At 36.8% G+C, this 56,055-nt stretch carries 59 protein-coding genes, 1 tRNA gene and 1 rRNA gene; 42 read left to right on the top strand and 19 right to left on the bottom strand.

The features are described 5' to 3' along the window. Positions 1 to 366 precede the first annotated feature (366 nt). Positions 367 to 501, bottom strand: a complete 135-nt coding sequence (locus tag BM121_RS20845) for a YflJ family protein (protein WP_091486498.1) — start codon at positions 499 to 501, stop codon at positions 367 to 369. Positions 502 to 637: 136 nt separating this feature from the next. On the opposite strand from BM121_RS20845, the gene BM121_RS20840 reads away from it, so the two are divergent. The 16 genes from BM121_RS20840 (at position 638) to pdaA (ending at position 14,259) form a co-directional block, all read left to right on the top strand. Continuing rightward, the gene (locus tag BM121_RS20840; protein ID WP_091486496.1) at positions 638 to 1,285 is read left to right on the top strand and encodes an MOSC domain-containing protein; all 648 of its coding nucleotides are present in this window, start codon (positions 638 to 640) and stop codon (positions 1,283 to 1,285) included. A gap of 6 nt (positions 1,286 to 1,291) precedes the next feature. Beyond that, complete coding sequence (locus BM121_RS20835; RefSeq protein ID WP_091486494.1) at positions 1,292 to 1,660, top strand: DnaJ family domain-containing protein; 369 nt, start codon at positions 1,292 to 1,294, stop codon at positions 1,658 to 1,660. A 90-nt stretch (positions 1,661 to 1,750) separates the two neighbouring features. Continuing rightward, positions 1,751 to 3,421, top strand: coding sequence for a putative bifunctional diguanylate cyclase/phosphodiesterase (locus BM121_RS20830; RefSeq protein ID WP_091486493.1), 1,671 nt, complete (start codon positions 1,751 to 1,753; stop codon positions 3,419 to 3,421). Positions 3,422 to 3,470: 49 nt separating this feature from the next. Then, a complete protein-coding gene (locus BM121_RS20825) occupies positions 3,471 to 3,944 on the top strand; it encodes a low molecular weight protein-tyrosine-phosphatase (protein WP_091486491.1) in 474 nt (157 codons plus the stop codon). A 26-nt stretch (positions 3,945 to 3,970) separates the two neighbouring features. Then, positions 3,971 to 4,258, top strand: coding sequence for a hypothetical protein (locus tag BM121_RS20820; protein ID WP_091486490.1), 288 nt, complete (start codon positions 3,971 to 3,973; stop codon positions 4,256 to 4,258). After that, the gene (locus BM121_RS20815; protein ID WP_091486488.1) at positions 4,251 to 5,099 is read left to right on the top strand and encodes a YihY/virulence factor BrkB family protein; all 849 of its coding nucleotides are present in this window, start codon (positions 4,251 to 4,253) and stop codon (positions 5,097 to 5,099) included. Before BM121_RS20820 ends, BM121_RS20815 begins: the two co-directional genes overlap by 8 nt. 240 nt (positions 5,100 to 5,339) lie before the next feature. Further along, positions 5,340 to 6,227, top strand: a complete 888-nt coding sequence (locus BM121_RS20810) for a transporter substrate-binding domain-containing protein (RefSeq protein ID WP_091486487.1) — start codon at positions 5,340 to 5,342, stop codon at positions 6,225 to 6,227. Positions 6,228 to 6,240: 13 nt separating this feature from the next. Further along, positions 6,241 to 6,906, top strand: a complete 666-nt coding sequence (locus tag BM121_RS20805) for an amino acid ABC transporter permease (RefSeq protein ID WP_091486484.1) — start codon at positions 6,241 to 6,243, stop codon at positions 6,904 to 6,906. Between the two features lie 871 nt (positions 6,907 to 7,777). Beyond that, positions 7,778 to 8,926, top strand: a complete 1,149-nt coding sequence (locus BM121_RS20800; RefSeq protein WP_091486482.1) for an NAD-dependent epimerase/dehydratase family protein — start codon at positions 7,778 to 7,780, stop codon at positions 8,924 to 8,926. Between the two features lie 31 nt (positions 8,927 to 8,957). Continuing rightward, a complete protein-coding gene (locus BM121_RS20795) occupies positions 8,958 to 10,100 on the top strand; it encodes a glycosyltransferase family 4 protein (protein ID WP_091486479.1) in 1,143 nt (380 codons plus the stop codon). Beyond that, the gene (locus tag BM121_RS20790; RefSeq protein WP_091486476.1) at positions 10,097 to 10,540 is read left to right on the top strand and encodes a GtrA family protein; all 444 of its coding nucleotides are present in this window, start codon (positions 10,097 to 10,099) and stop codon (positions 10,538 to 10,540) included. Before BM121_RS20795 ends, BM121_RS20790 begins: the two co-directional genes overlap by 4 nt. A 46-nt stretch (positions 10,541 to 10,586) precedes the next feature. Continuing rightward, entirely contained in the window at positions 10,587 to 10,979 is a 393-nt protein-coding gene (locus BM121_RS20785; protein WP_091486473.1) for an OsmC family protein, read from the top strand. 56 nt (positions 10,980 to 11,035) lie between these two features. Then, positions 11,036 to 11,809, top strand: a complete 774-nt coding sequence (locus BM121_RS20780; protein WP_091486471.1) for a YfkD family protein — start codon at positions 11,036 to 11,038, stop codon at positions 11,807 to 11,809. A 134-nt stretch (positions 11,810 to 11,943) separates the two neighbouring features. Beyond that, positions 11,944 to 12,090, top strand: coding sequence for an SE1561 family protein (locus tag BM121_RS22220; protein WP_175495519.1), 147 nt, complete (start codon positions 11,944 to 11,946; stop codon positions 12,088 to 12,090). Between the two features lie 24 nt (positions 12,091 to 12,114). Further along, positions 12,115 to 13,419, top strand: coding sequence for a Na+/H+ antiporter family protein (locus BM121_RS20775; protein ID WP_091486469.1), 1,305 nt, complete (start codon positions 12,115 to 12,117; stop codon positions 13,417 to 13,419). A gap of 57 nt (positions 13,420 to 13,476) precedes the next feature. Then, a complete protein-coding gene (gene pdaA, locus BM121_RS20770; protein ID WP_091486467.1) occupies positions 13,477 to 14,259 on the top strand; it encodes a delta-lactam-biosynthetic de-N-acetylase in 783 nt (260 codons plus the stop codon). Positions 14,260 to 14,436: 177 nt separating this feature from the next. On the opposite strand, the gene BM121_RS20765 is transcribed toward pdaA, so the two are convergent. Continuing rightward, positions 14,437 to 16,533, bottom strand: coding sequence for an RNA degradosome polyphosphate kinase (locus BM121_RS20765; RefSeq protein ID WP_091486464.1), 2,097 nt, complete (start codon positions 16,531 to 16,533; stop codon positions 14,437 to 14,439). Positions 16,534 to 16,611: 78 nt separating this feature from the next. Then, on the bottom strand, positions 16,612 to 18,156 hold the full coding sequence (gene ppx / locus BM121_RS20760) for an exopolyphosphatase (RefSeq protein WP_091486461.1): 1,545 nt from the start codon (positions 18,154 to 18,156) through the stop codon (positions 16,612 to 16,614). A gap of 82 nt (positions 18,157 to 18,238) precedes the next feature. Between ppx and BM121_RS20755 the strand changes: the two genes are divergently transcribed. After that, the gene (locus tag BM121_RS20755) at positions 18,239 to 19,111 is read left to right on the top strand and encodes a DNA-3-methyladenine glycosylase family protein (protein WP_091486459.1); all 873 of its coding nucleotides are present in this window, start codon (positions 18,239 to 18,241) and stop codon (positions 19,109 to 19,111) included. Here BM121_RS20755 and BM121_RS20750 read toward each other — a convergent pair. Next, complete coding sequence (locus tag BM121_RS20750) at positions 19,108 to 20,454, bottom strand: tetratricopeptide repeat protein (RefSeq protein ID WP_091486456.1); 1,347 nt, start codon at positions 20,452 to 20,454, stop codon at positions 19,108 to 19,110. The two genes, BM121_RS20755 and BM121_RS20750, sit on opposite strands and share 4 nt — an antisense overlap. Before the next feature lie 675 nt (positions 20,455 to 21,129). On the opposite strand from BM121_RS20750, the gene BM121_RS20745 reads away from it, so the two are divergent. The 10 genes from BM121_RS20745 to ald all read left to right on the top strand — a co-directional run bounded on the left by BM121_RS20745 (position 21,130) and on the right by ald (position 30,835). Then, a complete protein-coding gene (locus BM121_RS20745) occupies positions 21,130 to 23,256 on the top strand; it encodes an ATP-dependent Clp protease ATP-binding subunit (RefSeq protein ID WP_091486454.1) in 2,127 nt (708 codons plus the stop codon). A 130-nt stretch (positions 23,257 to 23,386) separates the two neighbouring features. Then, positions 23,387 to 23,902 carry a hypothetical protein gene (locus tag BM121_RS20740; RefSeq protein WP_091486451.1) on the top strand — a complete coding sequence of 172 codons (516 nt, stop codon included), beginning with the start codon at positions 23,387 to 23,389 and terminating at the stop codon, positions 23,900 to 23,902. Between the two features lie 172 nt (positions 23,903 to 24,074). Then, positions 24,075 to 24,620, top strand: a complete 546-nt coding sequence (locus tag BM121_RS20735; protein ID WP_091486449.1) for an RNA polymerase sigma factor — start codon at positions 24,075 to 24,077, stop codon at positions 24,618 to 24,620. After that, complete coding sequence (locus BM121_RS20730) at positions 24,617 to 25,924, top strand: DUF4179 domain-containing protein (protein ID WP_091486446.1); 1,308 nt, start codon at positions 24,617 to 24,619, stop codon at positions 25,922 to 25,924. Before BM121_RS20735 ends, BM121_RS20730 begins: the two co-directional genes overlap by 4 nt. A gap of 422 nt (positions 25,925 to 26,346) precedes the next feature. Beyond that, positions 26,347 to 27,177 (top strand): dimethylarginine dimethylaminohydrolase family protein, encoded by an 831-nt coding sequence (locus BM121_RS20725; RefSeq protein WP_091486443.1) that lies wholly within the window; start codon positions 26,347 to 26,349, stop codon positions 27,175 to 27,177. A 148-nt stretch (positions 27,178 to 27,325) separates the two neighbouring features. Then, the gene (locus BM121_RS20720) at positions 27,326 to 27,511 is read left to right on the top strand and encodes a PLDc N-terminal domain-containing protein (RefSeq protein ID WP_245780871.1); all 186 of its coding nucleotides are present in this window, start codon (positions 27,326 to 27,328) and stop codon (positions 27,509 to 27,511) included. Then, entirely contained in the window at positions 27,512 to 28,420 is a 909-nt protein-coding gene (locus BM121_RS20715; protein WP_091486441.1) for an ABC transporter ATP-binding protein, read from the top strand. Then, positions 28,420 to 29,196, top strand: a complete 777-nt coding sequence (locus BM121_RS20710) for an ABC transporter permease (protein WP_091486438.1) — start codon at positions 28,420 to 28,422, stop codon at positions 29,194 to 29,196. Before BM121_RS20715 ends, BM121_RS20710 begins: the two co-directional genes overlap by 1 nt. 51 nt (positions 29,197 to 29,247) lie before the next feature. After that, positions 29,248 to 29,320: transfer RNA gene (locus BM121_RS20705), tRNA-Ala, on the top strand. Between the two features lie 399 nt (positions 29,321 to 29,719). Continuing rightward, entirely contained in the window at positions 29,720 to 30,835 is a 1,116-nt protein-coding gene (gene ald, locus BM121_RS20700) for an alanine dehydrogenase (RefSeq protein WP_091486436.1), read from the top strand. 15 nt (positions 30,836 to 30,850) lie between these two features. On the opposite strand, the gene BM121_RS20695 is transcribed toward ald, so the two are convergent. The 5 genes from BM121_RS20695 to BM121_RS20675 form a co-directional block, all read right to left on the bottom strand. Continuing rightward, positions 30,851 to 31,192 carry a hypothetical protein gene (locus BM121_RS20695; protein WP_091486434.1) on the bottom strand — a complete coding sequence of 114 codons (342 nt, stop codon included), beginning with the start codon at positions 31,190 to 31,192 and terminating at the stop codon, positions 30,851 to 30,853. Between the two features lie 76 nt (positions 31,193 to 31,268). After that, the gene (locus BM121_RS20690) at positions 31,269 to 31,514 is read right to left on the bottom strand and encodes a YuzB family protein (protein WP_091486432.1); all 246 of its coding nucleotides are present in this window, start codon (positions 31,512 to 31,514) and stop codon (positions 31,269 to 31,271) included. Between the two features lie 146 nt (positions 31,515 to 31,660). Continuing rightward, positions 31,661 to 32,347, bottom strand: coding sequence for an LrgB family protein (locus BM121_RS20685; protein ID WP_091486429.1), 687 nt, complete (start codon positions 32,345 to 32,347; stop codon positions 31,661 to 31,663). Continuing rightward, positions 32,340 to 32,708 carry a CidA/LrgA family protein gene (locus BM121_RS20680; protein ID WP_091486427.1) on the bottom strand — a complete coding sequence of 123 codons (369 nt, stop codon included), beginning with the start codon at positions 32,706 to 32,708 and terminating at the stop codon, positions 32,340 to 32,342. Before BM121_RS20680 ends, BM121_RS20685 begins: the two co-directional genes overlap by 8 nt. A 304-nt stretch (positions 32,709 to 33,012) precedes the next feature. Then, positions 33,013 to 33,912 carry a TIGR01777 family oxidoreductase gene (locus BM121_RS20675; RefSeq protein WP_091486424.1) on the bottom strand — a complete coding sequence of 300 codons (900 nt, stop codon included), beginning with the start codon at positions 33,910 to 33,912 and terminating at the stop codon, positions 33,013 to 33,015. Between the two features lie 67 nt (positions 33,913 to 33,979). Between BM121_RS20675 and recX the strand changes: the two genes are divergently transcribed. Next, positions 33,980 to 34,795, top strand: a complete 816-nt coding sequence (recX, locus tag BM121_RS20670; protein WP_091486421.1) for a recombination regulator RecX — start codon at positions 33,980 to 33,982, stop codon at positions 34,793 to 34,795. On the opposite strand, the gene BM121_RS20665 is transcribed toward recX, so the two are convergent. Further along, positions 34,796 to 35,590 (bottom strand): HAD family hydrolase, encoded by a 795-nt coding sequence (locus BM121_RS20665; protein ID WP_091486419.1) that lies wholly within the window; start codon positions 35,588 to 35,590, stop codon positions 34,796 to 34,798. 146 nt (positions 35,591 to 35,736) lie between these two features. Between BM121_RS20665 and BM121_RS20660 the strand changes: the two genes are divergently transcribed. Beyond that, positions 35,737 to 36,069 carry a YfhH family protein gene (locus tag BM121_RS20660; RefSeq protein WP_091486416.1) on the top strand — a complete coding sequence of 111 codons (333 nt, stop codon included), beginning with the start codon at positions 35,737 to 35,739 and terminating at the stop codon, positions 36,067 to 36,069. Positions 36,070 to 36,089: 20 nt separating this feature from the next. Continuing rightward, positions 36,090 to 36,359, top strand: coding sequence for a YfhJ family protein (locus BM121_RS20655; protein WP_091486414.1), 270 nt, complete (start codon positions 36,090 to 36,092; stop codon positions 36,357 to 36,359). Between the two features lie 54 nt (positions 36,360 to 36,413). On the opposite strand, the gene BM121_RS20650 is transcribed toward BM121_RS20655, so the two are convergent. After that, a complete protein-coding gene (locus BM121_RS20650; protein ID WP_091486411.1) occupies positions 36,414 to 37,400 on the bottom strand; it encodes a metal-dependent hydrolase in 987 nt (328 codons plus the stop codon). Positions 37,401 to 37,456: 56 nt separating this feature from the next. On the opposite strand from BM121_RS20650, the gene mutY reads away from it, so the two are divergent. The 4 genes from mutY to BM121_RS20630 all read left to right on the top strand — a co-directional run bounded on the left by mutY (position 37,457) and on the right by BM121_RS20630 (position 41,665). After that, entirely contained in the window at positions 37,457 to 38,518 is a 1,062-nt protein-coding gene (mutY, locus tag BM121_RS20645) for an A/G-specific adenine glycosylase (RefSeq protein ID WP_091486408.1), read from the top strand. Between the two features lie 127 nt (positions 38,519 to 38,645). Further along, entirely contained in the window at positions 38,646 to 38,822 is a 177-nt protein-coding gene (locus tag BM121_RS20640; RefSeq protein ID WP_091486406.1) for a gamma-type small acid-soluble spore protein, read from the top strand. Positions 38,823 to 39,352: 530 nt separating this feature from the next. Then, positions 39,353 to 39,880, top strand: coding sequence for a nucleoside tri-diphosphate phosphatase (gene ntdP, locus BM121_RS20635; RefSeq protein ID WP_091486403.1), 528 nt, complete (start codon positions 39,353 to 39,355; stop codon positions 39,878 to 39,880). A gap of 33 nt (positions 39,881 to 39,913) precedes the next feature. Beyond that, positions 39,914 to 41,665, top strand: a complete 1,752-nt coding sequence (locus BM121_RS20630) for an ABC transporter ATP-binding protein (RefSeq protein ID WP_091486401.1) — start codon at positions 39,914 to 39,916, stop codon at positions 41,663 to 41,665. A gap of 33 nt (positions 41,666 to 41,698) precedes the next feature. Here the strand turns inward: BM121_RS20630 and BM121_RS20625 are convergent, their stop codons facing one another. Next, positions 41,699 to 42,781, bottom strand: coding sequence for an FUSC family protein (locus BM121_RS20625; protein WP_091486398.1), 1,083 nt, complete (start codon positions 42,779 to 42,781; stop codon positions 41,699 to 41,701). 297 nt (positions 42,782 to 43,078) lie between these two features. Here BM121_RS20625 and bcbE point away from each other — a divergent pair, with 297 nt between their 5' ends. After that, a complete protein-coding gene (gene bcbE, locus BM121_RS20620) occupies positions 43,079 to 44,284 on the top strand; it encodes a bacillibactin exporter BcbE (RefSeq protein WP_091486396.1) in 1,206 nt (401 codons plus the stop codon). Positions 44,285 to 44,344: 60 nt separating this feature from the next. Here bcbE and BM121_RS20615 read toward each other — a convergent pair whose 3' ends face one another. Next, positions 44,345 to 44,857: a DUF3231 family protein gene (locus BM121_RS20615; protein WP_091486393.1), complete on the bottom strand. Its 513-nt coding sequence runs from the start codon at positions 44,855 to 44,857 to the stop codon at positions 44,345 to 44,347. Positions 44,858 to 45,136: 279 nt separating this feature from the next. Between BM121_RS20615 and BM121_RS20610 the strand changes: the two genes are divergently transcribed. Beyond that, positions 45,137 to 45,493, top strand: a complete 357-nt coding sequence (locus tag BM121_RS20610) for a DUF2512 family protein (protein WP_091486390.1) — start codon at positions 45,137 to 45,139, stop codon at positions 45,491 to 45,493. Between the two features lie 228 nt (positions 45,494 to 45,721). On the opposite strand, the gene BM121_RS20605 is transcribed toward BM121_RS20610, so the two are convergent. The 5 genes from BM121_RS20605 to BM121_RS20585 form a co-directional block, all read right to left on the bottom strand. After that, positions 45,722 to 47,011 (bottom strand): glutamate-1-semialdehyde 2,1-aminomutase, encoded by a 1,290-nt coding sequence (locus tag BM121_RS20605; RefSeq protein WP_091486387.1) that lies wholly within the window; start codon positions 47,009 to 47,011, stop codon positions 45,722 to 45,724. A gap of 68 nt (positions 47,012 to 47,079) precedes the next feature. Next, on the bottom strand, positions 47,080 to 48,990 hold the full coding sequence (locus BM121_RS20600; RefSeq protein WP_091486385.1) for an ABC transporter permease: 1,911 nt from the start codon (positions 48,988 to 48,990) through the stop codon (positions 47,080 to 47,082). Continuing rightward, a complete protein-coding gene (locus BM121_RS20595; protein ID WP_091486382.1) occupies positions 48,965 to 49,741 on the bottom strand; it encodes an ABC transporter ATP-binding protein in 777 nt (258 codons plus the stop codon). The genes BM121_RS20600 and BM121_RS20595 overlap by 26 nt, the downstream gene beginning before the upstream one ends. A gap of 142 nt (positions 49,742 to 49,883) precedes the next feature. Beyond that, a complete protein-coding gene (locus BM121_RS20590; RefSeq protein WP_091486379.1) occupies positions 49,884 to 50,885 on the bottom strand; it encodes a sensor histidine kinase in 1,002 nt (333 codons plus the stop codon). Further along, positions 50,882 to 51,583 carry a response regulator transcription factor gene (locus tag BM121_RS20585; protein WP_091486377.1) on the bottom strand — a complete coding sequence of 234 codons (702 nt, stop codon included), beginning with the start codon at positions 51,581 to 51,583 and terminating at the stop codon, positions 50,882 to 50,884. The genes BM121_RS20590 and BM121_RS20585 overlap by 4 nt, the downstream gene beginning before the upstream one ends. 70 nt (positions 51,584 to 51,653) lie before the next feature. On the opposite strand from BM121_RS20585, the gene BM121_RS20580 reads away from it, so the two are divergent. The 4 genes from BM121_RS20580 to perR all read left to right on the top strand — a co-directional run bounded on the left by BM121_RS20580 (position 51,654) and on the right by perR (position 53,864). Then, a complete protein-coding gene (locus tag BM121_RS20580) occupies positions 51,654 to 52,067 on the top strand; it encodes a potassium channel family protein (RefSeq protein WP_091486374.1) in 414 nt (137 codons plus the stop codon). A 63-nt stretch (positions 52,068 to 52,130) separates the two neighbouring features. Then, positions 52,131 to 52,598, top strand: a complete 468-nt coding sequence (bcp, locus tag BM121_RS20575) for a thioredoxin-dependent thiol peroxidase (protein ID WP_091486372.1) — start codon at positions 52,131 to 52,133, stop codon at positions 52,596 to 52,598. Between the two features lie 79 nt (positions 52,599 to 52,677). Continuing rightward, positions 52,678 to 53,235 (top strand): cob(I)yrinic acid a,c-diamide adenosyltransferase, encoded by a 558-nt coding sequence (locus tag BM121_RS20570; protein ID WP_091486369.1) that lies wholly within the window; start codon positions 52,678 to 52,680, stop codon positions 53,233 to 53,235. A gap of 179 nt (positions 53,236 to 53,414) precedes the next feature. Then, positions 53,415 to 53,864 (top strand): peroxide-responsive transcriptional repressor PerR, encoded by a 450-nt coding sequence (gene perR / locus BM121_RS20565; protein WP_091486367.1) that lies wholly within the window; start codon positions 53,415 to 53,417, stop codon positions 53,862 to 53,864. A 72-nt stretch (positions 53,865 to 53,936) separates the two neighbouring features. On the opposite strand, the gene BM121_RS20560 is transcribed toward perR, so the two are convergent. Continuing rightward, complete coding sequence (locus BM121_RS20560) at positions 53,937 to 54,296, bottom strand: YgzB family protein (protein WP_091486364.1); 360 nt, start codon at positions 54,294 to 54,296, stop codon at positions 53,937 to 53,939. Positions 54,297 to 54,512: 216 nt separating this feature from the next. Here BM121_RS20560 and BM121_RS20555 point away from each other — a divergent pair, with 216 nt between their 5' ends. Then, on the top strand, positions 54,513 to 55,385 hold the full coding sequence (locus tag BM121_RS20555; RefSeq protein WP_091486362.1) for a nucleotidyltransferase-like protein: 873 nt from the start codon (positions 54,513 to 54,515) through the stop codon (positions 55,383 to 55,385). A 457-nt stretch (positions 55,386 to 55,842) separates the two neighbouring features. Next, positions 55,843 to 56,055 (top strand): 16S ribosomal RNA (locus BM121_RS20550); the annotation flags it as partial.

The following is a 56,055-nucleotide window of genomic DNA, read 5'->3' as shown; positions in this document are numbered from 1 at the left end:
TATAGAGTGCTGGGCACAGCTCCGGAAAAATGCTTCGCTTTCCGCGGGCATGGCTTCAGCTAATTTTGTTAAATAAAATGAATCTTCAGCTCATGCATTCTCGCGCCGTGAGTCTTCGCATTTTTCCTACGCTTTAAGATAGGCTCTACACCTATGGTGACAGCTGATATTTTGGCTTTTTATAGCGATAGAAAATAGGGTTCTACATGATGCAGTAAACGCAAAAATGATTCTATATAATAAGTTGTAGAACATAACAATAGCGCAGGCCGACCGTTTCGACTCCTGGGGAATTAGCGTGATCTGCGTTTTGCGCTTTTCTTACGTGCAACAAAAAACAGGCCGATCCCTCGACCTGTTAGTATCTTAACTATTTTCTTTTTCATCTAATAAATTTGCAAGAATGTGTGTCTTGAATTTTTCAATTTTTCTACCTTCAATATAACGCACACCTTGTTCCTTTAATTTTTCAACGTACCAACCTTTGCTTCCTACATGCATGGCTCAACACTCCTTACCCAAAATACTGCAGACGCTATTCTAACATCTGAAAAATTCAATGAAAAGAGGTTATTATTAATTCTTTTAAGTAATTTTTGTATAATGGATATAAGGAAGTGAAAAGGGAGTTTTTGATGTGAGATATGCAATTGTTTCTTTAAATGTAGGAAGGCCAACAGTACATCATTTGGGTGGACAGGAAATAAAAACAGGATTTATAAAAAAACCTACTCATCAACCACATTATTTAAGCATCACTGGTTTTGAGGAGGATGGGCAAGCGGACCTTAAAAACCATGGTGGTGAGGAGAAGGCGTTATTACTGTACCCCAAAGATCATTACCCATTTTGGGAAGAAAAGTATCAGCGTGATTTTTCATACCCTGCTTTTGGTGAAAATATAACAATTGACGGTTTAACAGAGCGTGATCTATATATTGGCGATGTTTTTCAGCTTGGCGAGGCAGAAATTCAAGTTTCGCAACCAAGACAGCCATGTTATAAAATTGCCAAAGTCCATGACATTCAGGATATGCCAGCTGTCCTAACGGAAACAGGTTACAGTGGTTATTACTTTCGTGTGCTGAAAGAAGGGATAGTGGAGCCGACAGATCAATTAATAAAAGTGAAAGAAGATCCCCAACAAGTTACACCAGTTGACGTATTTCACTGTTTATTTCAAGATCGGAAAAACAGGGAACGAATGGAGCAATATCTTCAAATAGAGGCATTAGCACCTAATGTCAAAAGAAGTTTAACAAAACGAATCGAAAAGTTAGGATGATACAGGGTGGACGTATTTTCACAACTTGCGGAGGAACGAATTAAACAAGCATTGAAAGATGGAGAGTTTGATGATATTAAAGGGAAAGGGAAACCACAAAAGAAGGATCCGCTGGAACATGTCCCAGCGGACTTGCGGATGAGTTATCGTATCATGAAAAATAGTGGCTATCTGCCTGAAGAAGTGCAACTTAATAAAGAATTAGCTTCCTTACGAGATTTATTAAAATTATGTAAAGATGATAATGATAAACAGCGAATTGAGAAGCGAATTTCAGAAAAAGAATTACAATTTCAAATCATGCTGGAAAAAAGAAATATGAAACAAACTTCCACCTACAAAAGATATAGCAGTAAAATTAATCGGTTATTTTAAGGAAAATTGTAGAAAAGTTAGAGGCTGGTACTTTTTTCATGTAACCTTTTCACGTATACTAGAGGAAAATAAAAAATAAAGGTGACTATTATGCCACACGAATCCAATGTATTTCCGGGTACGGACGATTTATTGAGAATATTACAACATAACATGAATCTTATGTTCGTTATTAGGAAGCAGAAAGGGAAATTCTATTGTACATTTCTATCTGGAAAGTTGAAAGAACAATTAAAATTGCTAGATATAATGACAGATTCCGGCGGTAATATAAAAAAACTCGATTCAACATTCCTTTCGTTGCAGAAAAATAAGCTGATAGAGGCATTTACTGGTACAGAAATTACGTTTAAACACCAGTTTCATCAACATTATTTATTCACCATGTTATCCCCTATTATAAAAGATGAAGAAGTGATAGAGGTAATAGGCACTACTATTGATATTACGTCATTTAAAAAGTCTGAACAACAAATTGAGTTAATGGCGACACACGATATCCTTACCAAGCTCCCGAATCGACAAAAGTTACTTGATGATTTAGACAAAACTATACATAATAATCGTAAAGATAAGCCCAAAGCAATCATGGTTTGTGACTTGGATCGTTTAAAGAATGTCAATGATACATTGGGGCAATTTGCCGGCGATAAAGTTATTACTTTAATAGCCGATCGTTTAAAAGAATCTACACTTGAAACGTGTCCGGTCTATCGATTGGGTGGTGATGAGTTTGTCATTGTTATTGACGAACATGTACCAGATTTAAAGGTGTTTGCAGAACAGATTCTGCAAATTGTCAGACAACCAATCAATATTTCAGATCATGATTTTTATATGACAGGAACGATTGGTATAAGTTATATAAATCAAAGAGCATGCAAAACTGAGGATTATATTAATCGAGCAAGCATAGCCGTGCATTATGGTAAAGTTCAAGGTGGCAACCGTATTAGTGAATATACGAATAAAATGAGCGAACAATATAATGAACTGATATTATTAGAGTCAGATATTCGTAAAGCATTCAAATTTAATGAATTCACACTGTCCTATCAGCCCAAGGTGGATGTTCATACAAATGAGATTGTTGGAGTAGAAGCATTGATTCGTTGGGAACACGGAAAAAAAGGCAGAATACCGCCATCGCTTTTTATTCCGGTAGCAGAAGAAATTGGGATGATTGATCAAATCGGGGAATGGGTTTTACGTGAAGCCTGCAACCAGTTTGTAAGATGGCAGGAGAGTGGGGCAACTCCTGTAATAGTTGCCGTCAATATTTCTGCTATTGAATTACAGCAACCAGATTTTCTACCAAGAGTAAAACAAATAATAAAGGAAACAGGAATGGATCCCCATTATTTAGAAATCGAAATTACGGAAAACAGTGTCATGCAAAACACCGAAGAATGTATAGAAATGATGAATGAATTACGAGCTATGGGTGTCTCCTTATCGATTGATGATTTTGGTACAGGCTATTCTTCGATGGGGTATTTGCAAAAGTTTCCGATAAATTATTTGAAAATCGATCAATCTTTTATAAAGGAATTGTTTGAAGAATCCGGAAGTGCAGAAATTATAAAAGCTATGATTCAATTAGGGCATACATTTGGTTTAAAGGTAGTCGCAGAGGGTGTGGAAGCTGAAAAAATACTTTCTTTTATTAGAAATGAAAAATGTGATTATTATCAAGGATACTTTTATAGTAAACCGCTTGAAGCGGATTTAATTGAAGAGAAATTATTAGCATTTTCTTAGGAATTTCCGGGAGAAAACAGGATTAAGATAATAGTTGAGGTGGTATTATATGATTAAAGTGTTGTTTATTTGTTTAGGAAATATTTGTAGATCTCCAATGGCTGAAGCGGTATTTCGTCATATCATTAAAGAAAAGGGAGTAGAGGATCAGTTTGTAATTGATTCGGCAGGGTTAGGTGATTGGCATATCGGTAAACCTCCACATCAAGGTACAAGAGCAAAATTAGATGAATTGAATATTTCATATCATGGACAAAAATCGAGACAAATACAAGTAACTGATGTAAAAGATTTTGATTATGTCATTGCAATGGATCAGCAAAACATGGATGATTTATCACAACTTTCTTATCAAACATCTGATGTAACCGTCAAAAAATTGATGGACTTTGTGGATCAACCGAAAGAACAGAATGTACCAGATCCGTATTTCACGAAGAATTTTGATTATACGTATGAATTAGTGGAAGAAGGTTGTGAGCAATTATTTGATTACATATCAAATAAACATGATTTAACATAAACTAAGATAAGAAAGGTTGAGAGGTTATGGGAAAAGAACGACTAATAAAAGGAATACTTACAGGAGCTATTGTTGGAGGACTTATTACATTGAGTAATCGCGATACTCGCTCTTATGTGACAAGTAGACTAGAGATTTGTGGTAATAGGGCCGCCTATTATGCTAAGCATCCAGCAGATACAATCCATCTATTAAACGTTAATTATACAAAGTGTTCCGAACAGCTTGCTTTAGGACTAACCTCTGCATTAAATATGCTTCACCAATTACAAGAACTGACAGAAAAAGTAGATAAACGAGATAACAATGGATAAATTACTAAACAATCGTTTTGTTCGTTTTATTAAGCAATTAATTGAACGAATAACGAAAGATGAAGTGCCAGGCTTAGCGGCGCAATTGTCTTATTTTTTTCTGTTATCCTTATTTCCATTTATGATTTTCCTTGTGACATTAGTTGGTTATTTACCATTTGATGAGATAAATGTCATGAATTTTGTCTCGACTTATGCACCAGAGGAAATTATGACACTGTTAAATGATAATCTAGCCCAAATTATGAATAATCGTAATGGTGGCTTATTATCGATTGGTGTTATTGGTACACTTTGGTCAGCTTCAAATGGTATTAACGCATTAATGCGTTCTTTCAATAAAGCCTATAATATAGAGGAAGAACGTTCCTTTATTGTGATGAGAGCAATATCGGTTGTGTTGACTATTGCCATGCTGCTTGTTATTTTGGTGGCTTTTTTATTACCGATCTTCGGAAAAATGATCGGAGTGTATCTCTTTTCATTCTTTGGATTGTCAGAAGGTTTCCTAGATATGTGGAACACCTTAAGATGGGTAATTTCCTCAGTGATTTTCTTTATCGTCTTAATGATGTTATATCGAATGGCGCCAAGTAAACGAGTCTATTTTAAACATATCTACATTGGTGCAATCTTTGCTACTATCTGCTGGCAGTTGACATCCCTTGCATTTTCCTACTACGTATCATCGATGGGCAACTACTCCGCCACATATGGTAGCCTCGGGGGAGTCATCATCCTAATGATCTGGTTCTATTTATCCGGCATCATTATTATCACAGGAGGCGAAATCAACGCTCAAATCGAGAAAGGCGCAAGGGATAAAAGGAATAAAAATTAAATATTTTCTTGAATAAGGGGACTGTTTCAAGAGTTAGTTTATATATTCTATTTGCATGAATAGTGAACGAACTTTGTGACAGTCCTTTTTACTATTTCAATATCATGTCAATGAAGAAAATGGAATATAACAGTTATAATGAAAAATATAAGACAGATAGCAAAAACATTGAAATAATCAAGTTAAGCTGTTATCTTTTAATAGAGAAAATTAATATAACAAAAAAGGGGTGCGATTTTTGTGAAGAGATTAGTGGTATTATTCAGTATACTAATATTAAGTGGCTTTCTTGTAGCATGTGGACAAAATGCAGAGAATCAGAAGGCTTCTAATACAGGCGAAGAGGAGAACGCTACGGAAGAAATCAAGTCAGAAAAATGGAATCAGATTCAGGAGAAAGGTGAGATTGTAGCAGGTACGTCTGGAACGTTGATCGGGGCCTCTACATATGACGAAGATGATAACTTGACTGGTTATGACGTCGAGATTATGAAAGAAATAGCAGAGCGTCTCGATTTAGAGATTCGTTTTGAAATAATGGGAATTGACGGTATGCTGCCGGCTATCGAGAGTGGAAGAATTGACGTAGCAGTCAATGATATTGAAGCAACAGATAAGCGAAAAGAACAGTTCGCTTTTTCCGATCCATATAAATATTCTTATTCGACAATGGTTGTGAGAGAAGAAGATAATTCAGGAATAGAAAGCTTGGACGATCTGGAAGGTAAGCGTGCTGGCGGTGGAGCAACAACCATCTACAGTCAGATCGCTGAACACTTTGGTGCAAAAGTGGTTACCTATGGAAATGCACCTAACGAAGCTTATTTACGTGATGTGAATAATGGCAATACAGACGTAATTGTCAATGATTATTATTTATCTAAATTTGGTGTAGCAGGCTTTCCGGAATTTGATATTCATCTCCATCCGGATTTAAAATTCCATGCAACGGAACAAGCAGTTGTAATGGATTTAGAAGCGGAAACGTTACAGCAAAAAATTAATGAAACATTAGCAGAGATGAAAGAAGATGGGACTTTAACAGAGCTAGCTACTCAATTTTATCAAGAGGATGCTTCACAAAAACCAGAGGATGAGATTGAAGAAATTGAGGGTCTCGAACTATAAGGTGTGATATTAGATGGGTGATTTTTTTGATGTAAAAGTAGCGTTAGAGAATTTACCACTGCTTTTAAGTGGTTTACCGATGACATTGATTGTGTCGTTCGCAAGTATGGGATTAGGGCTCGTGCTGGGGTTATTTTTATCCTTGGCACGAAGCTCGGATTTATTAGTCTTACGTTATCCTGCCAGAGTATATATATCGTTCATGCGCGGAACACCGATCTTAGTCTTTTTGTTTATTTTATATTATGGTTTACCAATGATTGACTTAAGAATGCCGGCGATCATGGCAGCGATCTTAGGTTTCGGCTTGAATAGTGCCGCTTATATTGCGGAAGTCATTCGTGCTTCTATTAATAGTGTTCCAAAAGGTCAGTGGGAATCTGCTAAAGCATTAGGTTTTGGTTATTGGCAATCATTAATGAAAATTATCTTACCACAAAGTACCCGAATTGCGATGCCGCCATTAACGAATGTCTTTCTAGACTTAGTGAAGGCGACTTCTTTAGCAGCGGTCATCACGGTGCCAGAGCTTTTCCAAAAGGCACAAATTGCCGGAGGAAGATCCTATGATTCACTGACAATGTACATATTAGTGGCATTCATTTACTGGCCAATTTGTATAATAATATCCATTTTTCAAGAACGCTTAGAAAACAAATTCAGTCGATTTATGAAGTAATAAAAATCCGTAGAGATAATAATTCTCTATGGATTTTTTGTACCAAGTAAAGAAAGCACGTTAGTATATAGAGGGAGTATATAACCATTGATATCACAACTTTTATCACGGTGCTAACCGTCTGTAAGACGACCCCCACTTCAAGCTTCAAGTAACACAAGGTAGCTAAGTGGGGGGATAACAGACGCTAACACCCCTGGAGTAAGATGTGTAATTCTCCTGGTCATTTTGAAAGATAGCTTGTGCAAGCCGACCGCTGTGGCTGACCGTTTCGCTTTCCTAGGGGCATGTTCTTCAGCTAACTTTTGCAGGAGGAGTTCGCTCCTGCAAAAGTGGATCTTCAGATCATGCTAATCCCTTAGGAGTCGAAACGTTTGGTCTCTGCTATATCTTTTTCTACAACGAATATCAGAAAAAGCATATTGGTTTTATAACCATTATTAGTGATTTTCAACGCCATAGCTTTGCATTTCCCCAGGGATAATAACCCAAGATTCTAGGTCTGACACATGTTGTAGAGCATGATTCAGCGCAGGCCGCCCACTTCAACTCCTGAGGGAAAAACCCCATGGAAAGGGAAGTGGGCAGCCGAAGCGAGGGGATTACTGTATAAAGTGAGACTATGATCAGTAGGGGGGTCTTACAGACGATTAGCGCATACGATCTGAGTTAAGATAAAGACTGAGTGGGCTTCTACTTTTTCTTATAGAAGTTAATAAAATATTCTAAAGAACACGATATTTTTTAAGTTTTTAGTAAAAATTATGTAAATATTCTGTATTTACTATCTCATTAATTTTGAATAATGTTAATATGAATATTATAGGGTTATTTATTTTTTGAAAAGTAGAGAAGAGAAGGTGGGAAAAGAATGAAAATTATTGTAGCAGGAGGAGATGGCTTTTGTGGTTGGCCAACTGCTCTATACTTATCGAAACAAGGGCACGAAATTGCAATTATTGATAATTATGCACGAAGAAAAATTGATAACGAACTACACTCTAATTCATTAACACCCATTGCTTCATTAGAGGAGCGAGTGGAGAAATGGCAGGAAATTACCGGAAAACAAATCAATTTGTATGAAGGTGACTTAACACATTATGACTTTTTAAAAGAAGTGCTAAAAAAAGAACAACCAGATGCATTTGTTCACTTTGCAGAACAACGCTCCGCGCCCTATTCCATGATTGACAGAGAACATGCAGTGTACACTCAGGAAAATAATGTGACTGGAACATTGAATGTACTATTTGGTATAAAGGAAATCGTTCCTGATTGTCATTTAATCAAGTTGGGTACACTTGGAGAATATGGGACACCTAATATCCCTATTGAAGAGGGTTATATTGAAATTGAGCATCAAGGAAGAAAGGACACATTACCATTCCCGAAACAGCCTGGTTCTTTCTATCATTTATCCAAAGTTCATGATAGTCATAATATTATGTTCGCTTGTAAAATCTGGGGCATTCGAGCAACAGACTTAAATCAAGGAATCGTGTACGGTTTAGAAACAGACGAAACGAAATTAGACCCTGTCCTCACCAACCGTCTGGATTATGATGGTGTATTTGGTACTGCTTTAAATCGCTTTATTATCCAAGCAACTGTTGGACAAGATTTAACTGTATATGGAAAAGGCGGTCAAACAAGAGGATTCCTTAATATTAATGATACAGTCCGCTGTATTGAAATTGCAGCTAAAAACCCTGCTGACCATGGCGAATTCCGTGTATTTAATCAATTTACCGAACAATTTTCAGTAGGTGAATTGGCTGAAAAAGTGCAAAAAGTAGCTCAAGAGGAAGGCTTTGATACGGAAATTGCTCATTTAGAAAATCCAAGAGTAGAGCTCGAAGACCATTTCTTTCAAGCGGTAAATACAAAATTAAAAGATCTAGGATTAGAACCGTATCTTCTTGACGAAAATGTAATAAGAGAAATACTTAAAACTGTGATGACCTATAAAGAACGTGTTATCGAGAAAAATATTTTACCACAAGTGAAATGGAAATAATTCGAACCAGATAAATAAGGATGATCTAGAAATGAACATACTCATTATCACTGAAACATTTCTGCCCTCTACGGACGGTGTGGTAACAAGGTTAACGAATAGTATTCGCTATTTTTTGAATAACGGACATCAAGTTACAGTAATTGCGCCAGATTTAGGAGTAAGTGAATTTGAAGGGGCGAAAGTAATTGGCTTACCTGCTCGTAAGTTGCCATTTTATCGTTCTAAACCTTTCGCCTTACCGAATCACCGTGTAAAAAAACTGCTGTTGGAATGTAGTCCAGATATTGTACATGTTGTTAATCCAGCATTGCTTGGAGCTTCCGGCGTGTATTATGCAAAAAAAATCAATTTTCCTTTAATTGCGTCATATCACACACAGGTGCCAAAGTATGCAGAGTATTATCATTTATCGATGTTAAAAGGCCTCCTTTGGTGGTACTTCCGTAAATTACATAAAAAGGCATCCCTTAACCTGTGTACATCACATGTGGTGAAAGAAGAATTAGAACAACAAAACTTTAACGATGTACATGTATGGAAACGAGGTGTGGATAACAACCTGTTTCATCCAGATAAGTCAGATCCAAAGGTGAGGGATCGGTTAACCAATGGGATGGATGATAAAAAGCTGTTATTGTATGTTGGCAGACTAGCTCCCGAAAAGGAAATAGAAAAGATCCGAACGGTCCTGGAACAATCAGACCAATTTGTTTTTGCGATTGTTGGAGACGGACCACATCGCGCACCGTTGGAACAACATTTCCAAGGTACAAATACCGTGTTTACTGGATTTATGCATGGTGAAGAATTAGCTAAAGCCTATGCTTCTGCAGATGTGTTTGTTTTTCCATCTACAACAGAAACATTAGGCTTGGTCCTAATGGAAGCAATGGCATCAGGTTTACCAATTGTTGCAGCTGATAGTGGTCCGACACGGGAACAAATCGAACACGATAAACACGGATTGTTATATAATCCCGAAAGTGTGGAAAGCTTTAAAAAAACCGTATTGCGTTTAGAAGATGAAGCATTGCGAAAGTACTTAGGTGAAACTGCTTGGAAAGACATCCATCAAATGGGATGGGATGATCAGTCCCGACAAGCCTTAGCTTTTTATCAGCAGGTGATTGAATCACATAATAAAGACTACGATAAGAAGGAATGTTCATGAGAGAAAAGAAAAGAAAGAGTGATCGCTTTCAATTTTTTCAATTTAGTATTATTGGTGTGAGTAATGCACTGATTGATATTGCTGTTCTCAATGTACTGTTACTGTTGTTTCATACGGAAAAAACAGCTCTCCTTATTGTATATAATAGTATTTCCTATAGTCTTGCGATATTAAATAGCTATATCTGGAATGCATCGATCACTTTTAAACGTGCATCAAAAGGAGATTCTTACCAGAGATTTGCTTTTTTTATACAAGCTTTAATTAGTTTAGGAATTAGTAACCTTGTTTTTTTGGGGGCTAATTCCTTGTTTGCTATAATAGAAATACCTAATTGGTGGCGTTATAATTTATCTAAAGGCCTCGCAATGGGATTATCTTCTTTAGCAAGTTTTTTTATGATAAAGTACTTTGTGTTTAGAGACTTTAGAAAAAAATGAATATCGGTTTGCAACGAAGCTACACTACACTTAAGGAGGAGTTTAGATGGATTTTTATTTATCAGAAGGTGGCGTTCGGACCATTTTACCGTTCGGAGAGTTAGATATATCAGGAAACGAAGAATTAGGCTATCGACCGTTTCAATTAATGGTCGCTTCTGTAGCAGGATGTAGTGCTTCTGTGTTTCGCAAAGTACTGGATAAAAAAAGAATAGCGATCGATGATCTAAAGATTTCCGCAGATGTCGAAAAATCACCAGATGAAGCAAACAAGATTATTTCTATTCATCTTCATTTTGTTGTAAAAGGTGTAAATCTAAAAAAAGATCAGATCGAAAAAAGTATGGAAATTGCTCGTAAGAATTGCTCGATGATTCGAACTATTGAAGATAGTGTAAAGATTACCGAAAAGCTTGAAATAGTGAATTTAAGTAATTAAGACGCATAGTTTTCGCTCGTTTTGTAACACTAAGGAAAAAAGGAGCGAAAACAAAAATGGAGAAACTCGGTCTTTCTGCGATTTTATGTTTAATGATGCTAACCATCCCTTTACTTGTAGAGTCGAAAGAGGAGGAGCAAGCTGATCATGATCTAGTGTCGATCGAGAATGAGAATACCTATAAACAAGTGTCAGAAGAAGAAACGATGATCGAACCGAGTAAATTAGTAAAAGAATTGTTAGAGGATGTCAATGTTAAGATAGATAATCCGTTGTTAATAAAATCATTAAATGAATCAACCATTAAACCATCACCATTTGCTTTTGGCTATCGTGCTAATGTATTTCTTGGGCATTGGCCTTTATCGTATCAATCAGAATTGTCAGAGGTTAATTGGGATTTTCAAACGGTTAATACGAATGAACTGAATAATGTTAAGGGTGAGAAAAATCAGGAGATTTATTATTACCAAATAGAAGAAAAACATGTGGAAGGTGCACTAACTGCAAAGATAGACCAAACAGATCAAATTAAACAAATGATTTTACAAAAAGCAAGAAGCCAGCATGAATACCCTCTTACATTTCATGCGGTGGTTGGTAAAGAAACAAAGCTTAGTAAAACATATACCGTTCCTACTTCAAAAACTGGGATATTAAAAGCAAATATACCCGTGGTCAAGGACACGGGACAAGTTACTCTAGGTGAAGTATACCTTGAATTAAAAGGTTCAAAGAAGAATTTGGTTATTAAAAATGTCACGAAACAGGAAGTAGGAGCATTTATCCCGATCGCCAATCATCTCACTTTTACATTTGAGACAAAATAAGGTATTGATGCATGCATTTCTCGTAACAAAAATGGGGATGCATGCTTTTGTGTTTATGAGGATCTATAAAAGTCCTAGACATGTATGTTTTTTTGAATTAGGATAAATAGTGGAACTTGGAAAGGGGTGTTGTTGTGAGCAATGAGGATAAGATTAGAGAGCTTCGAATGCAGTTAGAGCATTTCATGGAGCGTCTAGATCATTTGGATCCGGAACAGACGTCTGTTGAAGATGTTGATCAGTTAATTCAAATGATTGAAAAAATAGAAAAAGACCTTTAAAGAAAAGAGGGAGAGGGAAACAATATGGAATGGGTTGTTGTCATTTCAGTTATTGTCATGCTTGCCCTAAGTTTGTTACGAGTTCATGTTATTTTTGCGATTATTATTTCAGCAGTAGTCGCTGGACTTATGGCAGGTATGAATATTCAGGATACAGTTACGATGTTAATTGATGGGATGGGGGAACAAGCAGAAACGGCGTTAAGTTACATTTTGCTTGGTGTGTTCGCGACTATGATCAGTTATACCGGTATTACCTCGATATTGGTTCGTGCGTTAATTAAAGTATTAACTGGCAAAAAAACGATGCTCGTATTAGTTATCGCCGGAATTGCATCACTGTCCCAAAATTTTGTGCCGGTTCATATCGCATTTATTCCGATTTTAATACCACCTTTATTGAAATTATTTGATCAAATGAAATTGGATCGACGTGCAGTAGCAACTGCTTTGACATTCGGTCTTAAAGCACCCTACATCATGATCCCAGTAGGGTTTGGGCTTATTTTTCACCAAACGCTACAAAAGGGAATGAGCAGTAATGGTGTCGATATTACGATTAAGGAAAGTGCTCTATCTATGCTATTACCTGGTATTGGCATGATTATTGGGTTATTGATAGCAGTATTTATTACGTATCGTAAACCTCGTGAACCAAAGAAATGGTTAGCATTTGAAAATGTAACAAGTGATGTTAAAGAAGAAGTAACATTTAATTATAAACACGGTTTAACACTTGTAGCCATATTTGCTGCATTAATTGTACAAATTTTCACCGAAAGTCTTGTGATTGGAGCGCTGGCAGGTATTATTTTAATGGTGTTGCTATTTGCTGTGCCATTACGTGAGGGAGATACATTTGTACAACAAGGAGTCAGCATGATGGGAAGCATTGCCTTTGTTATGCTTGTTTCAGCTGGTTTTGGAGAGGTCCTGAAGAAAACAGGTGCTGTAGATGCGTTAGTAGCATCTTCTTCTGATATATTAGCGGGACATCAGGCCATCATTGCCTTTGTTTTATTAGTAGTTGGCTTAGTGATTACTTTGGGAATAGGTTCTTCCTTTGGTACGATACCAATTATTGCGGCACTGTATGTACCAATTTGCATGGCAGCTGGATTTTCACCAATGGCAATAGCCGTATTAATTGGTACAGCAGGTGCATTAGGTGATGCCGGAAGTCCGGCTAGTGACAGCACATTAGGACCGACATCAGGTTTAAGTGCTGACGGCAAACACCACCACATCTGGGATACATGTGTGCCGACCTTTTTACACTTTAATATTCCATTGTTTTTATTTGGATGGATTGCCAGCATTATTTTATAAAATCACAGGATATGATCACTTGTTTTACTTAAACTAAAAATAAAAAAAGGTGATTATATGAAAAAAATAATAGTAATGGTGATGCTATTCTTGCTCGTTATACCCATGGAAGCAGGAGCTGTCAGCTATGGCTGGGGATATAAAAAAGGTACGAATCAACAACCACCAGATGTGGGGAAATACCAGCAAATTTTAGAAAAGTATCAAAGCTATTACATGGATCCATCAGGTGACAAACATGTTTATTTAACATTTGATAATGGGTATGAAGCTGGTTTTACCAAACAAATCTTAGATGTATTGAAAGAAAAAGGAGTACCAGCAACCTTTTTCTTAACCGGTCATTACGTGAATGACCAGCCAGACTTAGTTCGCCGTATGTTGGTGGATGGTCATATCGTTGGTAACCACTCTGATGATCATCTCGACTTTACCGAGGTATCGAAGAAAACTTTCACGAAAGATGTCACGCAATTAACAGATAAAATTAAAAAATTAGATGATAAAGCAGTCGTCAAATATATTCGCCCTCCTAGTGGAACTTTTAATGAAGATTCATTAAGCTGGGCAAATGAGTTGGGTTATACGCATATCTTTTGGTCACTGGCATTTGTGGATTGGAATGAAGGGTCTGAAAAAGGCTGGAAACATTCTTATGAACAAGTGATGAATCAAATTCATCCAGGAGCGATTATACTGATGCATACTGTTTCGAAAGATAACGCAGATGCATTGGAACATTTGATTGAAGATTTAAGAGAGCAAGGCTATCAATTCAAAAGCATAGACGATCTCATGTTAAAGCAGTTGCTTCCCGAGGAATTAATCGGATTTAGTTAAAGTGCCCGATAAATGGGAAAAGCGCCCGAAATCCATATAAAACTGCCCGATAAGTTAATAAAAGTGCCCGAAAAAAGACAGAAAGTGCCCGATATCAATCCAAGACTGCCCGATAAAATCGATAGCCTGTTTAAAAACCCGTTTGAAAAATGATTCAAACGGGTTTTTGCTTATGTTTTATTCCTCATCTTCTAATACATTATAGGCCATATCGAATAACATTATTTGACTATCCAATAAAGTGCCTTTTGTTTGATGTCTGACGCGTGAATAGCTGCCATTATGTGTTTGGCTTCTTGTTTTAGCAGTGTCTCTCAGCGTGATGTCCAGAATCGAAAGAATTCTTGATTTGATTCTGCCTTCAAAAATAGGGAACATTAATTCTACGCGTTTCACCATATTTCTAGTCATTAAATCAGCAGAGGATAAGAATATTTTTTCTTCTCCGTTATGATGGAAATAATATATACGACTATGCTCCAAAAGTCTGCCGACAACACTTTTCACCTGAATATTATCACTGACCCCTGAGATTCCTGGTCGTAAACAACAAATACCTCGAATGATCAGGTCAATTTTTATACCGACTTGAGATGCTTCGTAAAATTTTTGAATTAATAGTTTATCCGTTAAAGAGTTCATCTTCGCAATAATTCGGCCATTTCCATAACGTTTATGAAATGCAATCTCGTTATCAATGTAATCAGTGATATCATTACGGATATCAAATGGTGCCATCGATAAATGATGGTAATTTGGTTTTTCTGTATAACCACTTAAATAATTGAAAAAATCAGTCGCGTCTACTCCAAATTTCCTTTTTATAGTGATATAGGACATATCAGTATAAAATTTCGCAGTTTGATCATTGTAATTACCTGTTCCTAGATGGACAATTCGCTCAATTCCACCAGTGGTCTGACGGACTATAAGTGTTATTTTGCTGTGTGTTTTTAACGAAATCATACCATAAATAACATGACAGCCAGCTTTTTCTAATTCCTTCGCCCATTGCACATTATTTTCTTCATCAAATCGTGCTTTTAATTCTACTAGTACGGTAACTTGTTTACCGTTCTCTGCAGCCCGTTTTAAACCTGCAATGATTGGGGAATCACCACTGACGCGATACAATGTTTGTTTAATCGCTAAAACTTCCGGATCATTTGCAGCATCACGAATTAAATCAACAACAGGTTCAAACGATTCATAAGGATGGTGTAAAAATAAATCTCTTTTTCTAACTGCTTCAAATACACTTTCATCTTCATGAATATCCTGAGCTGGTTGAGGGATTAATGTTTCATATACTAAATGCTCGTATTCTTTTTTGATATTACCATAAAAATCATACAAAAAGGTAAGATCAAGAGGACCATTAATGATGTATAAATCTTTTTTATGAATTTCAAGAACATGTAGTAAAAATTCAATCATGTCAGGATTGTTTTCGCGAGCATCTACCTCTAGGCGGACTGCTGCTCCCCATTTCCTTTTCTTTAATTCCTTTTCAATTTCTTTTAAAAGGTCACGCGCACCTTCTTCGTGAATGGTCATATCGGCATTTCGCGTGATACGAAAAGTGCTAGTAGTCAGCACACGATAGCCTGCAAAAAATTTATGAATGAAATAACGAATCAAATCTTCAAGTAATATATACTGTTGCATATCCCCGACTTGAATGAATCGATCAAGTAATGCGGGAACCTGTACAATCGCTGTTTTGACTTGTTGATGTTCCATGTCATAAATATCTTCAAGCTGTACTGCCAGGTTTATTGATTTATTTAGTAACATCGGAAAAGCACGATACGCATCAATAGCCATAGGTGTTAGCACAGGGAAAATTTGTTCATTAAAATAATCTTCTAATTGGTTGATTTCGTTGGAAGTTAAATCCTCCATATCAATAATGTGAATATTTTCTTTTCTTAACTGTGGCAATAGTTCTTTATATAAATCGTATTGTTGTTCAACCAATTCGTGATTAAAACTGGAAATTCTGGAGAGCTGCTGTTTGGGTGTTAAGCCTGATTTATTATCCGGGCGGTTGAAACCTGCCTTCACTTGGTCTTTTAAACCAGCAACGCGCACCATAAAAAATTCATCTAAATTAGATGAAAAGATGGCAAGGAAACGTAATCTCTCTAATAATGGATTAGTTTCATCGTCAGTTTCTTCTAGTACTCGCTTATTAAAAGAGAGCCAACTCAACTCACGATTATTATAATAAGCAGGTAGCTCTAAATTTCTCTCTTGTTTGACGGTCGACATCAATCATCATCCTTTTTCGACAATCTCTATAACTATCATAACGCTAAAAGATCTATATTTTGTTAATTTAATGTTAATTTATTGTAAATTCGCTCTTCGCAAAAAATCAAACTTTAACTCCACATCCATTTTGATTGCCTTCTCCACATGTTTCTTTTGTTTTTCAGATTGATACTCTTCAGGTTTTGCATCACCAACACAATGTGATGTTATCGTCAGCGTGTCATTTTTGATGTCAAAACTAATTTCTTTGACTACCTGACGTTTCGTTGCATCTAAACAATAGATAAACTTTAATAATGCACCTAAATGACGCAGTTTTTTTTGTTCCTCTTTCAAAAACCATTGTTTATAAGGCTTGATAAATTGTTTGAATATCGTTTTGTTTTTATAGGAAGCAATCAATGCCAGTTGTAGGCGATCCTTGTGCATTAGTCCATCTATCGTGCGATTAGCCAGTAGGTAAAAGGTATGCTGTGCACTTGATTCAGCATCGATATAGTCACCAAGATGGCATAAATAGCTTGCTCTTTTTAATAATGTCCAATCCTCTTTTGTTAAATGCAGAAGTCCATTTTCTTTTAAGTAATCAAATAGTCTGCGCGTTAGATATTGGACATGCAAAATTTGCTTTGGATCTAGGTCAAAATCATTGATCAGTTCTTGGATACTATCCTCTAGCACATTTGGGAAAAGGATAGATCCCATCTCCTTTGATAATTGTTCATAGAACACACCATCACGAAGACCTTTTCGGCTTAAAATAAAACTGTCTGCCTGAATCATTTTATATAAACTGTGGAACACTTCTATAGCAGGAACGATAATATCGGCTCGATCCTTTGATAATCCTTCGACTTTAAGTAATTTTTCTGGCTTTAGTGCCGTTAAATAGTTACTAACATTGATAATATCTGTATCATACATTTTATATTGATGTAGCCCGGCAAGAGGATATTCTTTCAAATTTTGGTCAATTTGCACAAGGTTACGTGCGCTCCCCCCGATAGCAACTAAAGGAATCTCCCTGTTACGCAACCAAGGTAATGTAGCAAATTGTTCTGCTAAATAATTTCGTAAATTTGCCAATTCCTCGCTGTTAGGGGTCTCCTTTGCAAAAAATTCTTTTAGTGTTAAGGCACCAAATGGAAAACTGTGTGATTCTATTAGTTCTCTATCTTCAAAATAAGTAATCTCTGTACTGCCACCACCAATATCAACGGTGATACCTGATGGAATAGAGGTAGAATTCACAACTGCTAAGTACCCATAATAGGCTTCCTCTTCTTCTGATAAGGTCCGAATGCTTAGGCCTGTTTGTTTTTCTACCTGGATCAAAATTTCCTCTTGGTTTTTCGCCTGTCTGATGGTCGCAGTTGCTACGCAAACGACTTCTTTTAATTCATATGTCGTTAATACATCTTGAAAGCTCTGGAGAGTTACTATTAATCGTTTTATACCAGCAGTATTCAACGTATTATCTGTTTCCAAAAAAGTACGTAGTCTGGCAACTGCTTTTACGTTTTCTACTTCTTTTAACCTGCCGCCTTTTTCTCTTAAATAGATTACTAGTCGCATTGTGTTAGAACCGATGTCGATTATGGCATAATATTGTTTTTGCATGGTATCACCCTAAATTATTGTGAATTTTCCTATATTATACCATAATAGAGTGAAACTCTGAATTGTGGGAGGGGTTATTGTAATGTGGCAAGAAAAAATAGAACTTGGAATACCTTATGATTTTGATTATCTATTATTCCGGTTAGAAATGGATAAGTTGAATTACGTTGATTTCAAGAAACGAAGTGTGTCAGTACCGTTGCGAATGGACCAAGAAAAACATGTTGTAACTGTAACAGCAACAGGTACAACAGAAGACCCTGAATTTTTAATAGAAGGGCGAGACATAGAGCGAAAGAAAGATCTGCTTGTCCAAATAGCCGATATATTTGCCTGGGATCAGGATTTACAAATGATTCAGCAGTTTTTCGCCAAAACAGATTTAGCAGACTTGTTTGAAAGCTACCCAGCAACACCATTGATTCGAGAATTTGATCCATTTAGTAATTTGGTGAAAACGATTATTCATCAACAATTAAATATGGCTTTTGCCCAAGTTTTAACCGCAAGATTTGTGAAGACGTATGGTGAACAACTAGACGGTGTCTGGTTCTATCCGACACCGGAAATGGTAGCAAATATTCCTTATCAAGAGTTGCAAGATATGCAATTTAGTAGACGCAAAGCAGAATATATTATTGATACCGCGAAGAAAGTGGTCGCAAAAGAGCTCGATCTAACTTCATTTTATGAGAAAAGTGACCAAGAAGTGATACAACAATTAACCAAAGTTCGCGGAATTGGCGCATGGACAGTACAAAATTGGCTGATGTTCTCACTGGGTAGACATGATCTTTTCCCATCGAGTGATATAGGCGTTCAAAATGCATTGAAACTTCATTTTGGTCTTGAAAATAAACCAACTGCATCAAAAATAGAAGAATGGAATCAAGCATGGGAACCATACCGTTCTTACGCTACTATGACATTGTGGCGCAGTATCGAAGAAACTTAAGAAGGTATGTTGACCATCAACTGTTTATACGTGTTTGCTTGTTCTTTGTCACCTTTTGCTAAATAACTTTTGTATAGGTATTGGATCGGTGCTGGATCATTTGGTGATAACTCCATTTCCCATTCAAAACAAGCAATTGCTTGGTCGTACTGTTCCAGATCAAAGTATATTTCGCCTAAAGCAAATTGTTGGTCTGGATTATCTGTTAATTTTTCCATTTTTCTTAGTTTCTGCATAATCGGCAGCTCGGTATGTTTTAGTGATGTAATGATGTCTTTTAAAGACAGATGCTGCAATAGCTTTTTGATGGTTAAATGAAGAACCTTCTCCAATTGCACAGCATTATTTTCGTATACGGTTATTAATGCTTGTAATAAAGGTTGATAATCTTGTACTAATTGGTCAGTAGAAACAGTTTCTAATGCCTTCTCGAATAGCTCACGATCATCAATCGCTTCAGCATGGTGAAGATAATACCTTAAAATTGCGTGATAGCCGTTCAGTTTTACTAGCTTTTCGATTATTTCTTTTGGTTCAGGATATTGGGCTAATAAATCTTCCCATAACGCAATTTGATCCTGCTCGGAAAGAAGTTCTTGGGCCAAGTCATCAAGCCTTGCTACAGCCTTTAAGGATGAACATTTGGTGTAGATAAGGAAGAGTTGATCAAATTTCCGATTATCTATATGATATTGTTGGATTATAGAATTTATGACAGTGTCAGGGAAATTTTTCTCGAAATAAATGGATTCTAAATAGAGAGGATCTGACCATTCTATTGTAAGTTGATCAATGTCTTGATATTTGTCTTGATGTTTTTTGAAGTCAAAGTGATGGAGCATATCTTTGGCAAACATATCATGCGGGCGTATTTGCACATAGTTGGCAAGGATTCGGAATGCTTTCATTAACTGACCATTTCTTCGGTAGTTATAAAATGTCTTCTTGCACAGTGCCTCGATTTTTTTCTCATTTACATAGTTATCGAACATAGCAAGTACGTAAAGCATTTCCGTTTCGTTCATTTTGTTGGATAGTTTTTGTACCATTTGATTATTGGAAGTAAGTCGATAAGCATTTTCTTCATTGAGTAGTGCTTTGGTTAATGGATGATCAGAAGCGAATGTGTGTCCATATTGGAGAGCATTTTTAAGAAAGGATTTCAGTCGTATAGAAGTCGTTTTCTTGGCGTTAATATAGCGGTCTTTGTAAAAAAACAAATGGTAAGATTGATCTTGTTGACCGGTAGCTTCTACAATTTTTACCTGTTTATATATTGTCATTTGTTCTACATTAAAACGTATAGTTTTTTTATTATGCATTAGTTGGATGGTTGTGATCATCGAAACAACTCCTTTTATTGCGGTTATCTCTAGTGTAGCATAAATAATCTGAAGGCAAAAGAATGTTGTGATTGTAAATTCTTTGTAATGATTTCTCTCAAAACACAAGCAGTCGCCCCCTTATGTGGTAAGATAGACGAAAAGTTAACTAGGAGGATCTATGTGTTAAAAGAAATTTTATGGACGATACTCTTAGCCTTATTACTCGTGTTTATACCTTTCGGTGTTGTGATATAAAAATAATAGATAAGCTGAACAATCTACTTTTGGGGTTGTTTTTTTTTTATGGAAAAAGAATATTTACTTTCTTCCTTCCATTCTTTTATTAATGAGTACTTGATCATTGCTGCCGACACTCCTGTGGGAAAGGAACAGTCTGAATACCCCGCAAGAAGCGGTTTTTGCTTCTTGGATGGAAACTTCTGCATGAAGTAATCGTGGAGAAAACGAAATGACTGTCTGGATCCGAGAAAGATAAATAAGACTGATCGACTGTCTCATAAATTTAGTTCAATGTAATGAGCTAAGTTTTTGGGACATTTTTTTATTACGTAAAAATTTTTTGAGCAAAGATCTTGAAAGTCAAAAAAGGTCAGATTATAATATAAAGTATGAAAGGTCAAATATAGTCAAAGTCAAAAATGACCTTGATAAAAATTGAAGGAGGAATGACAAATGAAATGCCAACAATGTGGTATTCATGAAGCAACGATTAATGTAAACCTTCGATTCCATGATCAAACCGAATCTTTACATGTATGTGACTCATGCTTTCAAGATATAAAAAATCAAATGAAAAATCCAACTGGTATGTTGGGAGGACAAGACTTTGAAGGCTTCTTTGCTGGAGGAGCAAACGGTTCTAACAAGGCACAATCCAAAACAAACACAAGACAAGGTGAAAAAGGAAATGGTCTGTTGGATCAAATGGGTAAAAACTTGACTGATGCTGCAAGAGCAGGGTTAATTGATCCTGTCATAGGACGTGATCAAGAGGTCAAACGTGTCATGGAGACATTAAATCGCCGTAACAAAAATAACCCTGTCTTAATCGGGGAACCTGGTGTCGGTAAAACAGCCATAGCAGAAGGATTAGCATTAAAAGTAACGGAAGGAAATGTTCCATCTAAACTGTTGGGTAAAGAAATTTACCTTTTAGATGTAGCATCACTGGTTGCTAATACGGGAATTCGCGGTCAATTTGAAGAGCGCATAAAGCAACTCGTATCTGAACTGCAAGAACGTCAAAATGTGATCCTTTTTGTTGATGAAATTCACTTACTAGTAGGTGCTGGAACAACAGAAGGCTCTCAAATGGATGCAGGAAACATCTTGAAACCAGCACTGGCACAAGGTGAATTACAATTAATCGGAGCTACAACCTTAAAAGAATACCGTCAAATCGAAAAAGATGCAGCATTGGAACGTCGTTTCCAGCCAATTATGGTGAAAGAGCCCTCTTTAGTAGAAGCAGAGCAAATTTTGCAAGGATTGAAAGAGCGTTATGAAAAATTTCATCAAGTAAGTTACTCTAATGAGGTAATAAGTGCTGCAGTTACATTGTCGAAGCGTTATATCCAAGACCGCTTCTTGCCTGACAAAGCGATTGATTTAATTGATGAAGCAGGGGCACGTCTTAATTTAGATGTAAGTGAGTCAGATCACGAATCTATGCAAAAACGTCTCGACGAAATCGGCAAAGAAAAAATGGAAGCAGCCGAAAAAGAAGACTATGAACACGCTGCTAACTTAAGACATCAAGAGATCAAATTAGAGCAAAAATTAATGGAAACAAAGGAAGCGCCAAAAGCAGAAGTGACTCTAGAAGACATTCAATTAATCATTGAAGAGAAAACCGGAATCCCGGTTCGTAAAATTCAATCAGATGAGCAATCCAAAATGAAGCACTTAGCAGATAACTTAAGCCAAAGAGTGATTGGGCAACAAGTAGCCGTTGATAAAGTGGCCAAAGCGGTTCGCCGCAGTCGTGCTGGACTTAAATCCAAACATCGTCCCATTGGTTCCTTCCTTTTTGTTGGACCAACTGGTGTCGGTAAAACCGAGCTAACCAAAGCATTAGCAGAAGAGTTATTTGGTACCAAAGATGCGATGATTCGCCTTGATATGAGTGAATATATGGAGAAACATACCGTATCTAAAATCATTGGTTCACCACCAGGCTATGTAGGGCATGAGGAAGCAGGACAACTAACAGAAAAAGTTCGTCACAATCCGTACAGTTTAATTCTGTTAGATGAAATCGAAAAAGCACACCCTGATGTGCAAAACATGTTCCTGCAAATCATGGAAGACGGTCAGTTAACCGATAGTCACGGTAGAACCGTTAGCTTCAAAAACTCTGTAATTATCATGACAAGTAATGCAGGTACAGGTACGAAAAATATTACAGTAGGATTCAACAGTGACAACAATGAAGCTGTTTCAACACTGGAAACCTTAAGTAGTTATTTCAAGCCGGAATTCTTAAACCGTTTTGATTCGATCATTCCATTCAATGAATTAGTACAAGAGGAACTGCTGAAAATTGTAGATCTCATGATTGCAGAATTAAGTGAACAACTAAAAGAATCTGACCTTACAATAACAGTAAGTGAAGAAGCGAAGAAATTCCTTGCTGATAAAGGTTATGACCCTCGCTTCGGTGCACGTCCACTACGTCGTGTGATCCAGGATAAAGTAGAAGACGGCATCACAGATCTTGTGTTGGAAGAAGAGGATGTAAACAAAATAGAGATCGTGTTTGAGAACGAAGATATCGTTGTGAAGGAGAGCACTAGCTAATTAGCTAGTGCTTTTTCTTTATGTAGTTTAAAAATAAATTCACTGTAAAATAGTGTTAAATGCATTGATCTCTGCTTCATTAACATACATACTAGAAATAATATAGTTACATTTTCGGGGGTGGAAAGTAATGCAAAGGCAGATTCGACTTGTAGAAAAATTACTACTGTTAGGGTTAAGTTTAATTCTAATTTTTATGATTGTTCAAGATCTAGTTCCATTAGGGTCATTAAATGATCTGGATGCAATATCTCAGGATAGAAGTTTCAATGAAATATTGATAGTTACGCTGGTTGGCGTAGTTCAAATTTTATTATTACTAGGAATGGTATTGATATTCATGGGGAAGAGGTACCCCATTTGGATAAGACTTTGGCTCGTCATTCATCAATTATTTATTTTTGCTGGAGCACTAATTGATTGGTGGATTCCTTACTTTTTTGGATATGGAGCAGAGCAAAGGGTTGAGAGATACGAGAAAATGTTTGGTGATACCCATTCATTCTTGCCTGTGATTCACGGTATTGTGCCGAATACGTTACATGTTATGTTTCATACGCTTTTATTGTCTTGTATTATTTTATCGATATATATTAGTCTCACTAATCGTAGAAATAACAGTAGCGGACAACTTAAGGCTTCCTAAATTCTTTTAAACCATCTTGCGAACCTATTTTGTGAGATGGTTTTGCTAGAAAGTGTCCAGAAAATCATGAGAAGTATCCAGAAATGGAGGAAAAGCATCCAGAAAAACCTCAAAAGTGTCCAGAAAAAATTCCTGAGAAAAATTCCAAACTTTTTGTGCTTCTGAGAGTCTAATGGATAAGATAGAGAAAGAAATGGAGGACAGCAGGATGGTCAATGTCACCAGAAAGGATTTTCGCAAAAATAATGATGCCTTCGTGTACGTGATCACTACATACCGCGAAGATTTGTTACGGACAGCGATGGCATTTTTGAAAAATAAAGATGAAGCATTAGAGGCAATACAAGAAGTAACCTTTCGTGCTTTTAAAAAACGCAGGCAATTAAAAGATATTCGTTACGTTAAAACATGGATGATCCGAATTATGATTAATTATTGTAATGATCTATTAAAGAAAGCAAAACGTCAAACCGATGAGCGGCTGCTGGAAAACGAAGCTACAGTAGATCATTCCATGAGTATCTGGCTTGAGGATGCAATTCATCACCTGAAAAGGGCAGATCAAGAATTGATATATTTAAAATATTTCCACGGGATGACATTTCCGGAATTGGCTGAGCAATTAAGATTACCGGAAAGCACAGTAAAAACAAGAGTTTATAGTGCTTTAGATAAATTGAAAACACAATTGGTAGACGAAGGAGGGGAGCTATCATGAAAAAACAACTGGAAGAATGGAAAAAACAATATGACCATGTAGAGGTAACAGATAATGACTTGGATCAAGCAATTGAAGCAGGTGTTCAAAAAGCAGAAAAGCAACAACGTTTGAAACGATGGGGAATTGCTCCATTTGTAACAGCGGCTATTATATTTATATCATTCATAACCGTCATTAATGCATCCCCGGCGTTTGCTGCACAAGTTGCGAAATTTCCGGGTCTGGAGCGATTCATAGAGCTCGTCCAATTTGATAAAGGACATCAAGCAGCTATAGAAAGTGACTATTTTCAAGTGATTGACAAAACCGTAACAAAAGGAGATCTCATGCTAACTTTAGATGGAGTAATTAGGGATCAAAATGGGATCGTGCTGTTTTATACGGTTACCAGTGAAAAAGAGCTTGATAATGTCCGTCTCGAGGAGAGTACGATGACTAACGCCAAAGGTGAGGAAATGAAACAATATGCACAACTTTATAATCCACCTGTTAAAGATGGAGATACTTATAGTCAGACAATCGAATTTTTTACGGAAGAACCTATCCCATTTGATGACTTTACCTTGACAACAGAAGTAGTCGGGGTAGAAACATTAGATAATGATGTTGGCAATCAGTTAAGAGAGAAGGTTTCGATTGATTTTCATGCAGAGAATACAAAAGAAGCCATTGATTATCAAGTAGACGAAACAGTAACGGTAAAAGGTCAAAAAATACATATTAATTCTGTAACGATTCAACCATTGAGAACATCGATCAATCTCTATGCAGATCCAGAAAATGATATGCGGATTTTTTCATTTGATGATATTGCGCTGGTAGATGAAAATGGTGAAGAATGGTCCGGGATTCAAAATGGTATGACAGCAAGTGGGACAATCGAGGATGAGAATTACGAAGTTTTTTTACAAAGCAATTATTTTGAACAGCCAGAGTCATTAGTGCTTACCTTTTCTAAAATCCAAGCTGTAGATAGAGACAAGGATTATCTCCGCTTTGATTTAAAAAATGAGCAAATACTTCATGATCCGAATGATAAATTTTATGATATGGAATATGGAAATGGGTGGTTATCGGTCACGATGGATAGAATGGAAGGTTATTATATGAACCCTTTTGGTGATATTTTAGATCTGGATGGCAACAAAATTGAGCAAACAAGATCAAATTCCAGCCATATAGAAAATGATGCATCCAGTACGTTTAAACAATCCATTCAAACCAATGAACCAATTATAGATGTCAAACTATCCAGCTATCCTAATTGGATCGAAGAAAAAGTGGAAATCCCTTTAAAATAAAAAAGCACGGTTGGCAGTCTATCAACGAACCAACCGTGCTTGTATTATGATATTACTTTATCTCTATGAATGAACGAATCATTTAATTACTGAAACATTACTTTAAATGTTAAAATGATGCATGTGAACAAGTTTGGGTTTTTTCTTTTTGGACGATTCACGAAAAGATCCTCCTCAATAATATATTTATTGGAACATAAGCTTAAACGTCAAGATAGCACAAGTAAAAATGTTAGGGTTTTGCATTCTTTTACTATTCAATGTAATACCCTCCCGATTGGTTTTTTTAAGTTATATTAAGACTAACACGGTCGATTTCACAGTAAAACAAACCTGTCAGAACATGTAACAGACTTTTTTAAAAAGAATGAATGAATCTAAATCAGGTATAATAATAAATAAAAAAGGGAGCGCTTTTCTCCATGATTTTTCAGCAAAATGAATATGATCGCTTAAAAAGAGTGATTGTCTGCCCACCTACATACATGGAAATCAGAAATGTCATTAATGAAACGCAAAAATTTTATGAAGATGAAAATATTGATGTAAATATAGCAATGAAGCAGCATGAGAGGTTTGTGCAAACATTGAATCAGTTTGATATCGAAGTGATCGAACTCATGACAGACTCTAAACTTAATGAACAAGTCTTTACGAGAGATATTGGATTTGTGGCTGGAGATACACTATTCACTTGCGAGATGGGACGTAATATCAGAAAACCTGAAATTGATGTATTGCAGCAATTCCTTGAACACGATGATCTGCCTTATATACCAGTGACGACACGGTCCATAGAAGGTGGGGATATTGTAGTTGCAGATGATAAAGTTTATGTGGGGAGAAGCCTTCGTACTACAACCAAAGCCATTGAAGATTTACAAAAACAATTACCTGAAAAAGAAGTAATTGCTGTTCAAATTCGTGAAGATATCCTGCATCTCGATTGTTGTTTTAATTTAGTGAGTGACAAGGTAGGAATTATTTATAATGACGCTTTTAATGAAAAGGAACGTAACATGCTTCATAATCAATATGATTTAATTGAATTGACAGATGATGAACAGTTTACACTAGGTACGAATGTTTTTTCTATAGGAAACCAAAAAGTCATTTCCTTACCTGAAAATAAACTAGTGAACGAACAGTTAAGGAAAAAAGGATTTGAAGTGATAGAAATACAATTTTCCGAAATCATTAAATCTGGAGGTTCCTTCCGTTGTTGCACACTTCCAATGGAACGAGGAAAATAATGAAAAACATGCCGTTATCGGTATGTTTTTTTTGAAGTAAGTATATTTCACCAACAGCACACAAAATAAAATCCATTCAATAAATTTACAAAAAATTCTGAAACTATTTTCTCATAAGTAACGTATGTATCTAAAGGAGGTGACTTAGGTGGATATCATCATGATGCTTGCCCCGTTAATTTTTATTCAATTTTTATTAATAGTTGTTGCAATTATAGCTTTATTAAAGACAGAACAAACAAATGGTCCCAAAGCAATGTGGGCAGTAATTATTATTTTTATCGGCTTTATTGGTCCGGTTTTATTTTTTATCCTTGGAAGGAGACAATATTAAATGACAGTTATTGGAGTCGAAAAACTTACGAAAGCTTTTAAAGGCAAACCAATAGTAAAAGGCCTTGAATTTCAGTTAGAAAAAGGCAGATGTGTGGCACTGCTTGGTCCCAATGGTGCGGGTAAAACAACGACATTAAGAATGCTTTCAGGGTTGTTGAAACCAACTGCAGGAACCATTAACTTTTCCGGAGTGCAACAAGGAGAAGACATTAGAAATCATATCGGTTATCTTCCACAATATCCGGTTTTTCACCCATGGATGACAGGCAAAGAGTTTCTTGTTTATGTTGGCCAACTTGCACATTTAACCAAACAAGAAGCAGCAGAAAAGGCAGATCAACTCCTCGAAAAAGTCGCTATTTATGAATCTCGCAACCAACGAATCGGCAAATATTCGGGCGGGATGAAACAGCGTCTCGGTATAGCACAAGCAATGATTCACAGTCCACAACTTCTCATGTTAGACGAACCAGTTTCCTCATTAGATCCGATTGGACGCCGGGAAGTATTAACATTAATGGAAGAATTAAAAACACAAACAACGATCCTTTTTTCCACACATATATTAGGGGATGCAGAAGAAATATCTGATGATTTATTATTGATGCATCAAGGAGAAATACTCGAATCAGGCTCGATTAATACATTGCGACAAAAACATCAATCCGCTAAATTTGAAATTGCGTTGTTTGGTGATACCAGTACATATTTAGAAAAAATAAAAGCTTTTTCATCAGTACAGGATGTGTATCAAGAAAAAGGAGAAGTTCATGTTGTTGTGGAAGATATCGAGTTAGCAAGAAAAGACATATTAACGAAAGTACTGGAAGAGGATTGGCCGCTTGAGAAGTTAGCTCTCAGCAAGACAACACTTGAAGATTTATTTATGAAAGTGGTGAAAAAATAATGCAATGGATCACAATATTGAAAAAGGAATTATTAGAAGACTGGCGTAATTTTAAATGGATTTGGGTTCCACTCGTTTTTATCATCATTTGTATTATGGATCCATTGTCAACTTATTATTTACCACAAATATTAGAATCTGTTGGTGGAATGCCTGAAGGAGCAGTGATTGAAGCTCCGAAAATGGGACCTCCGGAAGCAATTATGCTAAGTTTGCAAGAAGTTAGTATGCTCGGTTTACTTGTAATTGTTGCGATCTCCATGGCAGTGATTGCAGGTGAAAGAAAAAGTGGGGTTGCGGAATTAGTGTTAGTTAAACCTGTCAGTTATTTTACCTATATTTCAGCAAAATGGGCAGCTAAATTACTATTAGTATTCATAGCTTATTTGATCGGTATGTTAATCAGCTGGTATTATGTGAATCTTTTATTTGGTGATCTGAGTGTGGCACAATTTACTGGTCTGTTCCTGTTTTATTTTATTTGGCTGATTTTTGTAGTATCGTTAACGATCTTCTATAATACGGTCGTTAAAATACCTGGACTTGTGTTAACACTAACGATTGTGACGATTATGGCAATGTCTGCGATTAACCAGATTTTCTCGTATCGGATGCCGTGGTTTCCGAATAGTATTAGTGAACACATCTCAGGCATGTTGGCAGAAGGAACTATACCAAATGAGTTATGGGGAGCGTCTGCTGTTACATTAGGTCTTTCCATCCTATTAATGGTTGCGTCCAATTTTATATTGAAGACAAAAGAAATGGCTGATTAAGAGTTCGTGCATTCGGACTCTTTTTTTATTATAATAGAGTTATGAAAATACGGGGCATTAGCTCAGTTGGGAGAGCATCGTGCTGGCAGCGCGAGGGTCAGCGGTTCGAGCCCGCTATGCTCCATCCTACTAACACCGTTTCTCGTATTGAGGAAGGGTGTTTTTTTGGCGGAATCTATAGAGGAATTAGCGGATAGTCCATGTCCCAATCCCTTCTTCAATATTTCTCGTTTTTTCATCAGAAATATTTTTTGAAAAGCCTAGTCGTCCATTGCTTGCTTAAATGGAGGCTGTGTAAAAGAGTAGTAGAGTGAAGGAGAAAATCGATCATCATGATATTTGTATAGTAACTTATGTATGAATAATTAGCCATTATAAAGACGAAGACGCTGAAAAAGATCACAGGTCAACTGGAAGAAAATAAATCCTTTTTTCACTATTTGTATTATTTTCACCTGGAAAAGGGAAAACGAATAATAAGAAACTTTCATACCATACTAGCAAAGAGAAAGTAGGTGAAATGATGAAAATCGGTGTACCAAAAGAAATCAAAAGTAATGAAAATCGTGTGGCAATCACACCTGCTGGGGTTATGATGCTGACACAAGCAGATCATGAAGTGAAAATAGAGAGTGGGGCAGGACTTGGAAGTGGTATGGACAATGAGGCATACAAAAGCGCAGGAGCAGTTATTGTACCTTCAGCGGACCAGGTTTGGGCTCAAGAATTAGTAGTCAAAGTAAAGGAACCTCAGCCATCAGAGTTTACTTATTTCCGCAAAGATTTGCTTCTGTTTACTTATCTACACTTAGCTGCTGAAAAGGGAGTAACAGAAGCTTTATTGGAAAATAAAACAACGGGTATTGCGTATGAAACGATTCAACTGGCAAACGGTGGATTACCATTACTTACACCAATGAGCGAAATTGCAGGACGTATGTCGGTGCAAGCTGGTGTTAGATTTTTAGAAAAAGTTCATGGTGGAAAAGGTGTGCTTCCTAGTGGTGTGCCGGGTGTTTCACCAGCCAATGTTGTCATTATTGGTGGAGGTATAGTAGGTACCAATGCTGCAAAAATGGCAATTGGATTAGGAGCAAATGTTACCTTATTAGATATCAATATCGAACGTTTACGTCAATTAGAGGATTTATTCCAGGGTAAAATCCGGACATTAGCATCGAATCAATTCAATATTGCGGAACAGGTAAGAAAAGCAGACTTACTAATAGGTGCCGTCCTGATTCCAGGTGCAAGAGCACCGAAGCTCGTAACTGAAGAAATGGTTAAAACGATGGAGCCAGGATCCGCTATTGTTGACGTAGCGGTCGATCAAGGTGGTTCGATTGAAACGGTTGATCGTGTAACGACACATGAAGATCCGGTTTACGTTAAACATAACGTCAATCATTATGCTGTTGCTAATATTCCGGGTGCTGTCTCAAAAACCGCCACATATGCACTAACAAATGTCACAGCACCATATATTTTTAACCTTGCAAACAATGGATTAAAAGATTACGTCCAATCTGATAAAGTTTTCGCAAATGGTGTTAACACGTATCAAGGAAAAATTGTTCATGAAGCTGTAGCAAAAGCACATAATAAAAGATATATCGACATCCGTTCTGTTTTTGAATAGGACGGGGATGTTTCTTCAATATAATATCCGGTGTGTATATTGAATGATATAAAAATGTATCGGCAAAAGGATAATGCTGATAAAAAGCGGAAAAAGAACCGCTGTAAAGTCTGTGAAAAAGATATAAATATTAGCGCCAATTAGATAGAGACTAAATAAAGAAACGGAAATGATAGTAAGCCAAAGTAGTGATTTCTTGTTTGTAAAAAATCCAACTAAAGAGACAATTAATAAAACACCAAGCAGTCCCCCAAGCAAAGCAAACCAATACGAAGCTTCATTGAAATAGGAAATAGCTTCCTTTGCCAGAGAAGCACCTAAAAAAAAGACGTATAAAGGCACAAGTATTTTTGCCAAACAAACATCTCCTTCTATCTATAATTTTCCATATTATAACACAAAAAAAGTGGTTCCATAGAAAGGACCACTTTTTTTATTGGAAAAAAGCCAATTCTTCTTCAATGCCTTTTTTTATTTTCTCTAAGGTTTCCTCTGGTGTTTTACCGTGGATTCGACGGTTATTCACCAGTGCATACGGTTTTAGCCTGCATAACCCGCAGAAACTCAGGCAGTCATTAATGAGAACTGCCACTTCCGGATATTCCGATTCGATAATATTCTCTATATCAAATGTATTCATTAAGTTACTGTCACATATTTCTACAACCACGATTCCCAAGCTATCACCTTCCATCTATGTCTGTTTGACTTGTATTACAGACATTAAGAGAACCATTCTATAAACTAACTCTAACATAACTACTTTGTCAACATATAAGTTTTAAAAAGATAGCACTGCTTGTAAATAGGTTGTACGTGATCACTCTATAGCAAACTCAAAAACAGTGGTACCAAGAAGGATACAACGACTGCACTAATTGTCATCGATAATGCACTGACCGCTCCATCCAGATCACCTAATTCCAATGCCTTGGAAGTGCCGATCGCATGTGATGCCGTACCAATACCAAGCCCTCTTGAAACAGGGTGTTTAATTCGAAGTAATCGTAAAATGAGTGGTCCGAACATCGCACCACTTATACCTGCTATCATGACAAAGACAGCTGCAAAGGATAAATTGCCACCTGCCGTATCGGTAATACTTAATGCAACGGGTGTGGTAACCGACTTAGCTGCAACAGACTGAATAATCCAATCTTCAAATCCTAAGATTTTTGCACCGATAATACCAGTAATTATCCCGATGATTGAACCTGCAAATATGCCAATAAAAATCGTCTGGGCGTATTTTTTGATTAAGTCAAGCTGGCGATAGAGTGGTAATGCCAGTGCGACAACAATTGGTCCGAGAAACAAATCAATCCATTGACCCCCGAGCATATATGATTGGTAAGAAATATCGCTGACCCCTAAACCTATAATTAAAATACCAGAAGTTAAGAAAATCGGTAATGTAAATGGATTTGGATACTTACGATAAATCTTTTTTGTTATAGCATATACAACAATACTAATGGTTAAAAAAATGATTCCAATCCAAAAGTTAGTCATGAATATCCACTTCTTTCTTCAGCAACAAGGATGTAACGAATCCACTGATACCAATGATTAAAAAAGTGCTAAGCATGACCAAAGGAATTAGTAAACTCCCTTTTCCATAAAAGAAATCTAAATATTGCACAACCCCAACTGTAACGGGAACAAAGAAAATGGGCATATCTCTCATCAATAAATCGATTCCGTCAGCAATCCATTCGACTTTGATAAGTCTTCCACTTAACAATGTAAAAAACAGTAGCATCCCGATTATGCTGCCTGGTATGAATAAGGAAAAGGCTGACTGGATCGCTTCACCAATATAATAAAACAAAAATAGCAGACTAATCTGTAAGATAATTTTTAAATATTTCATGATAAGGCCTCCGCTCTTATCATACGCCTTACAGAATCATGTGCGCAAGTAGGCATTTTTTTTCAAAAATGAAAACGTGTATTGTTATCAATATATGCGATGCTGATATACACAATGTTATCAACAGAAAAAAACAAATATAACAACTTCTAGCTGATTTATCCACACTATCCCCAAAAATTAATCCATTTTAGCAACGAATAATTATCCTTATCACAACAAGATCCACAAATATTATCCACGTTACACACAAGTTTGTGGATAACTAATGTGGATAGTTACATGACTTCTTCGTCTGCTACGGTTAATTGTAAATTTCGGATAATGCTTGGTCGATCGTAGTGTGATGAAAATGATAGCCTGATTCCATTGCTTTTTCAGGTAAAACCTTTTGTCCATCCACAACAAGTATACTCATTTCACCTAGAACCGTTCTTATAAGAAAGCGGGGAGTGGGAAACCAGTTTGGCCGTTTTAAAGCTTGAGCAAGAACATGTGATAATTCTTTATTTTGAACAGGACTTGGGGCAGTGAGATGTAAGGTACGATCAACATTATGATGATCGATGGCATATAACAACAGGCCAACAACATCCTTAATATGAATCCATGATACCCACTGCTTACCTGAACCAATTTTTCCTCCGGCAAATAGGCGAAATGGCATGGCCATTAGAGGTAACGCACCTTCCTCTCCCAAGACGACGCCAAGTCTGGCCAAAACAGTTCGAACACCGCAAGATCTTGCTTGTAATGCAGTTTGTTCCCATGCTTCTGTTACTTCGGCAAGAAAATCATTCCCATGTTCTTCAGAATGTTCCGTGAAAGTTTTCGCTTCTGACGTGCCGAAATAGCCAATCGCTGATGCATTAATAAGTACTTCAGGTTTTTCTGGCAGATTTCGGATTAAGTCGATAATGGCATATGTCGCATTGATTCTACTTTGGTAGATTCTGTCCTTTTTTGTTTTTGTCCAATAACCAAATAAGGAATCTCCGGCCAAATTAATGATTGCATCAAGCTTTGGTAAATGTTGTTCTGGTAGAAATTCGTCATGTAACCAGCCAACATAGGATACATGTTTATTATTTTGAAATTTTTCAGGAGATCGAGTCAAAATGTAGACTGAATCGCCACGATCTATTAATGCTTTTGTTACATGTTTTCCGACAAATCCGGTTCCACCAGCAATTGCAATGTTCATTGCGAGACCCTCCATATCGTTTGTAGAACAAATGTTTGTGTGTTAAAATGATAATGAGGTGATAAGTTTGCCCGAAATAACCAAAATAACGACGCAAAAGAAATCAAAGCACCGTTTTAATATTTTTTTAAAGGAAAATGAGCAAGAATACTATGGTTTTAGTGTGAATGAAGATATTCTCATTCAATATTATCTTCAAAAAGGGCAGTTCCTTACCCCTGAAACGATTGAGCAAATTCAGGAAAAAGATGAATCTTATAAAGCATATACCCTTTCTATTAAGTATTTAAGTTACAGAATGCGTTCTGAGAAGGAATTAATTGACCACTTATATCGTAAAGAAGTCGATGATACTTATATCGGTGAAGTAATCACTCGTTTGAGACGGGAAGGGTTAGTGGATGACCTAGCCTTTAGTGAAGCTTTTGTGCGAACAAAAATGGAAACATCAACGAAAGGACCATTAATGATAAAGAAGGAACTGGCTGAGAAAGGCATTCAAGCATCTAATATGGAACAGGCATTATCCTTCTATACATTTGAGAAACAATTCGACAAAGTAGAAAAATTGGCGAAAAAGAAATTAGAAGCTGCCAGCAAAAAATCTTACCGGCAACAAATAGATAGTGTAAAACAATCACTGATGCAAAAAGGATTTACATCCAATGTTATTTCAGAAGTGCTAAATAATCTTGAGGTGGAGCGAGACGATGGTGAGGAGTACAACGCTATTGTCTATCAGGGTGAAAAACTGGTGATGAAATATCAGAAAGAAGATAATGGATATGCGTTGAAACAAAAAGTAAAAGCAGCCTTGTATCGCAAAGGCTTTGCATCTGATTTAATTAATCGCTTTTTAGAAGAACATATAAGTGAGCACTGATTAGCTAGTGCTCACTTTACCTTGGATAAGTTCAATCGCCTCAAATACGTCATCCACGACATGTGTTGCTTTTTGTTTAACAGCTTCCGGTGCTGTGCTCATGGCAAAACTGTTAGCTGACATGCCAAACATCGGAATATCATTATAAGAATCCCCTATCACTGCAATTTCTTCTGGTTTAATATCGAGGTAGTCTGCTAATGTTGTTAATCCAAGTGCTTTACTTACGCCTTTTGGCACAATATCGACACAGTGCGGGTCAGATAAATAGCTTTCACACACCTCATGAAATGTTTCATCTATCTTTTTCTGGAAACTCACAATATCTTTTTCTTCACCAAGCAGCATGTATTTACTTGGTAAGAATGCTTCATTATAATCATTAGCAAAATCAACACCTTCCACAAGTGGAAAATAAAGAATTTCCTCCAATGCTTTTATTTCTGGTGTTTTAAAAGAAATATATGATTCATCTGCTGTTGTAATGCAGAAAGGATTAGGAAAAGTATCAACTGCCTGATGTAGGGCACTGCTTGTTGCTGCATCAAACGTTTTCGTAAGGATTTTTTGATTATCTTTCGTATCCACAAAAGCACCATTTTGACTTATGCGGTGTGCATCATGATTTATTTCCGTACAGATTTTGACGATATCTCGTTCCATTCTTCCAGTAGCAACGGCAAAATCAATTCCGTGCTCTTTTAAACGATGAATAGCCTCTATATCTTCTTGTTTGATGACATTGTTAGGTTTTAATAGTGTTCCATCTAAATCTGTAGCAAATAATTTAATCAAGCTGAATCATCCTTTTTTGTAAGATTATCTTAATTATACAAGGGAATGGACCATATACAAAAATAATACGGTACCAGTTTACGATATTTTAACATTTGCCATAGTAATGGTAAAATGAAAGTAGAAACTTACATGGTGGTGTTACAATGGAGCGTAGATATAGTACATATACGGTTGAGGAATTACGAGCAGAAGTAGCACAATTGAAGGAAAAATTGCAAAAGGCAGAGCAATGGGGAAATGTTAGTGAATATGAGATCCTCCAGCGAAAAATGCAAATGGCTGCCGCTTATCTCGTTAACCCAGCTGATTTTGCGAAAGGTGAGCGCTATGAGTTGGCTGGAGATCCAGGTCAAACATTTGAGATCACGTATATAAATGGTGTGTTTGCTTGGGGGCATCGCATCAATTTATTAGGTCAAAAATTTGAAACAGAAGAAGCGATGCCGTTATCCATATTAGGGGATAAACAATCTTAATATAAGCGAGGGAAGTAAAGATGGAAGAAGCGATTCAAAGACTAGCAAAGGAATTACATCAAAAAAACCCATCATTAACCTTTCTAGAGGCAAGTAGTTGGGTGGAGTTACTTTGGGAAGATTTTGAATCCACAAGAGCTAAAGCGGGTAGAAAATATGAAGGGGTCGAAGTGACGAAGAAAATCGTACGCCACTGGATAGCACAATATGGTGATAAATTAGATGACTTTGCCACAAGATATCCGAGATATCAAAAACTAATCTATGGTGAAAAAGATACCTTACATTAAAAAAGATCACAGTGTGGATGCTGTGATCTTTTTTATGGAAAAACATTTCTGGACTCAGACAATATTCCCGTCCAAATTTAATTTATCTTGTAATTTTTCCTCGGAGAAAACCCAGCCGGTATAAGAATTCATAATTCTCATATTATCATCAATTTGAACGATTGCTACAAATGGGTAATGCCCTTCGGAACGGTAACGTAAATCAATGAACCGCACTTCGGTAAAGTCATCATACATATTGATTTCCCAACGATAAATCGGCGAAAAAGATAAGAAAGCAGAAATGTTTTTATCTTTCAGGGCGAATTTGATTATGGGATCATCAGGTAATGGGATCCTATAAAATTTATCATCAATTTCAATATGACCATCCTTGACCTTTCCGACGAAATAGTGTTGATCTGTTGTTAAGGCAATCCGCCAAACATTTTGTTTTATAGTCGGAGAAGTTGCAATTTGTTCAACATGGTCAAAATTTCCATGAATCATCTTTACAATTTCCCGCTTGTCGATATACCGTTTAATGTAATACAATACAATAATACAATAAATCATTAACCAGGTGTAGCCAGGATTAGCACCAAGTAACCATGCAATGATCCCGATGACGTGAAGGCTAAAAATATAGGGATCAAAGGTGCTAATAAAGCCATGCGCTACCCATTTTTTTGTGAATGGCCTGTACGCTTGCGTGCCATAAGCATTGAAAATATCAACGAAGACATGCAAAATTACGGCAAGAAATGTCCATAACCATAAATGACTAAAGCTAACTTCTGGAACGAACAAGTATATGATCGAGGAAATCAAGATTCCCCAGAAAATGACAGCCGGGATGGAGTGGGTAATACCCCGGTGGTGCCGGATGTATGTGGCATTATCACGGAGCTTTAGTACGGTATCAAAGTCTGGTGCGTGTGACCCTATTATTGTCCCTAACATTACTGCTGTAAATAGGGTCGTATCTTGTTGTACAATTGGATCTAATGTCGCAATGCCTCCTAAGGCTATACCCATTGTAATGTGAGTACCAGTATCCATCTTAGCTGCCCCTTTCTTGTCTTATTTGAATATTGTATCATGAAGGATGAATAACTGTGAAATATACGTCTACTATCAATATACCCCAATTTCAAGAAGATTTAATCACGTGGTTTGAAAAAGAACAACGACAATTACCATGGAGAGAGAATCAAGACCCGTATCGTGTATGGGTGTCAGAGATTATGTTACAACAAACGAAAGTTGACACTGTTATCCCATACTTTCAAAACTTTATGGAGCATTTTCCGACTTTAACGGCTTTAGCGGAAGCAAATGAGCAAAAGGTGTTAAAAGCGTGGGAAGGCCTTGGTTATTACTCTCGTGCCCGTAATTTACAAACGGCAGTTAAAGAAGTGGTCGCACAATATGACGCCAAAGTACCAAATGATCCCAAACAACTAGCTGACTTAAAAGGTGTCGGACCATATACAAAAGGTGCAATATTAAGTATTGCGTTTGATAAAGCAGAACCAGCAGTTGATGGAAATGTCATGCGAGTTCTCTCTCGTATTTTGCGTATCGAAGAAGATATTGCCAAAGCCAAAACCAGAAAAACGTTTGAATCAGTGGTTCGTGATGTAATATCAGAAGAAAACCCGTCTGCTTTCAACCAAGGTTTAATGGAATTAGGTGCTTTAGTGTGTACCCCAAAAAAACCGAGTTGTTTGTTATGTCCAGTGCAAGAACATTGCGTCGCATTTTCTGATGGTGTGGAACAATCGTTACCAATCAAGAAGAAGAAAATAAAACAATCATTACATACTTATTTTGTACTTGTTGTCCAAGATGATGCAGGTAATTATCTTCTGGAACAAAGACCAGACCAAGGCTTACTTGCCCAATTATGGCAATTTCCTATGGTAAAAGCAGATGAAGTTGATGAGAAGCACTTATCTGCTTATGTACAAGAGAAATTTGATGTAAATGTAGTAGAGATGAAGGACCTGGAACCGGTCAAACATGTCTTTTCTCATCTGACATGGTTTTTAAATGTGAAACACGTAACGGTAAAAGGTGACATGACTGTACCTGGACATATGGAACATTTATCAAAAGAAGAAATCAAACAATATCCATTACCAGTGTCTCATCAAAATATTTATAAACAATTATAGCTAAGTATGCTCATTGTAAAGGAAACTTTATAATAGGATAGCCACTTTTAGCCTCCGCAAAAAATTAGATATTTTTTGGATAAAATAACCGATCATGGGTAAATTAATGGTCGTGGAGGTGATATTGATGGCTAAACCTAACAACAACCAAGCAAACCCAAGCAAAACAAATGCTGCTGAAGTAAAACGCCAAAATCAACAAGCTGCACAAGGTCAAGGACAGTTCGGTACTGAGTTTGCTAGCGAAACTGATGCACAAGAGGTTCGCAAGCAAAATCAAAAGTCCCAAAACAAAAAACAATAATAATAAAATCTTTAAAAAGCTTGGCTTTCCAACGTGGAGAGCCAAGCTTTTTTTATAATTAAAGAAAGTATAAAATCCTTGGTATAACAGCGTTTTGTCTTATCGAAGCGACATAAATAAAGAGTGTTTTGAAATGTATAGAGTGCTGGACACAGCTCCGGAAAGCGAAACGGTCAGCCGAAGCGGTTGCCGTAGCAGATGAAAACATTTCATCATTTCTAACTTGGTTAGAGTACATTATCCTAGTTTATATGTCATAAATAGTATATATCAGAATTTAATATTATTCTATTTGCCTCTCTCGATATACTTCGATTTTCTATTAATACGGCTTCTCTAGAAATAATTCTTCGATGATGGAATTTTAAATCCCTAGACTATCCCTTTTTGGGTGTCTTTTCACAAGATGTTAATTAGGATTACAGTCTTATGCCTCGCACATTAATTAGCTCATCCCAATTGTATTGTTTTCAATTGTAAATATTTATCGTTATAATTAGTAGTACTAAGTAAAAGAAAGGACGATACGAATGGATGGCCTTGAACCAGGAAGAACAATCCAAATACAAAGCTATAAACATAACGGTCAACTCCATCGTGTCTGGGATACAACAACGATATTAAAAGGAACAAGTAATCGCGTGATTGGAGCAAATGATAAAACGTTAGTTACCGAGAGTGATGGACGTACGTGGGTAACGAGGGAGCCGGCGATTTGTTTTTTTCATGCGAAGTATTGGTTCAATGTAATCGGTATGTTACGCGATGATGGCATATATTATTACTGTAACATTAGCTCGCCATTTGTGTTTGAAGATCGGGCAGTGAAATATATAGATTATGACTTAGACGTAAAAGTATTTCCAGATATGACATATACCCTGTTGGACGAAGATGAATATGAATTGCATAAAAATCAAATGAACTATCCCAAAGTTCTAGACAAAATACTATGGAACAATGTTGAGCATCTTTTGCATTGGATAAGACAACGAAAGGGACCTTTTTCACCAGATTTCGTTGATCAATGGTATGAATTTTATTTAACTTATCGTTAATAGCAACACGATATGGAAAGAGGTGAAATAAGTTTGGACAGTATAAAAAGATATATGCAATATGTCTTCCCATATAAGTGGAAGATTCTAGTTACGGTATTGATAGGGATCTTGAAATTTGGTATCCCTCTTTTAATGCCTTTAATTGTAAAATATGTAATTGATGATATTATCGGGGCAGATGGATTAACATCTGATGAAAAATTATCGCAATTATTTTGGTTAATGGGAAGTGCCGCTGTTTTATTCATAGTCCTGCGACCGCCAGTTGAATATTATCGCCAATATTTAGCGCAATGGACAGGAAACAAAATCTTATATGATATCCGTGAGCAGTTATTTGATCATATTCAGCGCTTAAGTTTGCAGTTTTATTCGCGAACAAAAACAGGTGAGATTATTTCAAGAGTAGTTCATGATGTAGAGCAAACCAAAAATTTTGTAATGACAGGTTTAATGAATATTTGGCTTGATATGATTACCATTTTGATTGCAATCGGGATTATGCTATTCATGGATGTATGGTTGACGATCGTGTCTATTATATTATTCCCGCTTTATGCGATATCTGTGAAGATTTTCTATGGGAAATTACGAGACTTAACGAAAAAAAGATCGCAAGCATTAGCTCAAGTACAAGGTCACCTGCATGAACGTGTGCAAGGGATTCCCGTAACACGCAGTTTTGCATTGGAAGATTATGAAGAGAAAGAGTTCGATAAACAAAACCAGAATTTCTTACAACGTGCAATAGACCATACGGCTTGGAATGCAAAAACATTTGCTGTTATGAATACAATTACTGACGTGGCACCATTATTAGTAATCGGTTTTGCCGGGTATTTTGCTATTACAACTAATTTAACAGTAGGTACGATGGCAGCATTTATCGGTTATATGGATCGTGTATATGGTCCATTACAAAGATTAATCAGTTCATCAACCGTACTTGTACAATCGATCGCGTCTATGGATCGTGTGTTTGAACTTATCGATGAAGATTATGATATTAAAGATAAACCAAATGCGAAACCATTAAAAAATGTAGATGGCAAAGTAGAGTTGGATCGTGTATCTTTCCGTTATGAAGAAGAGGAGGATATAGTCTTAAATGATATTTCACTCCATGTTAATCAAGGAGAGACGATTGCCTTTGTTGGTATGAGTGGGGGCGGTAAGTCAACCATTATCAGTTTGATCCCTCGTTTTTACGATGTGACAAGTGGTCGTATTTTAATTGATGGTCATGATATTCGCGATGTGCAGGCACGCTCATTACGAGACAAAATTGGCATGGTTTTACAAGATAACATTTTGTTCAGCGAATCCATTGCAATGAACATCCGAATGGGGAACCCTGATGCAACAGAAGAGGAAGTAATAGCGGCTGCCAGAGCTGCCAATGCGCATCAGTTTATCACCGAATTAGCGAATGGATATGATACTTTGGTCGGTGAACGAGGTGTAAAACTGTCAGGTGGACAGAAGCAACGAATAGCGATTGCCCGTGTTTTCTTGAAAAATCCGCCACTATTGATTTTAGATGAAGCAACGTCAGCACTTGATCTAGAAAGTGAGCACTTAATTCAGGAAGCATTAGAAAAGTTAGCGTCTGATCGAACTACCTTTATTGTGGCACACCGCTTATCGACGATTACCCATGCTGATCGAATTGTGTTAATTGAAAATGGAGAAGTTGTCGAAGAAGGTGCACATAAGCAATTAATGCAACAGCGAGGCCATTATTATAATTTATATCAAGTCCAAGCATTGGATAATGATTAAAACCATCCGTACTAGCGGATGGTTTTTTCTGTATTATGGAAGGATCTTTCTGCTTTTTTTCTTGAAATTGAAATCGAGGTGTTCGTGAAACTTTTGGTAACTGTTCAGGATTCGCTGGAGGTGGAGGATTTCCTTGTGATATTCCATGAGCCTTGAGGCAAGTGGTAATAAGGACAGCCTATCTTTTTCGTCTTGTTCGTATACATGTATAAGTGTTTCGACAAGATGTGGAATATCTGGATCAGTAATTTCCTCGATCGATTTTGTTGGTTTCTTTTTGATTTTACCCATTGCACTTAGTAACAAGCGTTCATGGGAGTATATAATTTTATCTAATTCATCAACTAATACATTTTGGAATTCTTTTGGTATATTTTCGACTTTATCATCGTATTGGTGGAATGCATATAATGTGGCTAATGACTTTTTCGATGTATTAATCATCTGTCTAAAAATAATTAATTTGCGCATTTTCGGCATTCTTGTTTTTCTGAAATAAATTCTTTCTTCACTAAACAATAAGTATGTATGATCTATATGACGTATTTCCGTTTCAATTCGGTCTATTTCGGTACGTAAGGCAGGATCATCGGATAAGTGTCGGGTAGAAATACGTAACCATTGTAAAATATCGGATGTAATTTGATCAATGGACTTGAATAAACGCAATTCATATCTTGGTGGTAAGAATAACATGTTTACACTGAATGCGGATAAAATCCCCAATGTTAATGCTGATAAACGAACGCCGGCAAAGTTTAATAACAGCATTTCGGTTGTTTCCATTACAGCAAGTACGGCAATAATTGCTAAGGCAACTGTATTTTCATTCATTTTAAAATTCATACAAAGTGCAATAACGATAATAATGGTAAAACCAATTACAATAGGGTCATTCCCCAGTCCGAATACAACCATTGCCCCAATACCGACACCAAAAATATTAGCATAAATTTGTTCGAGCATGGTTTGAAAAGAACGATAAATATTTGGTTGGATCGCAAAAGCGGCAGCAATACCAGCATAAGTAGCAGATTCAAGTCCCAATAAATCAGCAACATATAATGCAATAGTGATTGCGAAACCAGTCTTCAGTATCCGAGCACCAAGCTTCATAAAAACTCTCCTTTAAAATAATGTCATATTTTATATTCCTAGATCAGAAAGTATAAAATTTAAAATCTGTCCAGCATCGAGCGCCAATAAATGTACTTTTTCCTTTGCTTCAGCTCCTGTGCTGTTTCTTATGAAAGTAACAGCAACCATCTATGCACGGGAGCACTAAGCTTTTCTTAAGTATAACAGCTTCTCATTTCTTCGTGAAATAAATACCGGAAAAATCCAAGTATGAAAACCACTACGAAGTGAAAAATAGACATAGTACTATATTACCGTTGAATGGAAGGGAAAAACGTGAAAGATAAAAAATTTGATCTCATTGCACTAGCATCAATACCTTTAGTGATGACATTGGGGAACTCTATGTTAATCCCAATTCTTCCGATTATTGAAAAGAAAATCGATATTACATCTTTTCAATCAAGTTTGATTATAACTGTATATTCGATAGTGGCCATTCTTTTAATTCCCTTCGCAGGATATCTATCTGATAAAATTGGCCGAAAAAAAGTACTTATACCTAGTCTTATTATTACCGGCATAGGTGGATTAATTTCTGCTTTTGCAGCATGGAAAATAGCGGACCCTTTTATGGTTATTCTGATTGGCCGTTTTTTACAAGGTATCGGTGCTTCCGGTGCCTTTCCAGTTGTTATACCGACTGTTGGTGATATGTTTGACGATGAAAAGGAAGTAAGTGCAGGGTTAGGTGTAATCGAAACATCGAATACATTTGGTAAAGTTTTGAGTCCAATTATTGGTGCAGCACTTGCCATTTTTATTTGGTACTTACCGTTTGTATTTATCCCAATCTTTTCGGCTATTTCTGTCCTGCTGGTGATGATCTTCGTTAAGCCACCAAAAGAAGATGAGGACGAAAATAAACAAACATTTAAAAACTTTTTAAAATTGATCAAAAAAGTTTTTCGTGACAATGGAAAATGGTTGATCAGCACTTTTATTATCGGCTGTATCAACATGTTTATTTTGTTTGGGTTTTTATTTCATTTTTCGAATTTATTAGAAAAGGATTATCAGATGGAAGGAATCATTAAGGGCTCTATCCTTGCCATACCATTGTTATTCCTATGTGTTGCATCCTATGTAGCAGGAAAGAAAATTGGTGAAAGCAAAATCGTGATGAAGTGGGTTATTCTTATCGGAAACCTTATAGGAGGAGTCCCGCTTCTTTTTATTAAAACGGACGTATCCATGATTTATATTACGATTATGTTGTCGATAGCCGGTATTGGCATTGGCATTTCTTTACCAACATTAGATGCTATGATTACAGAAGGCGTAGAAAAAGATGTGCGAGGAACGGTGACATCTCTTTATAGTAGTATGCGTTTTTTAGGTGTTGCTGCAGGCCCACCGATAATCGCTATTTTTATTGAAAAAAATCCTGACTGGATGTATTACTTTTTAGCGGGATTAAGTGCGATCGCGATTTTGATTGCCTTTTTTGCAATTAAGCCGAGTGCGGATGAAAGTAGCTAATCTGCACTCCTAATAAAACAAACCCGTTTCATTTGAATGAAACGGGTTTGTTAGGTTTTCTTAATTTTTTGTGGGAATGTTTGTGTGTAATGGCGGTGTTACTAACCAGCCTTTTTCCTTATTTAACCGCAATATCTTAGCACCGGCTTGGGCTTGATTCATATGGAACTGACCGAAAAGCATTGCTATATCTTCTCGAGTACATTGACCAATGATGGTACTGCAAGCCACTAAGGATTTAGCGATATTTCCTGAGATTGCTGCGCTAATTTCCGCGTCATTAAATCTTGCTCCAACTGGAATGTCTTCTAAAGTTGCATAGGAACGTTCAGGTGGAGAAGGTGGTAAGGCAATACCATTGATTTTTAATATTTCCTCTATTCGTTCACTTTCCTGTTTGATAAGGGAAATACCATCCTCTAACTGTTTCTTTAAATCTTGGTCTCCACAATGATTCAAAAATGTCTGGTAAGCGGCATAGTTACCTTTTGCTGTAAATAAGTACGCCCAAATGTTTGAAATTTCACCATAATGTAAAGGTTGTTTTTTAGGATCGCCTGAAAGAATTCCCATATTGTTCACTCCTTTTAATATAGATCTTGCCATTAGTAAACCCTGATTTTTCATTATTGATTTAGCTGTTGCTAACATTGCTCACATAGTTGCTGAACTTGTTGCAGTTGTCGAGCAATTTGCGTAATTTGCTGTAGTGCTTGTTGAACCTGTTGATGAGGCATTTCTGTCACATCCTTTCGGGGGGTGATACATAGCTATTGTGCGTATTTTATTTGAATCTATACAGAAGAATAAAAGTATTTTACCTGACAAACACTAATGGAGGAGGTGATAAAGATGATAAGCTTCATTGTTAAAATAATAACAATACCAATAGTGTTGCTTCTTGCTATGTTTATGTCTGATAATGTTGAATATGGGGCGATGTGGCAGCCGTTTTTGATTATTTTACTTTTAATAGGAAGTGGCTTGGCATTGGAATATGCGGTATTGAATAGCAAAACTTTGTGGACAAGTGTTGCACTGGATTTAATCACAGCGTTTATCATTCTTTATTTTATATCTAATACGTTTGAAGGGGCTTATGTTTCTTTCGGAGGAGCACTGCTCATTTCAGTAATTTTAGGTGTGTGTGAGTACATGTTGCATCGATTCTTGATTTCCTCGAAAAATGTTGATAAAGCACCAGCTTAATAAGTTGAATATATGTAAAAGGTGTAGTGATGGTCACACTACACCTTTCCTTCATTAGGTTACCTCATAAAAAAACGTAATGAAAGACAAAAAAAGTGGAGATGCAAAAACTGTGTCCATCATAAGCAAAATGAAAGACAAAAAAAGTGTGGATGTAAAAATTGTGTCTTTCATAAGCAAAATGAAGGACAAAAGAAAGCGATTCTCGCTAACTTTGTCCTTCATTTTTTATGCCATTTCAGCAAATGCTTGATCAACACACGTAATGGTTTCCTGAATATCTTCTTCCGTATGAGCGATCGTTAAGAACCATGCTTCATACTTAGAAGGGGCGAGGTTAATACCTTGTTTCAACATTAATTTGAAGAATTGCCCGAATTTCTCACCATCGGATGCTTCAGCTTGGGCATAATTCGTTATCTTTTCCGATCCGAAGTACAATGTTAATGCACCTTTTAACCGGTTGACGGTAATATCGATTCCATGCTTCTCGGCAGCATTTAGCATACCTTTTTCCAACATTGCACCTAAACGGTCTAGTTTCTCGTAGACACCTTCTTCTTCTAATACTTCTAAACAAGCAATCCCGGCTGACATCGAAGCTGGATTTCCTGACATCGTTCCTGCTTGGTATGCTGGTCCAAGCGGTGCGACCTGTTCCATAACTTCTGCCTTACCACCGTATGCACCAATTGGCAATCCGCCACCGATAATTTTACCCATAGCGGTCATATCCGGTTCGACGCCGACAATTTTTTGTGCAGATCCGTAAGTAAAACGAAAAGCGGTAATCACTTCATCGTAAATGACTAAAGCACCGGCATCATGAGCTAGGTCGTTGACTTGTTGTAAAAATCCTTCGGCAGGCTCGACAATACCGAAGTTCCCGACAATTGGCTCGACTAAAATAGCGGCGATTTGGTCGCCCCAGTGTTCGAGTGCTTCTTTAAATGCTGCGATATCGTTAAAAGGAATCGTAATTACTTCCTTAGCAGTTGCCTCCGTTACACCAGCTGAGTCTGGGTTTCCTAATGTAGCGGGACCAGATCCAGCCTGGACCAGTACTGCATCAAAATGTCCGTGATAACAACCGGCAAATTTGATCACTTTTTCACGTCCAGTGTAGGCACGAGCAACACGAACTGTCGTCATCACTGCTTCAGTACCAGAATTAACAAAACGGACTTTATCCAGCGACGGAATCACCGTTTTTAACTTTTGCGCAAAAATGTTTTCCAATTTCATTGGTGTTCCGTATAATACACCATTTTCGGCAGCATGCTTAATCGCCTCCGTGATGTGCGGGTGAGCATGTCCGGTAATAATCGGTCCGTACGCTCCTAAAAAATCGATATATTTATTGCCATCGACATCCCAGAAGTAGGCACCTTCACCTTTCTCCATATAAACAGGTGAACCTCCGCCAACTCCTTTATAGGCACGGGATGGAGAATTGACACCTCCAACAATATGTTGCTGTGCTTCTTTATGTAAAGCTTCTGATTGTGTAAATTGCATGAAAAAACCTCCATGATTGAAAATGCATCTATTATTATAGCACTTTTCATCATGGAGGGAAAAATAGCTTACATTACTTGTTTGATTTTTCTAATATACAATCCGCGAATGAAGAAAAAGTAGATAGCATATACCAGTAAATAAGCACTGATCAATGTTACACTTGGCATTAAAACAGATGACTCCAGCATGTTTTGCAGTGCCTTAAAGGCAAATCCGGCATGAATAACAGCTAATATAAAGGGTATGAAAAACAAATAGGCAACTTGCTGAGTTGCGATTTTTTTCATTTCACTAATCGTTAAACCGACCCGGTACAATGCTTGATATTGTCTGACATCTTTATCTAAATCCTGATACATTTTAAAGTACAGGATAGATCCTGCGGCGAGGAAGAAGAGAACACTGATAAACAATCCGAAAAATAAAGCATAGGACAACGAATTCTTCAGAGTTAAGTAAATATTAGCCTTCGAATCAATACCCGAAACAATTTCATGATCAAGTTTTGCTGTAGTCTCTTGAACCAACTCTGCATTTGCAACCCAATCATCCAACGTGAAGGCAGTGTATCGGTATTTTTCATTTGGTTCTGCAACAGCAGCAAAATCATCATATACATCATCATTTACGACAACAGTATTCCGCGTATGATAGTTACTGTTCACAATAGATGGAACAATTTTCGTTTGTAATGTTTCTTGATGATTTTCCGACTCTAATGTTAACTCATCTTCTACTCGGTGTGATAAGGCCATCTCAGCATGTGCGAGCATAACCATCATCTCGTTGTCGGCCAAGTCTTCTGTTACTTTCTCTCCGTTTAGTTCTAATATTGACTTGTAGTCGGAATAGGGGATAATATCAAGCCATGTTTCCGTATTATCGATGAATGTTTTTGCTTGGGCGCGATCAACCGTTAAAGACTGATAATCAATTTTTTGCTCATCTAATGTATTGGTGAATTTGCTTACTTCATCACCCATCTTTTCAATATTCTCTTCACCTTTACTTAAAAAAGCAACATCTTGTGGTACATAGATAGATGCCTCACTTTCTGCACTTTCAAAAACACCATAGAGAACACCTGATGCTGTGAATGCAACAGCACTTAAAATGGTAACGAAAAATAATAACCTGGCATGATCTTTTAATTTATAACCTAACTCAGAAATGGTTAGTAAGTTCGTTTTCTTAAAGTAGAGGTTCTTATTTTTCTTGAGAAGATGGATAAATAACACCGAAAATTGCGTGAATAACAGATATGTCCCGGGAATAATCAACCCTAAAATAGGCATCATGCGATACCCAATGCTCATGAGGTCTGAAGTCCATGCCAAATAATAAGCAGCAATCACTAATCCCAATCCAATGATAGCTAATATCCAGGAAAATTTAGGCGTTTGCTTTGGTCCTCTTGCACCTTGAAATAAACTAACGATTGAATTTATCCGTAAGGTCCATACAACTAACAATGAATTAAGTTCAAACATGAGGAAGTAACCGACAAATGTTAAGAGAAATGCTTTCCATGAAATTTGAAAGCCTAAGGAATTTTCTAGACCAAGCAAGTTCGAAAAGCCCATGATAAATAAATTTGCAAACAGCATACCAACTAACATACCAGCAAAGATCGACACTAAACCAATTATTGAATTTTCTAAAATTAAAAGTCGATTCAGCTGGCCTTTACTGATACCAAGTGTCATTAGAATACCGTATTCTTTTTTACGGGATTTAATAAAGGCACCTGTTGAATAAAGAACAAATAAGAAAGAAAAGCCAAAAATAACTACTTCAGCAGCTGTGATTCCAGATCGGACTATATCACGAAAATCATGATGTTGAATTTCTGGGTGAAACATAATCACGGCATAAATAAAGAACACAGCTACCGAGAACATACAGCTAAAGAAATAACTGAGATATTGGCGGGAGTTACGTTTGACATTATTAAACGCGAACTGTCTGAAGGTCATCGGTATCTCCCCCTAGCATCGACTGAACATTCAAGATCTCTTGGAAAAACGATTGACGGTTATCCCCTTTATGGAGTTCATTAAATATTTTGCCATCTTTAATGAATAGAATTCGTTCACAGAAGCTGGCAGCGAAAGGATCATGTGACACCATCAGCGTTGTCGCTTCTTTCTGGCTGTTTAACTGTGAAAGAGTGTCCATTACTTGTCTTGAAGCTTTTGAATCTAGGTTACCTGTTGGTTCATCAGCAAAAATAATCGCTGGTTCATGAATAATTGCCCGGGCAATAGCGGCGCGTTGCATTTGTCCGCCAGATACTTCAAAACTGCGATTACGAAGAATCGTGTCAATTCCGAGTTGATTTGCAGTCTGAGCTAATTTATTCTCCATATCTTTTACTTTCCAACCGTCGAGTGTGAGCGGAAGCATAATGTTTTCGGCAATTGTTAATGTATCTAATAGATTAAAATCTTGAAAAATAAAGCCCATTTCCGATCGTCTAAACTTGGCAAGTTTGCCTTTTGATAAGCGAGTAATCACCTCATCGTTTATCGTAAGTGTACCTGCAGATAAGCGATCGATCGTTGACAGAACATTGAGTAGTGTTGTTTTACCACTACCAGATGGTCCCATTACACCGACGAATTCACCTTTTTCAATGGAAAGTGAAATATTATCGATGGCTTTATGTTCGATGCCACGTTTACTGCCATATACTTTTGAAATATTAGTTGCCTGCAATAGGCTCATGATACTTTCATCCTTTCTTTATTGGAAAATGTTAAGAGTCTAAAATTTATGGTAGTTTCATTATAAACAGATCAAGCGCGTAGAACCTATTGATTATTCTTTCAAAATGAAAAAGAAACCTTACATATTTGTAAGATTTCTGTCAGGACGGATCAAAACGTATCATAATCGTTGTACCTTTTTGTGGTTCAGAACTCACCTCAAGTTGATGTTCTAGTGAGTCACATATTTGTTTAGCGAGAAATAGTCCCATTCCAGTTGATTCACGATAGTGTCGGCCATTTTCCCCAGTGAAGAAAGGGTCGAAAATCCGCTTGATGTCCTGCTGGGGTATCCCTATTCCGTGATCGATCACCTTTAATTCGACGGCACCTTCCCATACTGCTGCTTGATAATAAATAGTACTGTTCGAGTCGCCAGTATATTTAATCGCATTACTCGTGATTTGTTCCAGCACAAATCCAAGCCATTTCTGATCAGTATAGATATGTATAGAAGGATCGATTTCTACTTTTGGATAAACACGGTTACGGATAAAGTTCGATTTATACTCCTTGATTATCGTGTGTACCAAATCTTTCACGACAATTTTCTCCACATGAAAATCACGTTCGAACTGCTGTAATCGCGATTGATATAAGGCAAGTTGCAGTCCGTTCTTGATCCGATCGAGTTCTTCATCCATATTTTGTTTTAATTGTGCAGGGAGATTATGTTCTTCCTTTTCTAATGTTAATCGCATCACAGATAATGGTGTCTTCATCTGATGTATCCACTGTTGCATAAAGATAGTCTCTTGTTTTTTTTCGGAATGAAGCAGTTCGACTTGCTGCTTGTAGCTTTGATATTGCTTTTCATAATGTTCTTTTAATTGGGAAGTAAGATGGTCTGGTGTATCCGGAAGCCAAGCCGACTCTGTCGCATCATCAATGGTATAACGATAAATATCACGATATTTCGCATAACGAGAGATATGATAAATAGCGAGGAAAAAAGTGACGATAATCAACATATAAAGAAAATCGCTGTTACCAATTCGCGAACCACCTAGAGAACTAGCGAGCTGTGCTACTATCATCACTATTGCGATTTGCGAATAAAAAAAGATAATCGAACCTATCTGATCTTTTAAGTAACCTTTCATGATGAACGCTCCCAGACTTTTTCTAATTTATATCCAGCACCACGAATCGTTTTCAATGCACCTTCTATCCCTAAATCAGCCAGTTTCTTTCGTACTCTAGTAATATTCACACTTAATGTATTATCATCCACGAAATCCTGATCATCCCATAATCGTTCCAGTAAATATTCACGAGAAACAATCTTTTCCACCTGTGTCAGGAAGGCTTTTGCTAATAGGCATTCCTTCTTTGTTAACAGACATTGTTTATCTTGGAATGATAGGGTGAATGTAGAGTTATCTAGCTGTAAGCCACTGACATCTATTACCTGACTATTTTTATCTGTACGGTATTCACCGTAAACACGACGCATCAGACTTTTGATTTTTGCCAAGACGACTTCAAGCTGAAATGGCTTAGTTATGTAATCATCTGCACCATTTTCAATCGCCATTACCTGATCCATGCCACTGTCACGAGCTGAGATAAAAATAATGGGGCAATTACTAACCGCACGGATTTTGCGGCACCAGTAAAATCCGTCAAACCTCGGTAAATTAATATCTAATAAAACTAGGTGCGGCTGATAGTCTTGAAACTCTTCCTGGATCTGATCAAAATCGTTAACAGAAGCTATATCATAATCATACTTTTGTAAATAATCTGTTAAAATATCGCGAATTTTCGGATCATCTTCGACAATATAAATACGCCTCATTCGTCATCACTCCTACTTCACCATCGTATACTAAATATAGGAAAAAATAAACAGATGTGGGAGGTGAGTTATGGTTGCCTTTATTTCCATTCTATTAACTGTCTTCTTATTAATAGGAAGTTTATATGCTTTTATTTTCGGAAAAGCACATCAGCGCAGCTTTTTTTCCTATGAAATATTTTATACGTTACTCGCTGTCTATTTCACCGTACTCACCTCATTTGCCTGTTTATACTTTGTTCTGTCCTTTCAAGGTGTATTATTACTGGATGATGGCAAACTGAGACAATTACCACCTTTTGAAACATTAGCACACTCCTTTTATTTCAGTGGTGTCACGTTAATGACAGTCGGATATGGTGATATAACACCAATAGGTTGGGGAAGATTACTTGCACTTGTCGAAGCATTAATTGGCTATATTTTACCGCCTGCTTTCTTTCTAAAAATATGGCAGGATAAAGAGGAACGTGATGTGTATTAGTTGAGACTTAGAACAATTTCATATACGCTTGATTTAACAATGATTGATGGAGGGATTGTAATTATGACAGTTGAATTAGGACAAGCAGTACAAGATTTCGAATTAACGAATAATGAAGGTGAAACAGTAAAACTCTCCGATTATAAAGGAAAAAATGTGGTACTTTATTTCTATCCGAAAGATGATACACCAGGCTGTACGACAGAAGCTTGTAATTTCCGTGATAACTATGAAAGCTTTCAGGATTTAGATGCAGTCATTCTTGGCGTAAGCCCGGATTCAGAAGATAGCCATAAAAAATTCATTGATAAACATGATTTACCTTTTGAATTATTAGTCGACGAAGGCAAGCAAGTAGCAGAACAATTCGGCGTATGGCAATTAAAGAAAAAATCCGGTAAAGAGTATAAGGGCATTGTCCGCTCTACTTTTATTATCGACAAGGAAGGTGTCTTACAGCAAGAATTCCGCAATGTACAAGTAGAAGGACACGTTGAGGAAGCGTTAAACTACATTCGAGAAGAATTGTAAGCTGCAAAAGTGTAAGCATGAATAGTGCTTGCACTTTTTTTGGTCAAGCAGCTCATAAACATAAAAGGTGGGTAAAATCATGCGAATTTATACAAGGTCAGGCGATAAAGGAGAAACATCACTTATATACGGAAAACGCGTGCCGAAAAACCATGCGCGTGTAGAGGCGTATGGTACATGTGATGAGGTAAATGCCGTAATCGGACAAGCAATCAGCTACATTGAACAAGAAGACTTTCAAGTGAAACCTGTATTAATAGAAGAACTTCATTATATCCAAACGATTCTTTTCCATGTCGGTTCAGAGTTCGCCACACCTGAAGACAAGGAAGTAACATGGCAACTACAGCAACGTCATATTGATCATTTAGAACAACAAATTGACAAATGGCAGGAAGATCTCCCGGAATTACGCAATTTTATTTTGCCATCCGGTCATGTAGCGGCAAGCGCTCTCCACCATGCACGAACAGTAGCAAGGAAAGCAGAACGAATTGCTGTTGGGCTGCAGGAACAATTACAGGACTCACTAGCGATTAAATATTTAAACCGTTTATCTGACTATTTGTTTGTCGTGGCGCGGACAGTAAATCATCAGTTACAAGTGGAAGAAAAAAATTTAAAAGCTGATATCTAATAATGGACTAGCATAAAATGTGTAGTAACTCGTATACTTATATTGACAGACCAAGTGGATAGAGAGTACACTAATTGTAAGAATTATAAAGTGATAATTGTGTTAATAGTGGTACTATTGTAAAAAAAGTACTAATAGGTACACGAGGATATAACATTTTGTAGGAGAAAGTGAGGTGCATGGCGGTGTCTGAACATATGCTGCAAGAAGCGGTAGATAAATTAAAATCTTCAGGCGTTCGAATTACACCACAGCGTCATGCGGTGTTGGAATTTTTGTTGAATGCTGAGACTCACCCTACTGCTGATGACATTTATAAAGCGTTGGAAGGAAAATTTCCTAATATGAGTGTTGCAACGGTCTATAACAATTTACGAGTATTTCGCGAAATCGGTCTGGTTCGTGAATTGCCATATGGAGATTCATCAAGTCGTTTTGATTGTAATACATCTAAACATTATCATATTATATGTGACAGTTGTGGAAAAATCGTTGACTTTCACTATCCAAGCCTTGATGAAGTCGAGTCATTAGCAGAACAAATAACAGGGTTTGATGTAAGCCATCACCGAATGGAAGTATACGGTGTTTGCCAGGAATGTAAAAAAGAGAAAAACCAAATAGTTTAAAGATAAACACACGATGCAAATTTGATCGTGTGTTTTTTTCGTAGCTAAAGAAAAAAACGCCGCTGTTGTTACTCAGCGACGTTTTTTCTTTGAATTATAACTTTCATCAAATTCTTTTCCTTCTAAGTCCTTGTCCAATGTAAGAGGTTGTTTACAGTGCATGCAAGCATCAACACGGCCGAGCATTTTAGTTGGTTTTTCACAACTTGGACATATAATAGGTATGGCTTTAGTAGAGAGCATACCAATCCAGAAGTAGACCACTGAACTGAAGATAACTGACAAAGTCCCTAAAATCATAAAGATAAGCATTAACCATCCAATATTTTTAAAGATCAAGCCAATATACATAATGATGAATCCGATAAAAACTAAAGACAAAGCGAATGTTCTGATTTTATTTATTTTACTTTTATATGTAATATCCGCCATAGAATTTCCTCCAAAAACGTAGTGTATATCGATTGTAGTATAGCATATTTGTGATGAAATTGCTTGTGACTAAAATGTTAATGTATAATGATTCCTGTTTGCAAGACTGTATTATTGGGTAAAAAGTAATAAATGAAAAAAGTTGCGATGTTTGAAAGGGATTAGCTAATTTTTATCGAACTATTTATTATGAATGGATTAGAGGGGGAGAATCAATTGGAGGATATTTTACGTCCTATTTATCAAGAGAGAGCAAGTAACCGGAACACAATGGGCATACTAGTTATGGAGAAAAACAAAAAAATCAGCCCGGAGACAGATAATTTTGATTCCATTTTGTTAGTAGTTGTAAAAGAATTGGAAGAGAAATGGATAGTGAAACATTACGAGTTTCGTGATCAATCAGCAGCATTGCATGTTATTGATCGAGACTTATTAGAAGAATGGATTGAAAAAAGTGGATACAGACGAGCGGTAGAATGGATTATTAATGGGAGAATCATCTATGATCGTAATGAGTATCTGGCAGATTTAAAGGAAACATTACGGGTATTTCCCTGTGAGAATAGGAAATTACGTTTAACCATCGAATTTTCTAAGTTGACCAGAAGTTATATTGAATCTCGTCATCTTTTTGAATCTGGCAACTATTTAGATGCTTACAGCAGATTGTTGCGCTCCCTACATTACTTAGGAAGAATCAGCATTTTAGATAAAGGCTATCATCCAGAAGTATTGGTATGGAATCAAATAAAACGAATTGATCCAGAAGTGTATAAGTTATATGAAGAATTAGTTCGAAGTACAGAAGAAATGAATAAAAGGGTTGAACTGATGCTAATCGCAATTGATTTTGCTATCAACCAACGCACAGAGGTATGTGCATCACATTTGTTAGAGGTGATGTGCACACGTGATGCACCTTGGGGATTTGGCGAGTTAAAGACTCATCCAGGTGTAGCTCCTTATATGTATGATTTAGTCAGTGTAGTGGAGTATCTAGCTTCAAAAGATATTATCGAAATTGTATTGGAAGAAACGAAAAATACATCTATACGTCATCGTAAATATCAAGTCACGAAAAAGTAGAAGCTGTTATGTTTCTGCTTTTTTTCTATAATATAGTAAGACAATGAGTCTTACAGACGGTTAGCACCGTGATAAAGAGACAACGGTACTTTTAAAAATAACTTTTCACAAATGGAAAGTAAGGGCATATACTACTGATGTTGGTGCAGGCGAAGGGGCTAAGTTTCAGATAGAGAATAAAGAAATAAAAAAATGGTGGAATGTTGTTGACACTTTAATGAAAAGCGTGTTATATTATTAGACGTCGCTGAAAACGACATAACAAAAAAATATCATCTTTCAACAACAAGCAAGAATTTAAAGCAAAAAAGTTGTTGACATGAAATGAATGAGATGGTATGATATAAAAGCTGTCGCAAAAAACAGCCAACACATTGATCTTTGAAAACTGAACAAAACAACCAGTATGATTTTAAACATGAAATAAGCTAGCTTTTAGAAGCGAGCGCAAGACAACTTTATTGAGAGTTTGATCTTGGCTCAGGACGAACGCTGGCGGCGTGCCTAATACATGCAAGTTGAGCGCGGGAAGCTTGTCTGATCTCTTCGGAGTGAAGCGAGTGGAACGAGCGGCGGACGGGTGAGTAACACGTGGGCAACCTACCTATAAGACTGGGATAACTCCGGGAAACCGGGGCTAATACCGGATAACACTTTTCTTCACATGAAG

It is taken from the genome of Gracilibacillus orientalis (genome assembly GCF_900114645.1).
GTDB classification, from domain to species: Bacteria; Bacillota; Bacilli; order Bacillales; family Amphibacillaceae; genus Gracilibacillus; species Gracilibacillus orientalis.
This window is presented reverse-complemented; position numbering and strand designations above follow the sequence as displayed.

What these genes read in the sequence shown, in the direction of transcription:
- BM121_RS20845 (WP_091486498.1), bottom strand. Translation starts at nt 501, where the DNA reads ATGCATGTAGGAAGCAAAGGTTGGTACGTTGAAAAATTAAAGGAACAA.
- BM121_RS20830 (WP_091486493.1), top strand. Translation starts at nt 1,751, where the DNA reads ATGCCACACGAATCCAATGTATTTCCGGGTACGGACGATTTATTGAGA.
- BM121_RS20825 (WP_091486491.1), top strand. Translation starts at nt 3,471, where the DNA reads ATGATTAAAGTGTTGTTTATTTGTTTAGGAAATATTTGTAGATCTCCA.
- BM121_RS20820 (WP_091486490.1), top strand. Translation starts at nt 3,971, where the DNA reads ATGGGAAAAGAACGACTAATAAAAGGAATACTTACAGGAGCTATTGTT.
- BM121_RS20815 (WP_091486488.1), top strand. Translation starts at nt 4,251, where the DNA reads ATGGATAAATTACTAAACAATCGTTTTGTTCGTTTTATTAAGCAATTA.
- BM121_RS20805 (WP_091486484.1), top strand. Translation starts at nt 6,241, where the DNA reads ATGGGTGATTTTTTTGATGTAAAAGTAGCGTTAGAGAATTTACCACTG.
- BM121_RS20800 (WP_091486482.1), top strand. Translation starts at nt 7,778, where the DNA reads ATGAAAATTATTGTAGCAGGAGGAGATGGCTTTTGTGGTTGGCCAACT.
- BM121_RS20795 (WP_091486479.1), top strand. Translation starts at nt 8,958, where the DNA reads ATGAACATACTCATTATCACTGAAACATTTCTGCCCTCTACGGACGGT.
- BM121_RS20790 (WP_091486476.1), top strand. Translation starts at nt 10,097, where the DNA reads ATGAGAGAAAAGAAAAGAAAGAGTGATCGCTTTCAATTTTTTCAATTT.
- BM121_RS20785 (WP_091486473.1), top strand. Translation starts at nt 10,587, where the DNA reads ATGGATTTTTATTTATCAGAAGGTGGCGTTCGGACCATTTTACCGTTC.
- BM121_RS20780 (WP_091486471.1), top strand. Translation starts at nt 11,036, where the DNA reads ATGGAGAAACTCGGTCTTTCTGCGATTTTATGTTTAATGATGCTAACC.
- BM121_RS20775 (WP_091486469.1), top strand. Translation starts at nt 12,115, where the DNA reads ATGGAATGGGTTGTTGTCATTTCAGTTATTGTCATGCTTGCCCTAAGT.
- pdaA (WP_091486467.1), top strand. Translation starts at nt 13,477, where the DNA reads ATGAAAAAAATAATAGTAATGGTGATGCTATTCTTGCTCGTTATACCC.
- BM121_RS20765 (WP_091486464.1), bottom strand. Translation starts at nt 16,533, where the DNA reads ATGTCGACCGTCAAACAAGAGAGAAATTTAGAGCTACCTGCTTATTAT.
- ppx (WP_091486461.1), bottom strand. Translation starts at nt 18,156, where the DNA reads ATGCAAAAACAATATTATGCCATAATCGACATCGGTTCTAACACAATG.
- BM121_RS20755 (WP_091486459.1), top strand. Translation starts at nt 18,239, where the DNA reads ATGTGGCAAGAAAAAATAGAACTTGGAATACCTTATGATTTTGATTAT.
- BM121_RS20750 (WP_091486456.1), bottom strand. Translation starts at nt 20,454, where the DNA reads ATGATCACAACCATCCAACTAATGCATAATAAAAAAACTATACGTTTT.
- BM121_RS20745 (WP_091486454.1), top strand. Translation starts at nt 21,130, where the DNA reads ATGAAATGCCAACAATGTGGTATTCATGAAGCAACGATTAATGTAAAC.
- BM121_RS20740 (WP_091486451.1), top strand. Translation starts at nt 23,387, where the DNA reads ATGCAAAGGCAGATTCGACTTGTAGAAAAATTACTACTGTTAGGGTTA.
- BM121_RS20735 (WP_091486449.1), top strand. Translation starts at nt 24,075, where the DNA reads ATGGATAAGATAGAGAAAGAAATGGAGGACAGCAGGATGGTCAATGTC.
- BM121_RS20730 (WP_091486446.1), top strand. Translation starts at nt 24,617, where the DNA reads ATGAAAAAACAACTGGAAGAATGGAAAAAACAATATGACCATGTAGAG.
- BM121_RS20725 (WP_091486443.1), top strand. Translation starts at nt 26,347, where the DNA reads ATGATTTTTCAGCAAAATGAATATGATCGCTTAAAAAGAGTGATTGTC.
- BM121_RS20715 (WP_091486441.1), top strand. Translation starts at nt 27,512, where the DNA reads ATGACAGTTATTGGAGTCGAAAAACTTACGAAAGCTTTTAAAGGCAAA.
- BM121_RS20710 (WP_091486438.1), top strand. Translation starts at nt 28,420, where the DNA reads ATGCAATGGATCACAATATTGAAAAAGGAATTATTAGAAGACTGGCGT.
- ald (WP_091486436.1), top strand. Translation starts at nt 29,720, where the DNA reads ATGAAAATCGGTGTACCAAAAGAAATCAAAAGTAATGAAAATCGTGTG.
- BM121_RS20685 (WP_091486429.1), bottom strand. Translation starts at nt 32,347, where the DNA reads ATGACTAACTTTTGGATTGGAATCATTTTTTTAACCATTAGTATTGTT.
- BM121_RS20680 (WP_091486427.1), bottom strand. Translation starts at nt 32,708, where the DNA reads ATGAAATATTTAAAAATTATCTTACAGATTAGTCTGCTATTTTTGTTT.
- BM121_RS20675 (WP_091486424.1), bottom strand. Translation starts at nt 33,912, where the DNA reads ATGAACATTGCAATTGCTGGTGGAACCGGATTTGTCGGAAAACATGTA.
- BM121_RS20660 (WP_091486416.1), top strand. Translation starts at nt 35,737, where the DNA reads ATGGAGCGTAGATATAGTACATATACGGTTGAGGAATTACGAGCAGAA.
- BM121_RS20655 (WP_091486414.1), top strand. Translation starts at nt 36,090, where the DNA reads ATGGAAGAAGCGATTCAAAGACTAGCAAAGGAATTACATCAAAAAAAC.
- BM121_RS20650 (WP_091486411.1), bottom strand. Translation starts at nt 37,400, where the DNA reads ATGGATACTGGTACTCACATTACAATGGGTATAGCCTTAGGAGGCATT.
- BM121_RS20640 (WP_091486406.1), top strand. Translation starts at nt 38,646, where the DNA reads ATGGCTAAACCTAACAACAACCAAGCAAACCCAAGCAAAACAAATGCT.
- ntdP (WP_091486403.1), top strand. Translation starts at nt 39,353, where the DNA reads ATGGATGGCCTTGAACCAGGAAGAACAATCCAAATACAAAGCTATAAA.
- BM121_RS20625 (WP_091486398.1), bottom strand. Translation starts at nt 42,781, where the DNA reads ATGAAGCTTGGTGCTCGGATACTGAAGACTGGTTTCGCAATCACTATT.
- BM121_RS20615 (WP_091486393.1), bottom strand. Translation starts at nt 44,857, where the DNA reads ATGGGAATTCTTTCAGGCGATCCTAAAAAACAACCTTTACATTATGGT.
- BM121_RS20610 (WP_091486390.1), top strand. Translation starts at nt 45,137, where the DNA reads ATGATAAGCTTCATTGTTAAAATAATAACAATACCAATAGTGTTGCTT.
- BM121_RS20605 (WP_091486387.1), bottom strand. Translation starts at nt 47,011, where the DNA reads ATGCAATTTACACAATCAGAAGCTTTACATAAAGAAGCACAGCAACAT.
- BM121_RS20600 (WP_091486385.1), bottom strand. Translation starts at nt 48,990, where the DNA reads ATGACCTTCAGACAGTTCGCGTTTAATAATGTCAAACGTAACTCCCGC.
- BM121_RS20595 (WP_091486382.1), bottom strand. Translation starts at nt 49,741, where the DNA reads ATGAGCCTATTGCAGGCAACTAATATTTCAAAAGTATATGGCAGTAAA.
- BM121_RS20590 (WP_091486379.1), bottom strand. Translation starts at nt 50,885, where the DNA reads ATGAAAGGTTACTTAAAAGATCAGATAGGTTCGATTATCTTTTTTTAT.
- BM121_RS20585 (WP_091486377.1), bottom strand. Translation starts at nt 51,583, where the DNA reads ATGAGGCGTATTTATATTGTCGAAGATGATCCGAAAATTCGCGATATT.
- BM121_RS20580 (WP_091486374.1), top strand. Translation starts at nt 51,654, where the DNA reads ATGGTTGCCTTTATTTCCATTCTATTAACTGTCTTCTTATTAATAGGA.
- bcp (WP_091486372.1), top strand. Translation starts at nt 52,131, where the DNA reads ATGACAGTTGAATTAGGACAAGCAGTACAAGATTTCGAATTAACGAAT.
- BM121_RS20570 (WP_091486369.1), top strand. Translation starts at nt 52,678, where the DNA reads ATGCGAATTTATACAAGGTCAGGCGATAAAGGAGAAACATCACTTATA.
- perR (WP_091486367.1), top strand. Translation starts at nt 53,415, where the DNA reads ATGGCGGTGTCTGAACATATGCTGCAAGAAGCGGTAGATAAATTAAAA.
- BM121_RS20560 (WP_091486364.1), bottom strand. Translation starts at nt 54,296, where the DNA reads ATGGCGGATATTACATATAAAAGTAAAATAAATAAAATCAGAACATTC.